We start from the raw sequence: 57,671 nt of genomic DNA, 5'->3' as shown, positions 1-57,671 counted from the left end.
TTCGTGACGTCCTGAAAATTCGGCAGCGTTCCTTCCTTCAGTGATGGCGCGCTGCTCTTGACGTTGTCGAGGTCGAAATAACGCGAGCCCTTGACGCGGAGGCGTCCGACCCGGTTCTCGGTAACCTTGAGCACGACGAAGCCGCGCTGCGCATCCTGCTGCGGCACGGCCACGCTGACGGTCTGAAGGCCCTTGTCGTGATAGGCCTTCTCCACCGCGGCGCGGGCCTTCTCGACATCCTGCGAGCTCTTGTCCGGACCGAGGAAGGGATAGACCGCAGCCTCGATCTCGATCTGCGGCAGATTGTCCGCGCCCTCGACACGATACTCGTCGATATCGAAACGGGTTTCCGGTGCTGCCGGCTTGGCCGCCTCCGCCTCACTCTTGGCCGGCTTGGCGTTTGCGGGCGCAGCAGCAGCAGGCTTCGCCGCAGCCGGCTTGCTCGCGTCGGCCTCGGATTTCGCCGCGGCCGGCTTCGTGCAGATCGCGCAGATGATCAGGCCGCAGATGGCGAGACGCGAGGCACATGCCGCATCAGACCGACCACTCCGCACAGCGCGCAGCGGCGGCGGCGCATGACGGCGCGCGCCATTATGATACAGACGACGCGAATTCACCTCAGCCTCGATATCATGCTCGCATTGCAGACGCCCTTCGGCGACCGCAGCGTCCTTCGGACAGCCCGAAACCGACCGAGACGCCGGTCTGCGAGGGCCTTATCCGATAGACGTTGCGCGCGCAGGCGCAGCGAAAACTTTTTTACGATGCTCGCGACCCCGCTCGATCGTTCGTGTGATGATTTCACGCAACATAACGCCACTATCACTCGATGCCTGTTACTCGATAACAGTTCGTCACATTACCGTTGTGCGGCCTTACTACCGTCCGGCCACAAATTGGGGACTGAGTGAAGTGGGGCGTAGCATGACCATCGACAGCATCAGCAGCTTGCGGACGCTTCTGCTCGCAGAGTATGTCGACTTCGATCGCAGGTTGACGCGCCGACTGGGCTCCTCGGACCTTGCTTCGGAAGCGCTCAACGAAACCTACCTTCGTCTCGAAGGCATGCGCGAGCTTGGGCCGGTGCGCAGCCCGAAGGCTTATTTATTCCGCATCGCGCTCAATATCGCTGCGGACCGCCGCCGCGCCGAGAAGCGCCGCCTCACCGTCGACGAGGTCGATGCCCTGCTCGAAATTCCCGACGACCGGCCCGACGCCGCGCGCGTGATCGAGGATCGCTCCGAGGTCAATCTGCTCAGGCACGCAATCGCCGAGCTTCCCGAGCGCCGCCGACGCGTGCTGATGCTCTCGCGCATCGACGGCATGCCGAACCGAGAGATCGCGGCCCTTCTCGGCGTCACCGTCCGCACTGTCGAGACCGACCTCAAGCAGGCAGTCGAGCATTGCGCTGATCGTCTCAAACGTCCCGTGCGGACCAAATTCGGTTTTCAGCGTCCAGCTTCGTCTTACGTACATAGATATGCCGATCGCGAGCATCCGCTCACGCCCGGCGTGTGCGGGAAAGCGCTGGATCGTGACGAAGCGAAGCCATCAGGTCGATCACTTGGATCCCTTAATCCGTGAAGCCCTTTCATGGATCATGCGCCTCAAGTCGGGCGAGGCGACGCTTGCAGATGCCGAACAGCTTATGGACTGGCGCGGGCGAAGTTCCGCCCATGAAAATGCTTTCCGCGATGCGGTAAAGTGCTGGCGCGCCATCGGCCAGGCGCTTGCAACCGGCCGTCCCGCGCCGGCAAGCCGGCGGCGGCGCGCATCGAAGGGCAAAGCGCGCACCTAATGCCTCAGGCCTGACCTGCGAGCCGCAGGTTCCTGCTCCTGCAGCCTGTCAATGCAAATCAGACGGCGTCTTGCGGTCGGCTACGCTGCGCAGGCGCGTGTTCAGAGCAGCGAAATTGATCGTGCTCCCGCCCGTCAGGACGCGACCACGTGCGGGCGCGCTGCTTGCCGAAGTCCGTCCGAACGTCGGTGGTGGAACGGAGCCGGTGACGGCGACGCCGTTGGCGGCCAGATGCGCGCGGACGCGTGTGCAATACTCGACCGACAGATACGAGAATCGCGTCTCGCCATGGCCAGCGCGATATTTCATCGTAGCGGTGCAGAGATCGCCGTTGGCCCGGCGCCAGGCACCGGCGAGATAGCGGACGCCGTAATGCACGTTGACCTCGGGCGAAGCCAGCTCAGCCGGCGTCCCGGTAAAACCCATCATCCGTGCAGTCGGCAGCATCACCTGCATCAACCCGACTTCGCCGTCCATGCCGACCACGGCGGGATTGTATCGGCTCTCGACCGCCATCACCGCATCGACCAGCGCGGGCGGCAGGCCGAAAGCCAGCGCTTCGCGCTCGACCAGTTGCCGGTACTCGGCACGGCCGGCGCGCCAGTCGCGGCCGAACATGGCGCTCGTGCGGTACGTGAAATTGGCAAGCAGCGGATTTGCGGGAGGAAAATCGGCGGCGGTAAGCGGGCGCGGCGCAAACGGCTCGAGCGCCAAAGGCTCCACTGCGCCATCATCCGCATCGTCCACGGAAGCCGCGACGCGGCCGATTTCGGCCTTGCTGCGCTCGTCGTGCTCCTGGGCGCGCCCCTCGCCGCTCGCGACGATCAGCAGGCACAGCGTCGCGACCCGCCACGACCGGCGTATGCTTCGACTGGCTTGCAGGTGTGAAGTGGATCTAGGCATCAGCGGTGCGGCGGCACGATGGTGGGAGCGGATGGCCGAAAGGGAACGGCCGAACGACCGTAATTTGAGCCATATTGCTGGCGAACGGCCGCCTCGTTCGGGTTGCCGACACGGACATCGGACGAGCGCGCGTCGACCGGTGGCAGGTTGAGCGAAGGATTGACCTTGTTGACCTCGCGCTTGAGCTGCTGATTGATGCAACCGAACGCGCTCTCGTTTCCGATCTGCACATCGACGCAGCGCTCGTATGTGGGCTTCGTCCCCTGCCCGCCGATGATTGTGCCCTGCCGCTCTACCGGTGGATTGCCCTGATTGGCGGATTGCGCCCCCGCACCTCCCGCCGCCGCGAGCGCGACGAGACCGGCCGCGAGAGCGCGGCCCCCCGTACGCGCGGACCAATGCAAAGCTCGGCTCATAGCCCTGTTCCTCCACCAGCCGGCAGGTTCGTTGGCCGGGCCGCGGGCGAGCATTAACATAATTTGATATCGTCGGATCGGATCCTGCACGATGAATAACATTTGCGGACCCGCCGTCAAGATGCCTCCTCCGCCTCCATCATCAGAATGCCCGGCCCGGCTTCACTGCAGGACGGTGGTCGTCGAGGATGTCGGCCCCGGGAAGCGGATGTTGTTGACGAGGCTCACTCCGCTCTCTGCGGTCACGAGCGCCGTGTTGATGAAGGTCAGAACCTTCGTGACATCCACTTGCGCCGCGTTGGCGGCGTAGAGCACGTCGAACGGACGCATCGATAGCTTGGTGGCGATGAAATATCCGGCCGGATCCTGGAAGTTGACGTTGAAGACGATCGGCACGGAATCGCCGTCGAACCTGGAGCAGTCGACGCCGAGGCGCTGCGCCACCTCGCGCGGCTCGCGGCGATACAGGAAGACCGATGCCGGATCGGCCTGGAGGTCGAGCAGGCCGCGCGCCTTCGCGACCGCTTGCGTCAGGTTGATCCGCCAGGCATCGAAATTGAACTCGCCCTGCTGGCCGGTGGCGCCGAACGCGATGAATTTCATCGGCTCACGGTAGAGATAAAGGCGGTCTCCAGGCTGCACGAAGGCGTTGCTAGCCGGGAAATAGACCAGATTGCCGAACGGCACCGTGGCGCGCTTTCCGCCGCGCTCCAGCACGACCCACGTCTCCCAGCCGGCGCCGCTGATGCCGCCCGCCCGCGTGATCGCGTCGGTGATGCGGTCCTGCGCGCCAGCCGACGGCATGGGGAAACGCACCGGCGTCCTGACCTCGCCGAACACGCTGACGAGCGAGGAGCGCTGCTGGCTGGATGTCACCACGACCTGCGGGTCGATCGCGCGTTTCTTGATCTGCGCAAGAATGTCTTCCTGAACCTGCACATTGGTGCGGCCCGCGGCGCGGATCCGGCCGGCATAGGGCACCGTGATGTTCCCGTCGTTGTCGACGGCCTGATCGGGCAGATTCACGAAATTACCCGGGCGCACGCCGGCTTCCAGCGGCACATAGAGCCCGCCCGCCGCGGCCTCGAAGATCGTGACGCTGATGACGTCGCCTATGCCGAACTTGATGCTCGAGGGCGGACGCGTGTCCGCAAGATTTCCGGATAGTCCGTTTGGCTCGTATTTCTCGAGCACCTGCAGGACCTCGGGATTGAGCTTGACCACGGCAAAGGGCAGCACCGTCGTGTTCTCGTTCCTGATGTCGAGGCTTGCCGGTCCTGACATCGGAATGAACCCACAGCCGCCGAGCACGGCCGACGAGATCAGGCAGCATGCGATCAACAAGAACTTCGAAAATCGCATGACCGTTCGTTTCACACCAAGCTGACGCACACCTGGACCGGCTTGCGGGACGCCTCGCGGCGGAGCATGCCTCCCGCGCCGCGGGCGCAGGTGATGTGCGGTTCCTGCTGAGTAGACGCTCGGCGCAACGCATCTGCGAAAACGAGCACGGCATCCGACGAGACTTCAGGGCCACAAATCCCGCGGACGCCGCCGCGCGTTTCGCGCGCGGCCGATGAACCCGACGGAATCGGTCAACCGAACGTTTCAACGCCCCGCAACTGTCGCTCGGGTGCATCGATTGCTCAAATCGGCGAAGACGCGGCGCCCGGCGGCCGAAAAGCCCCGGATCACATCAGTTCGAGGACAACAGCTCGCGCAGGCGCGCGAGCTCGATCTGGGTTTCGGAGACCATACGCATCAACAATGCATTCTCGTGCTCGAGATCTCTGATGCGGCGAAGCCGGCCGTCCTCGTCCTGTTTCAGACCAAGATCGTAGACGTTGGCCTTCAATCTAGGCAGCGCGGACTCGGAGCAGACCGGTTCGGTCGGATTCGTCGCGCGCATTTCAACCCCCAAAAACAAAATTACAGACAGGCCGTCTCCAAAATGGGACGGACAGCAGCCCACTGCCCGTCTCCCAGAAGCCTGTTGCCGACCTTGTAGGTCTGTTTCTTATCGTTGCTGTGACCAATCCTAAACAAGAAGTCAGATTTCTGAACGAAAAGCGTTCATTCGGTGGCGGGTGTGCTCAGCTTGTCCGGCGTCTCGCTCAATCGTGATGGATGACGGCGACACGGAGCTGTCGACCGCGATCCCGCAAGCCGATCAATCTCGAGTTGAACGCGCAGACCATCACTGCTTGTCGTTCCCCGATGGCGTCGTATCGGACTCCTTCTTGTCAGTCGCCTGGTCATCCTGACCGTCGCCGCCGCCATAGCCGATCACCTCGACGATGAAGATCGAACCCTGTCTGCGGGCCCCGGTTGCGGTTGGCGTTTCCGCCGACTTGGCGGCCGCGCCGGCCGTATTCGAGCCTGCCGTGAGCGCGCCGATATTGGGAACGGATACGGTCGGAATTCCGGTCGTGCTCCCCTGCACCTGGAAATTGCTGGCGTTGGCGATGACGGGGGCGACGAAGACTGCGCTGCCCGAGGCGCGCACGCCGGCGGTGCCGAAATCGATCGTGCCGCGCGGTGCGAGAAGATAAAGCTGGGACGCAGCTGCTTGCGACGACGCCTGCAGCGTGCCGATACCCGCGCCGGTCACGAAGCCGCCAAGATCGATCGACTGGTAATCATCCTGATCATACAACACCTGCAGCGCCGGTGCCGACAAGGTCGTCTTGGAGCCGCGGCCGGCATCGAGATTGCCGTTGGAGCTCCACATCAGGATGTCGCCGCCCTGGGTCGTGAGCACGCGGCTCGAATTCACCAGCACACTTTGGTCTGTGAAGGTGTTGATCGCGCCGCCACCAAGGGTGAGGATGCCGATATCCCGCAGCTTCAGCGCCGAGTTGGGTTCGGCCGCAAGCGAGCCGACGATGATATTGCCACCCGGGCCGAACATCGAGATATCGCCGCCGAGCTGGGTCTGAACCGTGGCATGCAGCAGGTTCATGTCGCCAGTCTTGACCAGCTGGCTGGCGCCGTTGCTCCCGCTGCCGAGCACGTTTGCCGTGTAGCCCAGTCTCGCCGGGAACATCGTCTCGATCATGCGGTAGCCGCGCTGGGTGTCCGACGACGTGCCATCCTTCTGGCCGATGCCGACCGCTTTGAGCTCGGCAAAGAATACCTGGTCGATAAAGACGTGCTGGAGGTCGGTGGGCAAGGCCTGGAAGGCCGCGAACACGCTGGCATCGGAGTCACTGTCGCTTGCCGGCTTGCCGATCCGGCTCAAGAAGGAGCGCAGCTCGGACACATAGTTATGTTTGACGCTGCTGGCATTCGCCGGATCGATATAGGAAGCCGCCACGGCGGCGTAATCGACACCGAACTTGGTGCCGAACATCGTGATGATGTCGGCGCCCTGCTTGGTGCCGGCAGCGTCCGTCAGCGTCGCATTGCGCCGCGGATTATTCGCCGGGCCGAGCAGCGACTGGTTGTAGATGCCGACCGAACCGCCTCCCGTTTTTTCCGAAATATAGATGTTTCCGACCGGCGTCGGGCTGGAATTGCCCACCGACACGATGCCCTCCTGAACCGGAGCCTGGGTCGCATTGTCAAACGCGGCCGGGAGGAACGGGCCAATATCGCCGCCGGCCTGAACCACGAGGAAGCCGGGTCCGGCCACCTGCAAGCCACCGCCATTGTTAAAGCCGGTGTAAGTGATGTTCCGGCCGGCTGCGATCGTGCTGACGTCGCTGGTATGGATGTTCTGCACGATGATGTTGAGATCGACGATGTCGCGCCCCGCATAGATGCTGGTCGGGCGATTGATCTCGATGCGCTGATAGACATTTTCAGTCGAACTGGTGGTCCTCTTGCCGTAGCTTCCCGTTGCCTTGATATCGCCGGTCGCGGCGTAAATGCGGGCGGTCGTGTCGAGACCGTCGGCTACATCGTTCTCATGCGCAAGGATCGCACGGCTGGACGACTCGTCATTGCCGCTATTGGGACGGAACGGATCGAACGCAGCGTCGATCAGAGACGGCCCGGCGGAAATGAGCGGGCGTGAGATCGATTGCGACGTCGATGTCTGCGGGTAACCGAACGTGAGGTCGATGCTGCCCTGCGCCAACAAATTGAAAGTGCCGTGCTCGGATGGGCTGAGCACGATGCCCGGCGCTGGAACCGCAGCCGAAGCACCCGAAGCATTCTGATTCAGGATGTTGCTGATCCCGGTCGTTATCAGATTGCCCTGCAACGCGATGGCCTCGAAGCTCGCAGGATAAGTCGCCGGAGCTGCCTGAACATTCAGGCTGTTGGCGGGATTGATGGAGATCGCGGTGGGCGCGATCGCGATCGTCACGTCGCCCGACTGCGCCACCAACCGAACCTTGCTAGCGGAGCCGTAGGCATCGAAATACAGTGGTAGCGTCGGGTCGGGCTTCGGCTCCAGGGGATTCGCCTTGCTCGGTTGCTGGGCGTGCAGCGCAGCCGGGTTGACGACACCCGCCATCGCGATCGAGCCGTTTGCCGTCATCGTGATCTGGCCGGTATCGACAGCGAGCAGCGGAAGGTTCGGAAGCTTGAGCGTGCTGTTCGCGTACCTGTAGACATAATCGTTCTGGCCGATGTCGCCGCCCGCGACGATGCTGGCGTGGCCGGATCCCTCGTAGAACGAGCCGCCCCGGATGTCGCGGCCGGCGCGCACGACCATGTTCCCGCCGCCGTAGAGATGGGTCACTGGCGTGCTGTTCGCCGACAGGCCGCCGGTGACGCGCCCAGTCGTCGGAGCCGACACCGACACATCGAGCATATTGCGCCCGGCGAGAACGCTCACATTTCCGCCTGCGCTCAGGAAGCCTTGTTGGAAGCTGCCATACTGGATCCACCACGCGGTTTGCGAGGCGATCTGCGTTCCAACCGGCGCGAAGACACCGGCTCCGAGGATCGAAGCACCGGCGCTGGGCGTCACACCGGAACTGGATAGCAGCCAAGGCTGATAGTACTGAGGCACTTTCTTGTAGACCGTGTTGCCGTTCGCATCCTTTATTGCGACTACCTTGGTGCCGCCTACGACATCGCGCTGCGCGTCGATGACGACGTCCCCGCCCTTTTCAGGGAAGGCCGCCGCGGTTGGCGGTCCGTAGTAGAGCTCAGGCGCGGCGGTGGCAGCCGCGTTGCCGTACGCCATGAGGCGGGGCTCGAAGAAGCCGTTTGGATCGTTGACGGCGAGGCTCGGGCTGTACGGATTGGCGTAAGTTTCCGTATTGACGCCGGCTGCATAGATCACGCCGGGCGCGTCGGTGTCCTTCATGATCACATCGCGAGCGGCCGCGACAGTAATGCTGCCGGTGCCTGTCCGGATCATGGTCGGAATATTGACAGAAACAGGGGCGGTACTTCCCACCACCTTTTGGTCGTAGCTTGCGTGCTTGTCGACGATCACGTCGCCCTTGTCGTTCGCAAGCGGGACTCTGGCAGTCGGATTGGCGCTCGACACATCGGCGCCCGCGGTCAGCATGTAGGACCAGGACGATGGCGCCGTCACCGCCTTGATGTTCGCCTGGCTGCAATCGATCGTGCAAACCAGCAATTTGTGCGGGAACAGGTCAGCACTCGCAAGATCCTGCGAAGTCGGGCTGATGCCGTTGCCGACGTCCCCGGCCCTGTAGGGCGCGATCAGAAGCGTATTGCTGGTAGGGTCGTTCAAATAGATCGAATTGAAATCGATCGCGCGTAAACCGCTATTTGACGCGAAATAGTCGTTGACCTTGCCCGCGTAGACCGGGTCGAGATAGTTCGCGAACTGGAAGAAGCCGTCCGAAATCGAGGCGTTGACGTTGATGTTTCCGGCAGCGCGCAGCGAAAGCACGCCGGCGTCCAGACCGCCCCAGGGCGTTGCGAGACGGTAGGTGAAATCTATATAGTCCGAAGCGGGATTGAAGATGGTCGGCGATGGTTTGCCGCGATCGACCACGCCCGCCGCCAGATTCCAGTTGCTGCTGACGGTGATGTCGCCCTTGGAGTTCACCAGGTCGACGCCCGGCTGCACGTGCACGACGTCCGCGCCGAGGCTGTTGACCAATGGAGAAAGGCGCGTGAACAGGTTGGTGAAGCCGTAGCTCTGCCCGTTATAGCTCCACGTCCCCTTGGTGATCTGGGAGACCGTGTCGCCGAAGAAGGCATTGCCCGTGCCGGCGCCGCCGGTAAAGGAGGCAACGCCCGGCTTGCCCTGGTTGGCCGGATCGAACGCCGCGTAAACGCCGCTCGACGTCAGTGGAATGTAGTCGTTTGTGGTTGGCACGAACTGCAGGCTGCCATTGACCAAGGTGGTCGAGCCCGACATGTTCGATACTTTTGTGAATGTCGCTGTCGCTTGGCCGTTGTTACCGCTGACGCCGAGGGAAACGGATAGCGAGGTGCCATCGTAGCCGGTGGAGCCAGGCGCGAGCGACAAGGATGCTGAAACGATCTTGACGGTTGACAGCACACGACCGAACAATCCGGTCGCAGCCGGCACGTCCGTGACATTGCCGATTTGAACGCTCGTAACTCGCGTAAGGTAACCGGTACCAGCATCCGTGATGGTGACCGTAGCGTCTCCGCTTGCACTGAACGACACGCGGCCCTGGGCAATCCTGCCTCCAGGCGTAGCTGGCGGCGGGAATGTGATGGGAATATCGCTCTGACCGAAGTATTGCGACAGCGTCGTCGTGTTCGGCAGAAAAGTATCTATCCCGCCGGACACATTGATGGTCGCGATTTGGATTCCTGCGCTGTTTTTGACCGCGACGGACGTCGGCACGCTGGGAAGCCCCGTTCCACCGCTTATCGTCTTATCAAGCTGAAATCCCGTAACGTTGGTCCAGGTTCCGTCCGTGGCAGGGATCAGATTTCCGTTCTGGTCCACTCCCTTGTACCAGCCGGCCGGGTCGATCGTCCCGAACCAGCCGAGGCTCGACCCGTCGATGCCGTAGCGGCCGGCGGTGGTGTCGAACGCGATGAAGCCGTTCACGGCGACCGAGCGCGCGCCGACGATGCTGACCTTTGAGCGGTCGTTGACGTTGTTCGTGGCATCGATCACGGCAAGCGCGTCGAAGGTCTTGTCGCCGTCGGCGTAGAAGTTTGTGCCATGCGCGCCCGATGGGTTGGCGACATTGCTGATCGCGGCAATCTTGACGTCGTTGTTGCCATCCAGTGGGGCGCGGAACGTCACGGTGCCGCCGCTCAGGCCGCCCTTGGTGCCGCCGGAGACGTTGATCTGCGTACCCTGTTGCAGCCAGATTTTTGATTTGGCGTCCCAGCCGATGCCGATGGTGACGTCGCCGCCGCGCTCGTCGGTGTGCGTGGTCGAGGCGTCGATCACGCCGCTGCTTGCGAGGAACACCGAATTGGCGCCGTAGAGCGCGACCTTTCCGCCGGCCTGCCCGGTGCCGTCGAGCGTGCTGCCGCCATAGCCGGTGGCATCGATGCGACCGCGAATCTTGACCTGGCCGAACTGATTGCTTGCATCGCCGCTGTCCCAGGCGATGTCGTCGGCGGTCAGCGTGATGGCGTTGGCCTTCAGCGTGTGCCCTGCAGTCAATTCGAGATTGCCGGTGCGGGTGTGGATGTCGATCCCGCCGGTGAGGCCGCCTGCGAGCAGATTGTCCGCCAATGCGGTCAGGTCGGCCGCACCCTTGGTATCGAGCTTGAACCGGCCGCCGAGACCGGGCCCGCCGGTGCCGAGCAGCCGGCCGGCGAGCGTCGCGCTACCGCGGAGCGCGTCCACCTCGATCGTCCCGCCATAGCCTTGACCACCGCTCGTCGTCGCGACGTCGATGGTGCTGCTGGCGTCGGTGATGACCTGGCCATCGCCCGTGGCGTTCGCCCCGATGTCGGCATAAAGCACGACCTTGCCGCCCGACAGATACGTGTCGACGTCGACCAGCGTCTTCTTGTAGCCGCGCGCCGAGAGATACGCACCCGAATTGAGGGTGACGTTCCCCGCGATCGCACCGAGCGTAATCGTGCCGGCCTGCGCCTGAATGGTGCTGCCGACGGCAATGTTGGACGCCGTGACCGTGAGAATGCCGCCGGTCTCGTCGCTGTCGGCAGGCGCAGCTGCGGCCGAGCCGCGCGTCACCGGATCGACGATGGAGATGTCGCCCGACGCCGTCAGGGCAAAACCTTGGGGGGTCCCCGCGGTTGCGCCGGCGACAAGAATGCGCGGCGTGCTGACGGTGAGGTCGGTCTTGTCGCCGTTCGCACCGAGCGTCATCGTGCCGGGGCCTTTGACGACCACGCTGTCGTCGGCCGACCATTTGACCTTGGAGAAACCGGCAATGGTGAAGTTGCCGTTGACGACATTCCCATTGACCCGGCCGCTGCCCAGGTCGATCTCCTTTGCGGCCAGTTCGAGGCTGTTGCCGTTTGCCGCCGGAGCGCTGACGGGCGGGCTGGCCCCGGTGTTCTTGAGCGTGATGTTGTTGCTCGCCGAGATCAGACCGTCGCGTGTCAGGGTGGCGCCACCCGAACCCGCCACGGTCATCGTGCCGGTGGATGCGACACTGACCTTGCTGTTGGGATCGAGCGCGATCTGGGTGTTGGCGGCGTAGGTCGTGGCGACGCCGGCGGCGGATGTGACGGTGACGCCGACGCTGAACTGGACCGTTGCGGAGGAGGAAAACGCCAGCACCGTTCCCGCGCGCAGATTCAGGCTGGTGCCGGGATTGAGCACCTCGCTGCCGAGCGCGATGCCGGTGGCATCCAGCGACAGGCTGCGCGCGCCGGAATTGAAATCGCCATAGACCGTAACCGGACCAGACAGCGCGCGCAGGGCCAATGTCTGCACGTCGGCGAACTGAGTGCTGTTGGCCGGCAGCACCAGGCTCTTGCCGGCAACCGCCGTGGCGGCTCCGACGCCGATGCTCGGCGCGATCAGGTTGACCAGATTGGCGTGCAGGTCCGTCGTATTGAGGGCGATCGCATTGTTGGATGCGGTGGCTTGCAGTGTCAGCGTATTCGTCGAGATCTTGACGCCGTCAGCGATCGCCACCTTTCCGCTGTTGCTGGTGTCACCGCCCGCCAATGTCAGGCTTCCGGTCACCGGCCCGGCCGGCAGCGTGGCCGATGCGGTCGCGACATCCTTGAATTTGATCGTGAGCGCCGGCGCCGAAACTCCGGTCGCGCTCGGTCCCCTCACTTGCAGCGTCGGGTCGTTGCTCGCCACGAACAAGGCGCCCCGCCCCGGCTGTTGCGCGCCGCCGTTGGCGTAATAACTGAGAGCCAGCCGAGCGAGGCTGTTGGGGTCAAGGAGTTTTGCAAGATTGGCACCCACGATCTCCGTTCCGGAGAGCGTCCCGTCCAAGGCTGCGGCGAGGCTCTGGGCCGTGACGGGCGCCTGCCCGTCCGATACCACGATGTAATTGCGCCCGGGCCCGGCGTGAACGACGCCCGTGGTTTTGATGATGCTGCCGGAATTGATCGTCACCGTGCCGCTACCGGCCTCCGGCACATAGACCGGAAGATCCAGCAGCACGGACTGCGAACCGACCGTCACCGTTTGCTTGACTTCCTGCCATTGGCCGACCTGCTGGGCCACGAGCAGTATCTCGGGCGCGCTGAACGTCTCGCCCCGGGTATCCACGACGACATTGCTGGCGGTCGGCGTGATCAGCGTAGCCGCGGGGCTATCGTTGCGGCTGCCGCCGATGAGAATGCTCTCGAAGCCGTTGAGCTGGGTGAGGTCGACGCCGACATAGCCGGGCGGAATGTCGTTGTTGACGTATCCGGCATGACCGAGCACGGCCAGCTTGGGAGCGCTGATGTCGAGCTCACTGCCGCGGCCAATATTGCCGCTGCTGTCCTGCCCCGGCTGCGTCAGCGCCATGCCGTTCAGCACGATCGACCGCAGCGCGGAGATCGACAGCCGGCCCGCATCCATCGGCAGCCGCGGCGCCGTGACATTGTTCTTGGCCGCCAGTTGGGCATAATAGGCGTTGGCGCCGTTGAAGCTGTACTCGCTGTATTGCTGCCAGACCGAGCTTGTCTGCACCGCGAACACCGTCTGGCCGGACGACTGCTTTCCGGGCGCGGTCGACTGCGTGTAATGACCGGTCACCAGAACGGTGCCATCAGGCAGTTTGGTTCCCGTGGCAATGTTCTTGCCGGTGTTGTCGCTGGAATAGACGACGACACGCATAGCGCCCGGCAGCGTCGCATAGTGCGCTGGATAAAGCGTATAGGTCCCCGCCGGGATGCCGTTGCCGCCGTCGATCGTGATCCGGGTGCCGGCCAGCGGCACGGTGTCGCCGGCGGTGATGGTCTTGCCCGCATCGGCACTGCGCGCGGTCGCAAAATGGATGTCATACGCAGCGATCGGATCGGTCTGCGACGGCAACAGCGCGTAGACGGTCTGGCCGGAAGGCGTCGTGGTCAGGCTATCGCGCGAGCCGCCCTTGCCCGCAATCCATTCCATGGCCTGGATATCGCCGCCGCCGCGCAGGTCGATCGTCGAGCCATCGGCGCGCGTTACGTTCGATCCGGCCAGGATCAAACCCTTCGAAGGCGGTTGCGCCAGCGGATTGAGGTTGGCGTTGTAGTACCAGTTGGTGCCGTCGGACGTCGCACCGTAGGGAACGGTCGTGTCGGCCAACGACACCGAGGTGAGGCTCCCGGGCTCCAGCACCACCGACTGCGTGATGATCTTGGACACTGCGCTGTCGGTATTGCCGAGCGCGATCTTGCCGAGCGGCGCGAACAGATTGCCCGCTTGCTCGATGGTCCCGGCATACACGGTGATGCCGCCGCCGGCCGATAGCGGAATCCCGGTGTAGCTGTTGGCGGGCGCGGCGAACTTTACGTTCCCCGGCGTCTCGATCGTGAAGTTAACGGCGGAGACCGGATAGATTCGCTGGGCGGAGAGCAGGAGATCGCCGGCCGAGACCAGCTTGCCGGTGAAACTCGACTGCTCCGCCGTCGCGCTGGTGTCGTTTCCATTGGTCTTGAGACCGTTCACAACCTTGAGCGTGCCGAGGCGGAGGTCGCCGCTCGCAATCAGGTTGATCTGGCTGAAGCCCGAGAAGTCGAGGCCCGGCTGAGCGTCGCCCGGTTTGAAATTGGACGGTCTTCCACTCTCCAGATCGATCGTCTGTGCATTCACCGTCAATGTGCTGGTGCCGGCCACCGGCTTATTACTGGAGAAGCCGGTGAGCACGACATAGGGCGCCGCAATGCGTGCATCGATCGAGCCGGATCCCGGCGCGTTGATGTCACCTGCCGCAATGTGCAGACGGTTGGTCACGGTCCAGTTCAGCGAACTGGAAATCGTGAGCGCTTTCCATGACGGATCGCTGTCGCCGTGGGTGGTGCCGGGCAGGTCGGTGAAGATGCGCGCGGCACCGCCCACAGCTGCGGCTGCGTAGAGATAGACGTTGTCGAACGGCGCGAGCTGATCGGCCGAAACGGTGAGCGTCGTCGGCGCGCTGATGACGCCGGCGGCGCCCTGCTGCAGGGATATGTTGCCGCCGCCGAGCAGGATGGTCCCGCCATTGGCGCGCGAGTCAGCATGCACGGTGCCATCGGCGGCGACATAACGGCCACCGGCCGCGGCGAAGCTGCCGCCCCAGGAAAATCCGCTGACGTCTGCGCTCACTGTGCCGGCGTCGCTCCAGGACCATTGCGACGTGGTCGCGCCGCGCGCGCCTGCCACCTGGATATTGCCGGCCGCGCCGGAGACGTCAACCAGCGCCCCCGCATCGGCGACAAGGTAGCTTTGCTGCGGAGTGCCAGCGGAGCCAGGAGCGCCATAAGCGAAATAGAACTTGTTCTTGTTGGTATCTGTCGGGTCTGTGTAGGTGTTGACCGTAGTAATCGCTCCACCTTCCACCGCAAACGTGCCGCCGGCGATGTAGCTGCCGCTCGTCCTTGGACCGTTGACCGCTCCGAACAGGGAATTGGCGACGAATGTCCCGGACAGGTCGATCTTCGCGTCGGACGAAAGATGCGTCGCCAGCGAGTTGATGAAGACGGAGCCGCCATGGTCGATGATCGTGCCACGCAGCTCGACGGACGTCGCCGGCACGTTCCAATCCGGAGTGCTCGGTTTCGGAACGATTAACTTTGGATCAGTTGACGTGGCCCCGCGACGGTCGCCGGTGACCGCAGCCATAGTGATTTTCGCCTTGGGATCGGTGACGATCTTCGAGCCCGTATCAAGCTTGATGTTGTCGGCCTTCAGCGTGAGATCGACGGCCTTGCGCTGGTCGTCCGGTAGCAGCGCCAGTTGCGGCGCGGCCTGCTGCCCGAGCTTGGTGCCGGTCGACATTGCCGTGTAGTCGGCAAGGCTCGACAGATTTTTCTGCTGGAAAGTCAGGCTAGTACTGGCCGAGACGATGATGTTGGCGTCCACGATGGACCCATCGCCCTTCACCGACCAATCGTCCTTCACCGACTCGATAATGTAGGAGCCGAAGCCGCCGCCGGTCAGCAGCGACTCCGGCAGCGTGGTCGCGCTCCCGTTGATACGAATCGACGAAGTCTCACCATCCTGAAGCTTACCGCCGATCCGGATGGTGTCCGCACCGGCGAGCCTCAGGCTGCCGTTGTTCTCGAAGCCGTAGCCGCGCAAGGCGCCGTCGAGCTGAAGTACGGCGATTGGATTTCCAGCAACTGGGCTGGGCCTTTCCGGACCGGGGGTACTTGGACCTACCCATGCCGCGCCTTGATAGATGGCGAGTGAAATATTACCACCCTTGCCCGCCATCACGCCGGTGGCGACGATTTTAGCTTTGCCTTGTGACGAGACATAGCCACCACTCGATACATCAAGAACGCTGCCCGCAGCCAGCAATATGCTTCCTGTCGTGTCTCGGATGCCGGCTGTCCCTTCGCCTTCGCTGCTTTTGCCGGTGGCGATTGAGATGCTGCCGCCGTTGATAAAGGCCGGGCCGGTCGCATCAACACCAGCCGTGCGCCCGGTGTCATTAACAAACCGGCCGCTGACGTCGATTGTGCCCTCGACGAAGACATTCGCGGCAATCGACTTGCCCGAAGAGTCCTTGGGCGCCTTGAAAAGCGACGTGGTGAAACTGCTGCTGACAGAATCCCGGTCGGTAACGAGGCTAACGTTGCCTCCAGCCGCCGACACCGATCCGGCAATGTCAATCGCACCACCCGCCGTGACGGACAGGCTGCCGCCGGCTGCGAGATTGAGCGCACTGCCACCCGACAACACAAAATCGTTCGCCGTCACCTTCAGCGAGCTGAGGCCGTAACCCGACAGGATGTCGGCCGACAAATTCGTCGTATAGGTGCTTTGCGTCGTGAAATTGGCTGATGCCGTCGCGCCGATCTGCACGCTCGACGGTGTCGTCAGCTCGAGTGAGCCCTGCAACGGCAACTGCCCACCGCTGATCTGCCGCTCGCCGGCTGTCGAGCCGAAATACATCGTCCCGAGCAGCGCCGGATTGACGGTCACGACGCTTACGCGTCCGGCGTCATGCCCCTCGGTGAAGCCTGCCGAATAGATCTGGGTTGGCGTGGACCAGGTTTCCGTGACGCCCCAGCGCGCATGCTTGACGATGAACTGGCCCGCGATCCCGAGATAGGTCATGTTCGGGTCGGCGTTGGTCACGCTGTAGATGCGGCCGTCGCTGCCGATCAGACGCGTCGTGTTCACCATGCCGGGCAGGAACTTCACGCTGCCGCCCGCGACATTCATGATCGAGCCGTCGGTCTTGACGCTGGCAGCACCGTTGCTGGTGGAGAGGTCCGTCGTCAGCGACACGCTGCCGCCGACGGTCATCAGCTGGTAGATGCTGCGCGGGACCTTGGCGACATAGCCGCTGGCGTCCGCGAGCGGCGTTCCCACCCATGTGGTGCCGTCGCTGCGGGTGCCGGTGTTGCGGATGTCGATATACATCGTCTGGCCGTACAGCGCGCCGTTGCGCTGCAAGGGCATGTCGGCGAACTCGGCGCGCGGCTGGAACGAGATGATGTTGTAGCTCGCCGGCAGCTCGACGTTCTGGAGCCCGGCGACGTCGACCGTTGCACCCGGCGAAAGCAGGACGCTCTGCGCAGCGTTCGAGTTGGAAAGGACGCCGCCTTCGTTGCCTCCGCTCGTGCCGACCCTGCCCTGCTGGAAAAGGTTTGGTACGTCGCCCGTCGGAAAGAGCTTCGCGTTGAGCGACACCTGCGCCGATGGCGCCGAGATCAGCCCGTTCGATCCGACCGTGACGTTGGTTTGCGCCGACATCTCGATATAGGCCGGCCCGAAGCTCTGCGTGCTCGCCAGTCCCGCCGCGCCGTCGTCGACCGGAAGGCTCGAGATCACGCCGTTCATGGTGACGCTGGTCGCCGCGCGGAGAAGCACGAAGCTGTTGCGGTCGATACTTGTATCGACCGAGATTACGCCCTGGATCAGTTTTCCGGCGCTGTCGGCCAGAGCGTGACCGCTCGCATCTGTGGGATTGCCGATCGCAACCGTATCGCCGTTCATCACCACGATGCCGCGAGAGGCGTCGATCACACCGTCATGTTTGACCGCACCAGTGCCAGCCAGATAGGTGCCCGCAGCACCAGTTGGATAGCCAAAGGGTTTAAATGGATCTCCCGCTACGTCGTAGTACGACGACGCAAACTGCGACAGCCTGAATTCGGTGCCGCGGAACTTGATGGTGTTTCCCTTGTCATCCTTGCCCAGCACACTGTCGGGAAGCGCCGAATAGCCGTTCGGAACGACATCGATCGTTCGCGCCGCGACCATCGCGACCTCGCCACCCTGCGCCGTGATGGATCCGGAATTGTAGACGTTGGCGCCGAACAGATAGACCGAGCCGGGCGAGCCAAGCGAAACCTGGTCTGAGAGGATATTGCCGGTGATGGACGCGCCGCGCTCGACCTTGATGTCGCCGGCGATCAGCTTGGTCGCCGCGCCGCCGTCCTTGTCGTAGATCGAGAACGAGTTGAGATCGGCGATGCCGTTGTTGAGAAAAAACTGGTCGCGCGCCGCCAGATCGCTGCCGAGCTTGCCGACATCGAGGCTGGACGCGATCAGCGTGTGAACGTTGACCTGCGAGCCGGCGCCGAAGATGATGCCGTTGCGGTTGATCAGGTAGACGCCGCCGATGGCATTGATCTGGCCAAGAATGCGGCTCGGCGAGGCGCTGGGATCCTGCACCCGGTTCAGCGCGATCCAGTCGGACGCGGACTGCCTGAAATTGACCGTGGTGTTGGTACCGACGTTGAACATGTCCCAGTAAAGAATGCTCTTCTTCTGGGTCTGCTGGATATCGACCGAGACCTTCGAGCCGCTCGTCGTCTGCTTCGGCAAATTCGCGCCGAGCCATTTGGAGGCATCGGCCTTGATGCCCGCCAATGGATCGCCCGCGGTGCCGCCGAACGGCATCAATCCGCCCGGGGTCAATCCATTCGGGACGGACGACGCCGCGGCCTGGGCGGCGGCGGCAGCATCCGACTGGAGCTTGCGCGCGGCGGCAAGCGCTGCTGCCGCGCGGGCAAGCGAGGTCTGGGCCTGGGTCGCTGCGCCGGCAGCCTGCTGCGCGGCCAAAATCGCCGCCTGCTGCGCGGCCGCCGTCGGCACCACCGTGCTGGCGCCGGGCGTGAGGCTGCGCGCATGGCCGAAGCCGCCCGCGACCGACAGCGCCAGCAGGCTGACGCCGCAGAGCAGCGTCCGTTCAAACGCACGCCGCATCCCGGGGGGAGAAACAAGGATATCGCGATGGGGCACGCTGCGGCACTTTCTGATTACAAGTTCCAGTCGAGCACGCCGCTGATGCACGCGCATTCGCGCCTCGCATTTACTTTTCGTTTACTAACATTCATATGTCAGATTTGTAGCATTGAAGCACTATGTGCATCTGCGACATCACGTTCCGCCGGCCGAGGCGCGGCAAAATAGCTTCAATTTCAGCAGAGAAGCGTGCGATTAATTATGTTATTTTTTGTTATCAACGCGATATCGCGTCGATGCGAGCTGCGGCGGCCCGGCCAGAATGGCCCTAAAGCATGACGAGATTGGGCTGCCCTAGCGCTGGCCCTGGTTGGCAAACGGGCTAAGCAGACCCGGCGGCAGCTTGAAATTTGCCGGCTGCGCGCTCTTGTTGATCGTCAGGTTCTTGCTGGCGCCAGGATGGACGTCGGAAGCCGGGGTCGGCCCACTTCGCGGCGGCGGGACCGGCATGGCGACCGGCACGGGCGGCGGCCCCGCAAGCACTGGCCCGCCCGGAACCGCACCGGCCTTCATGTCGGGCGACGGGATGTCCAGCACGGTAATATCGAGTCCTCTTGCGAACTCCACCTGGCGCCGCTCGACCGCCCGAAGGGTCCATCCTTTGTGGTTTTCGCCTGCTTTCAGCCGGACCACGGACTTGCTGGCGGAATCAATGAACAAGCCGATCTTTTCGCTGCCGACGATGGTGCCCAGCAGAGAGAGCTGCGGCCTCTCGGGTTCGGCCGGCGGCGGCGGAGCTACCTGCACGGGCGCCGACACGGCAACCGGTGCAGGCGCCGGCGGCCGTCGCGTCGGCGCAAACAACGGCCGCTCACGGCTGGCCGTCAAACGCCCGAGCGGGATAGCCCACAGCGGGTTGTCGCTGAGCGCGCGTTGTGCCGGTGCAGGCGCCGGCGGCCGTTCGACAGTCGCGGGCGCCGGCACGACGGCGGGAGCTGGAGCCGGGCCGGCCGGCTTCGTGGCAAACAGATCGTCGCGTGACTCGGCGGGGGGAGAATCCATCGAACCGGGCGCGCTGACGGCAAACGCCTGGACGCTTCCCCCGGCAAGGACGCCAGCGAGCAAAGCAATAAATAGGCGCATCGACATGGCGCTGACCGTCCCTGATCGGACCCGAGCGATAACCGTCATGAATATCAATCATGTGACATTTGCGAGCAGGGAACCGATGCGCCAAGCCGGTCCGCGAAATCGCAGGGCATGGGGAGGGGAGATCAATGCGCGCGCCCTATCGTCCGCCGCCATCACATCTACTGGGGGCACGATGTTGGATCAAAGCCGGGCGCGCTTCAAAAAAATGCACCCGGCGCGAGCCGGGTGCAAAGTGTTGTCGATCGTCGATCAGGCTGAGACCTGATAGCGATCAGTAAGCGCCGACCTTGCCGGTGCAGCCGCTGGCGTTCAGACCGTTGGTCGGGTCGTTGAGGAGCGTGTAGATTTCGCCCTGCCACACCGCCGGAACCTGAGCGAAGCCGTTGTCGTTCATGATGGCGTTCGAGCCGCTGCCGTAGACGTAGTCGAGGAAGGTCTTGAACCAGATGAACGCGTTGTTGCTGTTCGCGTGCGTCTGATAGCACTGGTAGATTTCGAACCAGGAGAAGCCGGAGATCGGATACGAACCGGAAACCACCGGATTCGGATTGACACCCTGCAAGCTCCAGGTCAGCGGGTTCGCGCGGCTGACGCTGTCGAACTGCGGGATGGCGGTCGCCATCGCCTTCTGGGCACCCTGGAAGGTCGGCGGCTGGAACTTGCCGGTCGCGCCGGTGATGTCCCACTGCGACTGGAGGTTGGCGGTCTTCAGGCCACCGGCCTTGACAGGCAGCCAGAAGTCCTGGGAGGCGTAGCCGATCGCACCGTTCGTCGAGGTGACGAGGGTGACGAGGGCGCCGCTGCCCGAGGCGTTGGCGAACGTGCCGGGGCTGGTCACGGCGTTGCCGCACTGGTCGGTCGGGAACTGATCCGGCCAGTTCAGCTGGTTCGCACCGCGCGCGAGCAGCGGAGTGGTGCAGGCCTGCGAACGATCGGTCCAGGGGAAAGCGTACGACACGACGGTCGCATCGCTTTCGCTGTTCGGTCCGAACTCATAACGGCACTGCTCAACCAGCGCGTTGGAGAGCAGGAAGGTGGTGCCGCTGCCGTCCTGACGATGCACGAAGGTGATGTTGCCGGTGCCGAGCGTGCCACCGTTGAGCGTGGTCAGGATCGCGTTGTTCCACTTGGTGATGTGGCCCGACGCGATGCCGCAGAACGCGTTACGCGACAGGTTGAGGCCGCTGCTGCCGCCAGCCGGGGTCGCCGGCAGAATGTTCAGGGTAGCGCCGGCACCATCCTTGCCGTTCAATCCAAACGCAACGGCGCCGATGACCGCCGGAATCTGGATGAGATTGCCGAACTTCGACTGCGCGCTGCTGGCGCCGCCCGTGTTCCAGGCGGTCATGTCGGCGGCGTTGACGACGTCGTCGCTGCCGATGAACTGCACGCCATCATAGTCGGAGATGTTGTTGATGCCGAAGTTGCTGCTGGTGTAGGCGGGAGCGGAAGAGGAAGGCGTTCCGATCTGGGTCTTGTCGTTGGTGCGCAGCACGGTCTTGCCGTTGCCCGAACCGGTACCGGCATAGAGAATCGCGCCGCCGATGCCGCTGGTGTTGAAGCTACCGCAGCTCGCAGCCTTGGCCATCGGACCCGGCTTGCCGGGGCTGCCCTGCGCCTGGGTGTAGATGCAGTCCATCAACTGCCGATAGACAACCTGCGGGAACGTCGCGCCCGCGCCAAACGCAACCGACTGCGCCTGAGCAGACTCGGAAGCAACGCCCATCGCAGCGAACGCAACCGATCCCAAGAGTAAAGTCTTCAAGTTTCGCATAACCTCAGTCTCCCTGTTTGGATACCCCAAGCCTGCTACGATCAGCAGCCGGGCCCCGGAGCGAGGCGGACGCTATCGGCGGTATGTGAGACTTTGATTGTTGTTTTGTGAATTATGATACTCATCTCATCTACAATGAGATCGATCTTCGTGCCGACCTGACAACAAGCTCAGGATTTCACGAGCAGAAGCATGGAATTCTCGCCCTCGCCAAATGTTATCCACGCATCAAACGCCAATCGTAAAATATGTGGACGCCGTCGGATCGGATGCCTCTCACACATCCTGAAGCTTGAAGCGCGAACATCCGACGATCATCTCTTGACGACGCGCTGCGAGCAAATGCCGGCGGTGACGCCGCCGGCGCGCTTTCACAGACCTGTCTTGTCGACATCACATCACCGTTAATGTCGCATCGTTAAAAAGCACCCCGGCAATCCGGCCGCGCCGCACATGATGCCTCGTATCATAACCATATCGTTCGCCATCGTGTGAGTGCTGCGCGGATAAGACCAGCAAGCAAGAAGGATCTACGAAATGAACGCTCTGCCCGGTTTCCGCATGCCTTACCGTGCAATGACGGCACGCGCCGGCTTAGCTACCGTCTGGCTGGCCGTCATGCTCGGCGCCGGAGCACCGGCATTTGGTCAATCGCCGTCGGCCGATCCTGTTGTCGCCGTCGTCAACGGAAGCCCGATCCATGAGAGCGATCTGGAGCTGGCGGACGAAGTCATCGGCCGAAATCTGCTTGTTCAGGACCCCATCGAGAGGCGCGAAACCCTCCTGAAGATGGTGACCGACGCCGTGCTGCTCGCAAAGGTGGCGACCGATCGGCACATAGAAGACCCGGCCGATCTTCAGCGCCGCGCCATTTTCGCGCGCAATCAGGGCCTCACCAACCATCTTCTGACTGTCGTTGGTCAGCAGGCGGTGAGCGAGGAGGCCATGCGCAAGGCGTATCAGGAGGTCGTGCTCAATGGGGTGACAACCGAGCCCGAACTGCATCTGCGCCACCTTGTCTTCATGATCGCTCCGCCCGCGGACGATGCCGCGATCAAGGCGGCCGAACAGAAAGCCAAGGCGGCGATGGATCGGATCAACAAGGGCGAGGACTTCACGGCCGTAGTCGCCGACGTGTCCGAGGACCCCGTCACCAAAGCAAGGGGCGGCGACTACGATTGGCGGCAGCGCGGCGAGATGGGCAAGGAATACGCCGACGTGGCGATCAAGCTGAAAAAGGGCGAGGTTTCGCAGCCGTTCAAGACTGCAGTTGGCTGGCATATCCTCAAGCTCGAGGATACGCGTCCACGTAAACCGGCCGACTACGACAAGATCCGTGATCGCCTGGCAGCGATGGTCGCCTCTGCAGCGCAGATCGAGCTCGTGGATAAAGTACGCGCCGAGGCGAAGATCGAGCGCATGGACCAGATTCATAAAGCAGACAAGGAAGGCGCCAAAGTCAGGTAGCGCCCCTGCCCTGCCTGCCAACCCCGCGATATCCCGGCAGTGAGTAAGCGATGGGCCTTGCCGTCATCATCCTGACGCACAACGAAGAGCGCCACATCTTGCGGGCTCTCGCCTCGGTTGCCAAGATTGCAACCGAGGTTTTTGTTGTCGACAGCTTCTCAAGCGATCGAACGGTCGAGTTGGCGCGCGCTCAAGGCGCGACCGTATTGCAGAACCGGTTCGTCAACTACGCGAAGCAGTTTCAGTGGGCGCTCGAGAATGCCCCGATCACCGCCTCGTGGATCATGCGGCTCGATGCCGACGAAATCATCGAAGCCGATCTCGGCGCCAGAATTCGCGATGAACTGCCGCGCCTGAGCAACGAGGTCGTCGGAATCAACCTCAAGCGCAAGCACATCTTCCTTGGTCGCTGGATTCGCCATGGTGGCCGCTACCCGCTCCTCCTCTTGCGGATCTGGCGCCGCGGCCACGGCCGCATCGAAGACCGCTGGATGGATGAGCACATGATTCTGTGGGGCGGCCAGACTGTTACATTCGATGGCGGGTTCGCCGATCACAATCTCAACGACCTGACGTTCTTCACCGACAAGCACAACAAATACGCCACACGCGAGGCAATCGACGTGATCAACGAGCGTCATCGTCTGTTCGGGCGCGATGTTGATCTGATATCGGAGGAAGGCTCGCGCCAGGCAGCCATCAAGCGCTGGATCAAGGAACGGCTGTACAACCGTATCCCTTATCAAATCAGCGCGCCGGCCTATTTCCTGTTTCGCTTGATTTTCCAGCTCGGTTTTCTCGACGGCAAGGAAGGCCTTGTCTATCACGGATTGCAGGGTCTCTGGTATCGCTTCCTTGTCGGCGCAAAGGTGGAAGAGCTGGAAGCCGCCATCTCTCATCTGAAAGATCCGGCGGAAATGCGCGCGGAGCTGCGACGCCTGACCGGCCTCGTCATCGAGCTCTGATCAACATGCGCTCGAACGCCAGAATGATTTTCAATGAGCACGGTACATGACGCGTAGTGCCGCGGCCATCGTTGCCCTGTTTCAGTTGCTTTGGATGGCGGAGGCAACCGCACAGTCCGCGATGTTCTGGTTCAACGATCCCGTCGGTCCGGACGAAACAGTGCTCGTCACCGGCGCCGAGCTCGACAAGATTACATCTGTGACGGTTGCCCGAATTGGCGACGGCCCCTCCCGCGAGAGCGGACAGGAAACCTCCGTTCCGATTCTGCAGGCCAATCCCCTCTCCCTTAAATTCACGATCCCGGAGCAGTTCACGCCCGGGATCTACCGCTTCAGCCTGACCCACCCCCAGGGCACTCTCATTGGCCGCATCAACCTGCCAACAATCTATTGGACGCAGGGAAACCTCGGCGACGAGGTCTCGCCTTCGGGCTGGCTCCAGGTGTTCGGTCGCAACATCGTTCGCCAGTCAAGCCGTGCACAATTGTTGCTGCTGCCCGATGCCGGGAATGCACCTACGAAAGCCGTTTTGACCAAAGGCGACCTGTGGCGCGGTGCGTTTCGCATCCCTGATCAGGTTTCACCCGGCCGCTACAGGCTGCGCCTCTCCAACGGAGACGGCGGCGACGCCGAATGGGTCGATGTGGGCAGCATCGTCGTGCGCTCTCTCGAGGCGAACGCGGTGCAATCCTTCGATGTACGGGCATTTGGCGCGAACGGCGACGGCAAGTTTGATTGTACTCGCGCCGTCAAGGCCGCCATCGAAGCTGCGAGCCAGGCCGGAGGCGGGACCGTGTACTTCCCGCGCGGGCGCTATCTGATCTCGGACATGATCGTCATTCCACCTCGCGTCAAATTGCAGGGTGAACGCATCGATCTGGTCAATTTGGTCTGGCCTAGTCTGGCAACGCTTCCGGCCGCACTGATACAGGGAAGGTCGCAGTTCTCGGTCGAAGACCTCACAATCTACGCATCGAACCACCCGCACATCATCGCGGGGGGCTTTCAGTTCGGCGACGCCCCGATTCCTGACGCGGCCGATATCGCCATCCGACATGTCCGCATTCGCGGTTCGGCCTTCCGGGGTCTCATGGAGGCTGAAGCCACCCTGCAGCAAATGAACGACTTCCGCCGGATTTATCCCGATGGATCTCCCGACACCATTCGATTGAGCGGAAACAGGATCGAAGTATCCGATTGCGACATTCTCGGATCCGGACATTCGCTTCGGCTCTTCAAGGCAACCAACGCGATTGTGGCCCGCAATATCCTGACCAACGGCCGCTATGGCTCCTACTCGATCGTAGGATCGCGTCAGGTCGTCTTTGAAGGCAATACGGTCACTGCCGCCGATCTCCAGGGGACGGGCGGAGGAATATCGACGCTGTCAAAGTGGGTCAGCGCATCCGAGAATATTTTCGTCGGCGGCAATACGTTCAAGGCCATTTATGGCTGGGATCGGGAAGCCATGACGTCGGACGGGCCAGGCGGATTCTATTTCGGACACGCGAACAGCGCAGGTCCGGATCGGTTGTCGCTGCTGGATGCAGCGAATCCGTATCCGGCCGGCACGGACTGGACCGGCGCCGCCGTCATGGTGGTCAACGGACGCGGTGCCGGCCAATACGCCAGGGTCAAAGCATTCGAGAAAAAGCCGTCCGACATGTCGGTGGCGCTCGATCGACCGCTCGAGGTGACGCTGGACTCGAATTCGGAGATCACGATTACGCAGGCGCAGCAGAACTATCTGGTCATCGACAATGACTTCGAGGATACGGGCGTCGCCGCGCAGACGTACGGGACGGCGCTGGGGCATGTCATCTCCGGCAATCGATCCAACAGGACCAGCGGCTTTGCCGTCTTCGGACTGGCCTACGATAGTTTCCAGCCCGGCTGGCGGATTCAGATCCTCGACAATCACATACTCGAGGGAAACGTCTACCGGGCCGGACCCGAACGGAGCATTTTCTCCAATGAGGCTTCAATTCTTGTCCAGGCGAACCAGACCGCAAAGGCTCCAGGTCGGCCGCCAATGGTGCAGGCGGTGATCGTTCGAGGCAATCGCCTCGATCAGGACGCCCACATCGAAATCAAAGGCTTTGCCGCGACCTCGCCCGGCGTTCGTGACGTGGTCGTCGAAGGAAACACCATGGGACCATCACGGGTCGGTCTGATGATTGATCGCGGCGTCGCGTGGTGGCTCAGTCGAAGGAACGTCGAAGAACGGCGTATCCAGAAATAGCACTGCGAGCTAACGCCCCTGCCTCGCGCTCCCTCTCGATCAGTCACGGTAATGATAAGTTCCGTTGTTAGTTAAACCTCTGCTCTGGCTGCGATCTCCCGCTGTGGCCGAACGGAATTCCTCTCCGGCAGCCGCTTCACAACCTGAAAGACTGTACCGATGACCGCAATTCTCGGCCTCAACCTCAACCATCCCGATGCCTCCGCGGCGCTCATCATCGATGGCAAGGTGGTCGCAGCTTCGGCTGAGGAGCGCTTCGGTAAACGCATCAAGCATGATCCATCCTTCCCGCAGCAGGCGATCCAATCGGTTCTCGCCATGGGCGGCATATCGTCGAAGGATCTGGATTTCATCGCGGTCGCGCGCGATCCGTCGCAGAATCGCGCGGCCCAGGTCTCGTATGTATTGCGCAATCCGCTTTCGGGCGGCAAAGCGGCGCTCGAGCATATCCGGCGGGCCAAGGACGAGCTGAGCATCAGCGAGCAGGTCGCCGAGGCGTCCGGGCAGGCCCCGGACATGGTCAAGGCCAAAGTCGTCAACGTGGAGCATCATCTGTCCCACATTGCGAGCTCCTACTACTGCTCGCCGTTCGACGGGCTGACGGCCGGTTTCTCCTATGACGGCAGCGGCGATTTCACCAGCGCGATGGCGGCGCGCTGCGAGGGTACACGGATCGACGTGCTCGACCGCGTCAACCTTCCGAACAGCCTGGGCTTCTTCTACACGGCATGCTGTCAGTTCATCGGCTTCGCCGAATATGGCGAAGAGTACAAGGTCATGGGGCTCGCGCCATACGGCGTCGACAGCTATGCGGACACGATGCGAGAACTCGTCCAAACGCGGCCCGATGGCTGGTTCAAACTCGCCGATGGCTTCTTTGGCATGCACCGCGGCGGCGAAAGCGGAAAGATGGACGAGCGAAATCACGTGGAAATGCTGCGCTTGTTCACCGACAAATGGATCGAGAAATTCGGTTCACCGCGCCAGCGCGGCCAGGAGCTGACGCAACGGGACAAGGACATCGCCCGCTCCTGTCAGGTCCGCTTCGAGGAAGTGGCGGTGCATTGCTTCAACAAGCTGCACGATCTGGTCCCAAGCAAGCAGGTCGTTTATGCCGGAGGTTGCGCACTCAACGGCGTCATGAACGCGCGCCTGTTGCGCGACACGCCCTTCCAGCAGGCATATATGCAGCCGGCTTCATCGGACGACGGTCTGTGTCTCGGTGCGGGCCTGTGGACATGGCACAATGTCGCGGGCGGACGAGAACGATTCCATATGACGCATTCCTACTGGGGGCCGGCTCACTCGGATGAGACGATGCGGCGCGCAGCAGAATCGGCCAAAACTCCCATGCGCGAACTATCGCCCGGCAACGTTCCGAAGGCGGTCGCATCCCTGTTACACGCCGGGCTGGTGGTTGGCTGGTACCAGGGGCGATCCGAATGGGGCCCGCGCGCTCTCGGCAATCGCTCCATTCTCGCCGACCCGACCCGCGCCAACATGAAGGATGTCATCAACGCCAAGATCAAGCGAAGGGAAGGCTTCCGCCCGTTTGCTCCGACCATCTTGCAGCCGGCGGTATCGACCTATTTTGAACAGGATGTATTCAGTCCCTTCATGATGCATGTCGTCAAGCTTCGCCCGGAATGGCGTGAAAGACTTCCCGCCATCACCCATGTCGATGGCACCGGACGGCTGCAAAGCATCGCGCGGGACACCAATCCGCTCTACTACGACTTGATCCACAGCTTCGGCGAACTGTCCGGGATACCGATCGTGCTCAATACCAGCTTCAATGAGAACGAACCGATCGTCGACACACCCGAACAGGCCATGAGCTGCTTCCTTCGCACCGGTCTCGACGCCATCTGCCTTGGCAGGTACCTGGTGGTGAAAGGCGAGCATGCCAAGCTGTTGTCGGACGCGTAGGCCGCTGACGCCGTGAATTGGGGCGGTTGCGACGCCCCCCTTTTCGTTGTTCGGGTCAGGATACTCACGCCCAACCTTCGCGGCCGGGCGTCGGCCGCGGTCAGAACTGGAAGTAGATGAATTCGGCATGTCCAAAAATGCCGAACAGCACGATGTAATAAGCCAGCGCGACACCGGCAGCCGTTGGCAGCCAGCGCACCTCCCACAGATCACGAAGGCGCTGCGGCCGAAACGACAGGTGGAAGTCGATCACGAACAGCAGTGCGAGCGAGACGGCGAGCATCACCAGTTCGCCGCTCGCGAGATCCAGCATCTTCAGGGTGAAATAGGAGATGGGACCGACGTCGCCCAGGCTCCGCAGGGCGACGATCGCATTGGCGACGCTCGTCGACCGGAAGAAGACCCATCCCACGAGCACGACGGCTAGCATCCAGGCCCAACCGAGCAGCAGACGAGCCGACTCGCCGAGCCATGCTTCCGGTTTCGCAAGCCTGATAAAGGCTCGTTCGACAACCAGGCAGACTCCATGCAGCGTGCCCCAAGCGACGAAGTTCCACGCTGCACCGTGCCAGATACCACTGACCGCGAACACGATGATGAGATTGCGCGCGGTGGAGCCTTCGTTGCCGCGGCTTCCTCCGAGCGGAATGAACAGATAATCGCGGAACCAGGTCGACAAGGAGATATGCCAACGGCGCCAGAACTCGTTCAGGCTGGTGGCGAAATAAGGTTGCCCGAAATTGATCATGAGGTCGAAGCCCATGATGCGTGCCACGCCACGCGCAATGTCCGAGTACCCCGAAAAATCGCAATAGATCTGGAGGGCGAAGAGCACCGCCGCGAGCAGTTGATAACTGCCGGAATACTGCGCCGGATTGGCGTAGATCCCGTTCACCACCGACGCGACCACGTCGGCGATGCACATCTTCTTGAACAGGCCATAGCCGACGAGCAACAGGCCGGCGGTGACATTTTTGTAGGAAAGCCGATGCGTGATCCGGAACTGCGGCAGCATGTGCGCCGCGCGCTCGATCGGACCGGCGATCAGCTGCGGAAAGAAGCTCACATATTGGGCGTAGGTGATAAAGTCACGCTCAGCAGCAACCCTGCGATTGTACACGTCGAGCGTATAGCCGACCGACTGAAACGTGTAGAACGAAATGCCCAGCGGGAGCACCAGACCAAGGGCATAGTCCGGCACCACATACCCGAATAGCCCGACCACGCCGAGCACGTTCGAAATCAGGAAGTCCAGATATTTGACCGTTCCGAGTACGCCCAGATTGATCGACAGCGCGATGGTCAGCGCCGCCTTGCGTCCGCCATCGGTCCGAGCCCGCGCCATCATGAGTGCGGTCGTGTAGTCCACGATCGTCGTCAATCCGAGCAGAAGTCCGAAGGAAGGGCGCCAGCTCATGTAGAATATGTAGCTGGCGATCAGCAGCACCAGCGGCTGGGTTCGCCCCGGCAACGAGAAGAACACCACCAGGAACGTTACGAAGAACGCCAGAAATTCGAAAGAGTTGAAGAGCATCAGTCGAATGCTCCGGTGGCCTTCAGCAATTTGGCCAGATCGGCCGTGTAGGCGCGCGCCCCGGCCGGATTCATGTGCTGCGGATCGGCAAAGAGCGCTGGCGGATACATGAAATAGTCCGGCCCGAACACCCGAATGAGGGGCCGATCCGAGATCATCATCGACCTGGCGTCGTCAGCGGCTGGCAGCGGAGCAGCCTCGCCAGTGCGGAAGAAGCCCGGAACAATGATGATCTGGAAGCCATACTGGCTCGCCAGCCGTTCGAGGTGATTACGAGAGTGAGACTTTTCAGGGATCATCCGTAGCTCAATACGTGTGGGATGATCGGTCGGCAGGGCGTAGTCATCCGGAAGGCGATCGCCCGGGTAATGGCTCTGCGACTTGATGAAGTACCAGCCCCGATCGCGGAGCATTGCAGCGCGCTGGATCTCCACATCGCGGCGCGCGTCGGACAGTCGATCCAGATTCTGAAAAGCGAACAGCGCTGCTTCACGGGGCAAATTGCGAAAAGGAAACAGCGTGCTTGCCAACAAATTATCGTTGCGCAGGATATCAGCAAAATTATCGGATGCGCCCTTGTCGTCCCAAGGGATCGTCAACAGCACGTGCGTGGGAACGTTGCCGGCTTCCAACGCGGCTTCCAGAATCGGTAGGAAGTGAACTTCGCCGGGCAGGCCAAGGTTATACGATCGGAAGCCGGACCCGACGGCCGCATCCAGGTCGGATGGACGCAACGCGGAGAGAAGCTTGCTGTTGCCGAAGACCATCACCCGATTGCGGTCCTGCGGATCGAACATCCGGCCCTTCACAAGAGTATCCAATTTTGCGTACGCAATGACGACCGAGCCCGGCCTGATAAAAGGCAGCATGGCGTAGGCGGTGTACAGCGAGAGCCAGACCGCGCCGAACAACAGCCCGAAGACGACGACGGATTTGAACCACGGAGCGGCGATCGCGGCCGGCTCTTCTGCATTCACGGCCGATGCGGCCTCCGGAGATGGCAGAGGCGAGCGGACCGTGGCTGTAGCTCGTTCCGATATCTCTGAGGCCAGTGAAATCCGGTCAGAGAGTTGGCGCCGGCGAGGCTTGTACATATCCGACGGAACTCACGGGACAGAGCATTGGGATGATCGGGTGCCGGCGGTGGTGACGGGCCGTTCGCCGTGCCCGAACTGCAAGCGCGCGTGCGCCGGCGTGGTGCGTTCGGGAACGAAGAACATGCAGCCCTGTTATCATTCTGTTATGTTTCAGCCGAGGTCCTATCAAACGAACATTACAGTTTGACGATATCGCGGTCGCAGCACTCAATACGTGCAGCGCATTGCCGAAGACGGTAACATTGAGTAGATAAACCGGCCGCTGGTCCGGGCTTCCCCGTCACATTGCGCGAGGGCCTGCGCAGGGAGGATGATTCAAGGCGCCGTAACGCACCGTCGCACAATTATCATCGTGCATGACAACATTCCTCGCTGACCGAAAGCTGAACCATGTGTGGAATTGCTGGCGCCTTCGCATACCGTGCCGAGGCGCCCCTCATCGACAAAGCCGAGCTGCTGCGCGTGCGTGACGCGATGCTCGCGCGCGGTCCGGACGGCGCCGGCCTGTGGATGGCCGCCGACGGGCGCGTCGGCTTCGGACATCGCCGCCTGGCCATCATCGACCTGAGCGAGGGCGGCGCGCAGCCCATGCTTGATCCCGAAACCGGCAATTGGATCTGCTTCAACGGCGAAATCTACAATCACCAGCAGTTGCGCGCCCGGTTGAACCACGACGGCGTCGCGACGCGAACTCAATCGGACACCGAAGTGTTGCTCAAGCTCTACGCCCAGCGCGGCGAAGAGATGTTCTCCGACCTTCGCGGCATGTATGCCTTTGCACTCTGGGACGCGAGTCGGCGCGAGTTGCTGCTGGCCCGGGACCCGTTCGGCATCAAGCCTCTGTACGTGGCCGACGACGGCGCCACCATTCGCTTCGCGTCCCAGGTCAAGCCGTTGCTGCAGGCCCCGGTGGACCGGAGGCCCGAACCGGCGGGCCACGCCGGCTTCCTGCTGTGGGGCTCAGTACCCGAGCCATACACCCTGTACCGCGGCATCCGCGCGCTGCCGCCTGGGCACTGGCAGCGCTTCAGCGCCGCGGGCGCCGGACGGCCGGTCCGGTTTGCAAGCATCGTGGATGCGTTGGGTCGCCTGCCCACGGCCTCCGGCGCCCGCACCGACGACGCGCTCGATCAGATCGCCGCAGCGGTCAGGGACAGCGTCGCCGCGCACATGGTGGCGGACGTGCCTGTTGGCGTGTTCCTTTCGGCGGGGTTGGATTCAACCATGCTCGCGGCCTGTGCGGCGAGCGCCGGCGAGTTGCGCACGCTGACCTTGGGCTTCAACGAGTATGCCGACGGCCCCAACGACGAGGCTGGACTGGCCGACGAAGTCGCCGGCCTGCTCCACGCAAAGCATGCGCTGCATCGGATTTCAGCCCGCGACTTCGAGTGCGACCGGCAGCATTTGATCGACGCGATGGATCAACCCTCGATCGACGGCATCAACGTCTGGTTCGTCTCCAAGGCTGCGGCCGCGCAGGGCCTGAAAGTTGCGATCTCGGGGCTCGGCGGCGACGAGCTGTTCGGATCTTACCCGAGCTTCCGGCAGGTACCGCGCCTGGTGAGCCTGATGCGGCGCGCACCGGTCGGCGAACGAACCGGGCTACTGCTGCGGCATCTGGCCCAACCTTTCGCCTCGGCACTGCCGTCGCCCAAATATGCGGGACTCGCCGAATACGGCCACAGCCTGTCGGGGGCGTATCTGTTACGGCGAGCACTCCACATGCCGTGGGAGCTCGCGCAGCTGATGGACCCGGCCATGGCCAGAGATGGCCTGGAGGAGCTCGCGACCATGAACCGCCTCGATGCCAGCACCGAGGGTCTGGAGAGCGACCGGCTGGCGGTCTCCGCTCTCGAGATGCAGTGGTACATGCGCAACCAGTTGCTGCGCGACGCCGACTGGGCGGGTATGGCGCATTCGCTCGAGATCCGCGTGCCCCTGGTCGATCTGCAACTGCTGCAACACTTCGTGGAGCTTCCGGATTTCGACGCGAACAGCGAAAAGCGCACCATCGTCAGGCGCGTCGCGCCCGAATTGCCGGAAGGCGTGTTGAACCGGCCCAAGACCGGCTTTGCGGTGCCGATCCATCAGTGGCTCAATCCCGGCGCGAGCAGCGGCGTCACGCGGCATCGCGACTGGGCGATGACGCTGTATCGACATTTTGCCGCAGCCTGAGGAGACACCAGTGAGGCTGCTTCACGTCATTTCCTCCGCCGATCCCAGCAATGGCGGGCCCATCGAGGGCGTACGCCAGCGCGGCTTGCGACTGCTGGAGATGGGTCACCAGGTTGAAGTAGCGTGTCTGGATGATCCCAGGGCGCCTCATCTGGAATCCTTTCCGTTACCCGTGCATGCACTCGGGCCGCCGCGTGGCGGCTATCATTTCTCGACGTCGCTCCAGCCATGGCTGCGCGCCCACGCCGGCGGTTATGACGCAGTCATTGTGAACGGTATCTGGCAGTACCACAGCTTTGCCGTTTGGCAGGTCATGCGCGAGCTGAGGCAGCCCTACGTCGTGTTCACGCACGGCATGCTTGATCCGTGGTTCAAGCAGAACTATCCGCTCAAACATCTGAAGAAGTGCCTCTACTGGCCTTGGGCCGAATACCGGGTTCTGCGCGACGCTGCGGCTGTGCTGTTCACGAGCGAGGATGAGCGGTTGCTTGCGCGCCGCTCGTTTTGGCCCTACCGGGCGCAGGAGGTCGTGGTGTCCTACGGCACGCGATTGCCGCCGCAGGACGCGCGCCCGCTACGAGAGGCTTTCCTTGCCGCCCATCCCGAGTTGCGCGGCAAGCGGGTGCTGCTCTTTCTCGGGCGGCTGCACGCCAAGAAGGGCTGCGATCTGCTTGTCGAGGCGTTCGCCCACGTTGCGGCCGAGGAGCCTCGCCTGCATCTGCTGATGGCCGGGCCGGACCAGACCGGCTGGGTCAGTCAGCTCAAGGCCCGGACCCGCGCCTTGGGCGTGGCCGATCGCATCTCATGGCCCGGGATGTTGCAGGGCGACGCCAAATGGGGCGCGTTCCACAGCAGCGAGGCCTTCGTGCTGCCCTCCCATCAAGAGAACTTCGGCATCTCGGTCGCCGAGGCCCTCGGTTGCGGCCTGTCCGTGCTGATTTCCGACAAGGTCAATATATGGCGCGAGGTTCAAGCGGCCGGCGCTGGTCTTGTCGCCGAAGATTCGCTGGCGGGCACACTTCAAAACCTGCGCGCATGGCTAGCCATGTCTCCGGAAGACCGGGCAACCATGGGCCGACGGACCCACGACCTGTTCGCGGATCGGTTCAGTGTTGACCGGATGGCGACGGCATTGATCGATGTCGTGCGTGCGGTGCAAGCCTCCCCGCGCTCGTGACCCGAGAACCCGGTATTTGGTACGGTTCAGGCGACCGGATCGACGTCTGAAGTTGCCGATGGCCTGGCCCTGGCATGTCGCGATCTTTCGTCATCTGGAACGCGTGATCCAGATTGCCGAGACGCCGTAGCCGGCAGTGATGGTGCTGCCTCGCAGCACCTGCGACGCCCGGCTTCGCCGCCGCGATCCGCGCCCCGGCCCGATCTCGATTTGCCGCCCGCACGGAGCCAGGCTTCCGATCGCCGTGTGTTGCACCGATCGATCCAATTCTCGGGATCGCCGCGCCGCGCCGCTACTTGTTACTTGTCGTATCGTTATTACGATAACGTCACACAAGAAATGATATCAGGCATAACAATACGCAGGAGGATGCTCGCCGAGATCGATCCTATCCAGGATCATCTCGGACTCGGCTTCACCCCCAAGACACGCTCCGGCCTGCAGGCGCCACGACCGAACCCATAACCGGCTCGGCGGGCTGGGATTTGTCGCGGCCGGTCGAAGCCTTTCGCTTGGACCGAAAATGAGGACGGTCATGCGGGTGTTGGTGATAGGGATAAATTATGCTCCCGATCTGATCGGCGTGGCGAAATACAACACCGAATTCTGCGAGAGTCTCGCCAGTTGGGGACACGAGGTTCGCGTCGTCACGGCCCCGCCCTATTACCCCGACTGGAGCATCCCACCGGGATATCGTTCGAGATGGTATCGCCATCAACGTCTGAACGATGTGGACGTCATTCGGGCGCCGATCTACGTGCCAAGCCGGCCCTCGGGTCTCAAGCGACTGCTTCACCACGCCTCCTTCATGCTTTCGGCGGCCGTCCCCGTTCTGTCGAGCGCGTTCTGGTGGCGCCCCGATATCGTCTTCGTGGTGGCGCCATCCCTGCTTTCCGCGCCCATGGCGGCATTGGCCGCCAGGATGACCGGCGCATCCTCCTGGGTCCATGTTCAGGACCTCGAAGTCGACGCAGCCTTCGAGGTCGGGCTGCTCCGCAGCGGCGTCACGCGCAAGCTGATGCGTACGGTCGAACGGTGGATACTGCGTTCATTCGACCGCGTTTCGACCATCTCGATACAGATGGTACGCCGCCTCGAGCACAAGGGTATCGTGCCTACCAGATTGCGTGAGTTCCGGAACTGGATCGATACGAGCATCGTCGTGCCGGGAAGCAATCAAACGCAGCTCCGCTCGGAACTGCAGCTGGCGCCGACCGATATCGTGGCGCTCTACTCGGGAGCCATGTCGAACAAGCAGGGGCTGGAGCTGATCATCGAAGCTGCCGCAGCATTGAAGGACAGCCAGCCCTCGGTGAAATTCGTTCTCTGCGGAAATGGCCCGGTCAAACCGGCATTGGTTCAAATGGCTGCCGGTCTGCACAACGTCCGCTTCCTTGATCTCCAGCCGCTCGATCGGGTCTCGGAGCTGCTCAGCACCGCCGACATTCAGCTCTTGCCGCAAAAGGCCGAGATATCCGACCTGGTTCTGCCGTCCAAGCTGGCCGGCATGCTCGCATCCGGCCGACCGCTCATCGCGATGACCGAGCCTGGTACGGGGATCGCGTCCGAGGTGGAAGGTGCTGGCCTCGTCATCGCTCCAGGCGACGCCGGCGCGCTTGCTGCGGCTGTCACGATTCTGGCCGAAGACGAAGCACTGCGAGATCGCCTCGGCGCCGTCGCGCGCGCACGCGCCGAACAGAAATGGGATCGCATCTCGATCATCCGTTCGCTCGAACACGAATTCATGTCCCTTCCGCAACGGACCGCCACACCTGCTCCGCGCACCGCGCCATTGGCGACGCCGGTTCGCTCGATCGAACATGTCGCGACGGGCAGCCGCCGCCGGCCAGAGACGTCAGGGTGGCCGCCCTCAAGAGAGCCCTTGCGTCCGCGAGCCAGGGGCGTCGGCTCTGAACACTAGCAAGACTGGACGGGGATCAGTACCGATGACTTCCGCGCTGCCCAAGGGAGAAAGCATCTCCGCTCGGATGGAGTCCGTTGAGGGTCATTCAACAGGCTTCGACTACCTCAGGATACTTCTCTCTACGGCCGTCCTCTTCATCCATAGCAAGACGTTTACGCTGGGCGCAGATGTCCAGACCTTCAAGTCGCTGGTTGACTCGACGGTCCGCGTCGGCATGTTTTCCGTGGCGCAGCCCCCGATCTACCAGCCAATTCTCTGGGCAGTGGTGCCGGCTTTCTTCGCCCTTAGCGGATTCCTTGTTTCAGGAAGTCTGCATCGTTCAAAGACGACAATCGGCTTTCTGTTGCTGAGAGTGCTGCGTATTATCCCGGCGCTTTGTGTCGAGTCGCTTCTCGCAATGCTGGTGCTCGGTCCGCTCGTGACCAGCTTCACCTTGGCCGCGTATTTCAGTGATCCTCTGTTTCGGGCATATCCTCTCAATATCATCGGCGATATCCAATATTATCTGCCTGGTGTCTTTCTTAACAACCCTGTGCCGCGTGTCGTGAATCTGCAGCTCTGGACCATTCCGGCGGAGATGTACTGCTACGCAATCCTCGCTACCGTGCTCGTCCTGCAGCTCGCACACCTGCGCCGGACCGTTCCGCTCGTCACCGTGGCGACGTTCATCTGCCTGCTGGGAATGCAGGCCTTGGGAATTCATGCGCCGGCGGACTGGTCTGCGGGTGACGGGAGAGTGCAAATCGAGACTCTCGTCCTCGCGTTCTTGATCGGCGTGTCCTTGTTCGAGCTCAAGGACAAGGTTCCGCTGCGAGCTGACCTTTTCGCTCTGTCGGTCGTGCTTTCCTACGCCCTGCTCTGGGGAGGAGCGCTGCAATATCTGGCGATGATCCCGATCGCCTACGCCACCGTCTTCGTCGGGCTTTCCAACTTCCGCGAGACGTTCGTCAATCGGACGGGCGACTATTCCTACGGAGTGTACCTGTATGGACTGCCGGTACAGCAGCTCCTCGTCCACCTCTTTCCGGAGAACAGGAACTGGCTGCTCAGCTTTGCCATGGCTTATGTCCTCAGCTTGGTGTTCGCGGCGTTGTCCTGGCATCTGGTCGAATCGAAGGTCCTGGCGAAGAAGAGGATCATCGTCGAGGCTGCCGAAAATTTCCTGAGGCCTTTGTCATTCCGGTTGCCATGGGGGCCTGCAGCCAAGCCAGTCGCTCCCCCCATCGCGACGGTGCCGAAACCGGCCGACTTGAGCTGATATCACAGGACGACAAGATCGGGGCTCGGCCGTCCCGGCTCGTCCCTCAGCGGCGCAGATAACGATATCCGACATAGAGTCCAACCAGATTCAATACGACCTCTCCCGCCACGAAAGCATAGACGCCAAGCATGGAAACCAGCATGTAACTGACCAGCATTCCCGCCACCGAGCCGATCGCCAGAGCCCCGGCGGCGAGGCCATACGCGCCCGTCGCCGCCAGGGCCTGCATCATCATCAGCAACAGCGACATCGTGAATATCGTCGGCGCGAAGCCGGCGATGACAATCGCAGCCCGGTGCAAGCCAAAATCCGGCACCTGCGCAGCGATGCCGGCGACGACGGTAACCCCGACTGCAAACGTCGCCGCGCAATAGAGCGCCATTCTCTGCGCCCCGAGCATATTGCCGAGGCTCTGCTTTCCGGCTGCTGACAGTTTCTCGACGAGGCTTGGGAATTCCACCCTCAGCACGAACCCTACGATCTGGGTCGATGCCGTCACGATCTGCTTGGCGTACACGAAAAGGGCGGTCGTCTCGGCGCCGAGATAGACCGTGCTCAATACCAACTGAACGCGCATGTTGACCTGCCCCGGCAAGATCTGGAACGACAGGGCACAGCCGTCCGTCAGTGCCCTTGTCAGGCCCGCACGTGTCACCCTGTGAAATCGCGGGTACCAGCCCTTGCGCGCCAGCGTCGTCCATTGCGCGATCAACGTCACGAGATAGCCTATGGAAAAGGCGCCGCCCAGGATCGCGCCTGCTGCGGCAGCCGACTTGTGGGCCGCCAAGGCGAGGCCGGCGGCGGTGACCAGGTAAGCCACCGATCCCGTGATTCCGCTGATGCCACTCAGTCTCAGGCCGTCGAGCAGACCAACCCCGTTGACGGCCCACAGCAGCAATCCGGGGAGCGCAAGGGCGACGTACCATCGCGAAAACTCGTCAGTCGAGAATCGCCAGACATACAGGGCTGCAGCGGCACCGACGATCAAGGCCACCGTGATCCTTATCGCGCTCGTCTCGCAGAATGTCCGCCACACCTCGCCGCGTGCCTCTCGGCCGCTCGGCAAGCGGGCGACTGCCCGGGCGAGTGTCGTACTCGCACCGGCGTCAACGAGGACGATGCCCAGAATGGCAAAGGAATAATGCGTGCCGAATGCTGCGAGAAGCTCGTACTCACCTGCGGCCACGAGCACGGTCTGGACAATGAATATCGCCCCTTGACCGAGGCCGAACCCGACGACCAGCAGCCCGATATTGGCAATCTGCCTCCATTGGCCGTGGACGGCTCTCACCCAACCGGCGGCGCGCATTTGTGCAAGCCGGTATCGAGACGCCGCAGGGCTCCGCGTTCCATCCGAGGCGTTGGGGCTCGCGACACTTGTATCAAGCATGATGTTTTCCGGGGCGGGCGTCGTGACCTGAACCTACGGCTGGCAGCGCCGATGTAGACCAATGTTACACTAATTGATACCTCGCATAACCGGTCCGACGACAGCTCGCGGATCATCGCATAGCTCGCCGCTACAGCCGCCGATGTCACAGTCTTGTGCAATTCGGAACGTAAGGAGTGGGGTCGGGTCAAGCAGAGCGGGAGTTCGTCCCGGCCATCGGGCCTTTGAGGCAATGTGCGGTTCGAGCGATGCGTGACGAGCGACGGATATTGGATCGGGCGCTGTCCTTGCATGACAAGGGGGACATCGCCGCCGCCGCCAAACTGTATCGACGCATCATCGATGCCAATCCCAGTAATCTTCACGCCGTGCATTTCCTGGGCGTGGCCGAGGCAGCGGCGGGAAATATTGATCGCGCAAAACTGCTGATGACACGATCGTTGCAGTCGAAGCCGGTCAATTTGGAGTTCATTGAGAACTACGCGGCCGTGCTCCACCGGGCCGGCGAGCATGACGAGTTGGTTCGGCTGTGCCAGCACGGACTACAATTCGCGCCGACCAGCCTGGGACTTCTACATGGAAGCTCGGCCGGGCTGTTGGCTCTGAGCCGCCATCCCGAAGCCATCGAGCAACTGACACGCCTGTTGGCGCATCACCCCCGGCATTTTCCAGCCCACTTCATGCTGGGTTCGGCGCTGGCGAAGTCGCGCCAATATGAACCGGCCCTCGCCTCGTATGACCAGGCATTGCAGTTGAACCCACGGCTCGCGGAGGCTCATCTCGACAAGGGAACGATCCATTTCGCCACCTGCCGTTACGACGACGCGCTCGCGGCCTATGACAACGCCCTCACGCTGCGGCCCGATCTTGCGGCAGCGGCACTCGGCCGCTGCTACGCCCTGATCCAGTTGGGCCGGCGCGATGAAGCTTTGGCGGCCGCAGACCACACATTGAAGCTGCAACCCGACCTCCCCGAAGCATGGGTTGGCCGGGGCAACGCTCTCCTCGATCTCGGTCGCCTCGAGGACGCCGCGGTAGCCTACGACCGTGCACTCGCCATCGGGCCGCAACTCGCATCGGCCTGGTCCGGGCACGGCAATATTCTCCTTCGATCGGGCCGTCAGCGCGATGCGGAGGTCGCGTTCGATCGCGCCATCGCTGCGGATGCCGCTTTCGCCGAGGCCTGGCTCGGGCGCGGGACTGTGTTGCTGTCCCTTGGCCGTCACCACGATGCGGCGGCGGCTCTCGACCGCGCCACAGTCCTGAATCCCGGCCTGGTGAGCGCCTGGCTGGCGAAGGGTCAGGTCGCCTACCTCGAGAAACGTTACGACGACGCCTTAGTCGCCTGGAACAGGGCTCTCGACCTCAATCCGGATCAGTCCGCCGTGGCCGCCGCCTGTTTGCGCGTCAAGTTGCATCAATGCGATTGGACGGATTTCGAGAGTGGTTGTGCCTCGGTAAGGTCATCGGTCCGAAGCGGGAAGCTCGTCTCACCGTTCATGTTCGTCGCGATTCCGTCCACATCGGCCGAGCAGCTCCAATGCGCGCGCACATGGGCCGAGAACAACTTTCGTCTCCAGAGGTCGCCGGTCTGGCGCGGCGAGCGCTACAATCACGACCGTGTCCGCATCGGCTATCTCTCGGCCGATTTTCATCAGCACGCGACCTCGCAGCTGATGGCGGGCGTCTTCGAACATCACGACAGGACGCGCTTTGAAGTCACCGCGATCTCGGTCGGCCCAAACGACGGCTCGGACATGCGCCGGCGGATCGAAGCCGCGTTCGAGCGCTTTGTCGACGCCAAACCGCAAAGTGACGCTCAAATCGCCGAGCTTGTCAGGGCTCTGGAAGTGGACATCCTCGTCGATTTGAAAGGATATACCCAGGATGCACGCACCGGCATCTTCGCCATGCGTCCCGCGCCGATCCAGGTCAATTATCTCGGCTTTCCCGGCACCATCGGTGCAGGCTTCATCGACTACATCGTCGCAGACCGAAACGTGATTCCCGAGCACGATTACGATTGCTACGTGGAGAAAATCGCCTGGCTTCCCGAAAGCTATCAGGCAAACGATCGCGACCGTGCAATTGCGGATCTGATGCCTGTCCGCGCCGAGCACGGCCTTCCGGATGACGCTTTCGTCTTCTGCTGCTTCAACGACAACTACAAGATCACGCCCGACGTTTTCTCATCCTGGATGCGGATTCTCGCCGCGGTGGAGAACAGCGTGTTGTGGCTGTTCGAGGACAATCCAACGGCTGCGGACAATTTGCGTCGAGAGGCGCAGGCAAGGGGCGTGGCGCCGCGCCGTCTGGTTTTCGCCCAACGGCTCCCCACCTCCGCGCACCTAGCGCGGCATCGTTGCGCGGACCTTTTCCTCGATACAGTTCCGTACGGCGCTCATACGACCGCCAGCGATGCGCTCTGGACCGGACTTCTGGTCGTGACCTGCCTCGGCGAAACATTCGCGGCGCGTGTCGGGGCGAGCTTGCTCAATGCGATCCGCCTGCCCGCACTGATCACGACGACGCCGGCGGCCTACGAACAATTGGCGATCGAACTGGCGAACGATCCCGCCAGGCTCGCGGCGCTGAGAGCGAAGCTGGCCCGCGATCGACTGACGACACCTTTGTACGACACGGAGCAATACACGCGTGATCTGGAGACGGCATACGCGGCCATGATGGAGCGGCACATGGCGGGATTGCCGCCGGACCACGTCCGGGTGCCGGGAACCACCGTCTGACAAGCGCACCCGCAAGAGGGACGATTTCCTTGAACCTGCCAGCATCTTTCGTCGATCGATCGACGACCAACCCGGGCAAGCACCGATTGACCGCTGGTGCTGCCGCAATTTTCCGCGCTCGCAGCCCTTCAACGATTGCAGTTATCGGGTCTTTCTGGGCGTGGTGCGGCCTCCTTTCCTTCCCCATGATTGACCTGAACCCGGACTTCGCGGACGTTCCAACTTCGTTTGCCCTGGGCGGCACGGTTCTGATCGGACAGATTACCGGAATCGCGCTGTTCATCACGACGGTGTCCTTGATGCACGCTTCGCGGGCGTTCGCCAGCCTGGGGCGATTGAGCCTCGCCCAGGTCGCGATCATTGGCATCATCTACCTGTCTGTTGTCCTACAATTGCACGATGACGAGGCGGCGACGTTCGTTGGCGTTTTTTACACCATTCTGCTCATGCTGACTGCTTTGATGCTGTCTGTCGTATGGACGCTGCCACCGGACGACATCGAAACCTGCATGAAGGTGGCATCCATCATATTTTGTCTGTTCGGCATCTCCGCGCTGGCCGTCCTGGGATTACCGCAAGGCCGCAATGTCGGGGGTATTCAACCAAATCTCTTTTCCGCACCGTTACTCGCAGGCTTCATTCTGTCGCAGTTTCACGCTGGGAAAACGGGTATCGTCGTCAGAATCCTGTGCTTCTCGATGGCCGCTCTCGTCAGCTCGCGGTACGCCTTGATCGGCTGCATTTCCGCGCTTGTCGTGCATGACTTAACCTTCAATTCCCTGCGCCCGTGGAAGGTTGCCGCGGCGATCGTTGCGTTGCTGTTGTGCATATTCCTTTGGCCGCAGATTGCCACCTTTCTCGCGCTTGACGATTCAAGTCGAGATCTGTCTTCAGGATTCACAGGAAGGGATGAATACTGGTACGCGGCCCTGGCGACGATCATGGATCATCCGCTCGGCATCGGATTCAAGCGCGCATCAGCCTTTGAGGCCGGGCACAATGGCTACCTGAAGACGCTGGTGGAATTCGGAATCGTCGGGGGCGGATTGATAATCCTCTTTATCGGTTGCGTCATTGCCGCTGCACACGCCGAGGCGGTGCGATCAACGGGGAAGGATCGGCAGCAACGCCGCTTTGCCTGTGCCCGCTTGGGCGGATTGGTCGCCCTGGCGTTTGGGGCCTTCTTCCAACCCCAGTTGTTCAGTCTCGGCGACGCGTTCGGGGTCTCGCTCCTGTTGCTGCTGTTCAAACCTGAAATGAAGCCGGTATCCGGTCGCGCAGCAATTGCGTGAGCGCCCACCGCGCAACGATCGCGAGCTGATTTCGCCTCCACCCGAGGTCGCTTCGTTCACTTCGCGTTCTGTCGCTGCGCCGAGATGCCGAGGACCAGGCGCAACTTACTGTTGTCGGCGCTGCCCGAGGCGGCCTGGACGACCAGACCATCGATGAACAGAAAGGGCATGCCGGCCTCCAGGTCATAGAGGAGCGGCTGAAGAGATGCGGAAGCGAGCTCGATGTTGAAAGTCGCCGAGACGAAGCCGGATTTGGCGAGCGGTCCCTGGACATCGACCTGTGACGACAGTGTGTTGCCGTTCACCCGCTTGGTCGCCGCGAGCACCCGCTGGAGCAGCACGGCGCTTGCGACCGAGGCCGTCTGTCCTTCGAGGAACGCCGAGCCCGTGGGAACGCTGATATCGGCCCGGACGGCGGGCGGCGGCGTAGCACGCCGGGCCTCGAGCGTCTGAAGGATCTCTGCCGCTGACGCCGCAGCATCGCGGCTACCCAGGATCTCGATCACGGTCTGCACTGTCGTGAACGCGAACAGCACCACCAGCGCCACATAGGCCGCGACCGCTGCGACCGGTAAGCGCGTGAGATATCCTTCGAACTTCTGCATGCTGATCATGTGCCCGGCCCGAATTGCGGCTTGATCCTGGTCTCGATGTGGAAGCGCTCGCCCGCCTCGTTGGCGGCGCGCGTCGTCGGTGCGAAGAAGCCTGCGCTGGCGAAATGCGGTGACTGCTCCAGGATCTGGATCAGCGACGGGGCGTCGCTGGTCAGACCCGTGATCTGGAGCTTGTCGCCCTCGATCCTCAGCTCGGTCGCGTAGGTGTGGTCGGGCAAGAGGCCGGACAGCTCTTCCAGCACCATCACGGCCGACGGCATCGTCTGCTTGCGGCGCGCCAGGATTTCGAGGGGCGAGCTGCCCTGGCCGCCCTGCCCGCCGCGCGCGAGCGCGCGGCGCTCGGCGATCCGGCGCTGGGTCTGCTGCAGCTGGGCATCGTAGGAATCGGTGGCGATCCCGCCGAGCCCGACCGACAGCATCGCCAGCACGCCGGTCGTCGCGAGGACTGCGATCAACGCAAAGCGGAGCCGGCTCGAGCCGGTTTGCCCGCCGACGCGCTGATGATAGACGGCGACCCGCTCCATCCCGGGCGCAGAGGTCGAGATCTCGACGGCGGCCGCGCCTGCATCGAGGAGAGCTTGCGACAACGATGTCACCGCCGCGCGCGCCGTCGCGACCACCGTCAACTCGACCTGGTCGTCGGCGATCGCCCGCGGCGGCGTCCAGTGAAACACCGCTTCCGCCGGGCTCCAGGGTGTCAGCCGATCGATCTGGGCACGAATGATGCCGTCGAGAAACTCGACTGCACGTCCCGGCAACTCCAGCGGACGAAATACGAAGCGCGATGGCTGAAGCGCGAGGTCGACCATCGCACCCTTCATCGCCGCGGACCATTCGTCCGACAACGGTTCGCTGATCATGCCGTCGACGACGTTGATGCGACTGTGCGGCAGATCGGCATCCTTGCTCGTCGTCGAGGCAAGGCGCAGCGTCAGAGCGCCCTCCTCGTCCTCGCTGATCGCGATCTGCCGCGCACCGCGCGCTCGTTCGAGCCGCGCGCTCGCCGTGCGCGCAACGCTGTCGATCCACAGCGACAGCGCGGCGGCGATTTGACTGGGAATACTCATCGGCTCTCCCGCGGCCTCGGCCGCCCTCCTCGATCCGGATCAACCTCGTCGGTCCACGCCAGTACGCGGAAGGCCTCCTTCTCGCCCGGTCCCGGAATCCGGATCACCGCCTCGGGCGTTCGTTGCCGGCCGTCCCGCAGCGTGATCCGTATGCGCACCCGATAGGCGTCGCTCGCCGATATCGTGGCGCCCGGCTGCCGCCCGCCGAGCGCGCCGATGACGAACTCTGGATTGTCGGGCGGCAGGTCCGCGCGCTGATTGAGGAAGGCGTCGAGCCTGGCCGTCGTCATGTCCGGCAATGCCGCGATCACCTCCGGCGCGCCATCGAGCACGTTGACCTCCGCCATACCGCTGTAGACGGTCACGAAAGGCAACGCACGCTCGATCAGCTCGACCGGCAGGCCGAGCACCAGCCACAGCTCATCGGCGCTGGCGAATGGCGCTTGCCGCGGCACGTAAGCGAGGTCCGCCGCAGCATAGGCCGCCGGCTCCGTATCCCGCCCGTCCGGTCTCGGCGTGCGCCGCCAGGCGACGACGCGCGCGGCATATTCGTCGGCTGCTTCCGCCGGCGCGCCGAGCGCCCTGAACAGTCCCGCGATCATCGCACGCGGCGCCATATTGAGATTGATCCGTGCCGATTCCGACATGTACTCGACCCGCACGGAGGCATCCGCCAGGCGGAAGCCGAAGCCGCCATGGGTCGGACGCCGCATCGTCGCAGGCGCCGACAATTGGTAGGCGGCGAGCTCGACACCCGCCGAACCCAGCATCTCCCATTGCGTCGCCGCGTCCAGCGCCGAGAGCGCATTGGCCGATTGCGCGATGTAGACCGAAGCGACGGTCGCAAGCGCGGCCAATCCCGCGAGCAGCCACAGGGTGGCGACGACGATGAACCCGTCCTGCGCCGCAAGCTTGCGTCTCAGTCGAGCGGCCGGATTGGTCATTGCGTCGGCCCGTTACCGGGTTGCGTCTGCGTCGCCTCCTGCTCGGTCGACGGATCCGGCCGCGGCGCGCTTGTCTCGACATGGATCCGCGCGGCGCTCGAAATCACGGTTCCGCGCTCGACATCCCTGATGTCGAAGCGGACCGACATCGGCAGTTCGCCGGAGTTGAGCCAGCGGCTGCCCCATTTGCCGTCAAGGCCGGCATAGGCGAAGCTGATGCGATATGGCAGCCGCAGCAGCACGACGGGATCGACGAACGGAATCTGGTCTGCCCTGGGATCTCCCGCCTTCAGCAGCACGAACGGCGCGCGCATGCGCACCAGTGCCGGACCGTTTCTGTCGTTGATCTCGGAGATCCGCACGATCTCCAGCCCCGGCCGACCATTCGGGCCGAGCACGGAGCGGACGAACATCACGGCCTGCTCCCCGCCGCGAAACAACGGCAGATTGTCCGACCGCGTCACGTAGTCGGCCGCCGCCAGATCGGCCGTGAGCCGGTCGAGAGCGACCGCGACCTGCTCATTGCGCTGGGCACGGATGATGCCGCGATTCCAGCTCGGCAGCCATTGCCCGGTGACCGAGGCCAGCGCGCCCATGATCAGGCCCATCAGTGCCAGCGCAACCAGGGCTTCGAACAGCGTGAAGCCGTCTTCGGCGCGCCATTGCCGGGCGTCGGTCATCAGCTCCCGCCCCTGCTCTGCAAGCGGATCGTTTCGAACGACACCATCGCCCCGCCCGGCGCCTGCACGCGCAATTCGACGCGCTGCGGAACGAACCGCGACTCCGGCACGACAGGCACATCATCGAGGAATGGCGTCATACGCATCTGCCAGCGGTGGCCGGCGACCCGTCCGCGCAGATCATCAAGCATCGGCGCTCCGGCGCGCGGCAAGGTGGACACCACCACGCGCGCCGCATTGACGAGGGCGGCATGCTGCTCGAGCTTCCAGGCGCCGCGCGAATTGGTCGCGACCAACGTTCCGATCGCGGCGAGCACGATCGTCACCAGCGCGAGCGCCACGACGGCCTCGATCATGGTGAAGCCGGCTTCGCGCCGGCGGCTAGAGGACTTCCTGCGCGACAATGTCCACGCCTCCCGTCAGCCAGTTCACGCGCACCTCGACGGCGTTGCCGAGACGTGTCAGGCGGATCGTGCCGCCGCATGACATGCCGCTGGCAAAAAAACTGATGGTAGAGAACGCCGGCCGGCCGTTGCATCGTTGCGGCAGCAGCGCGTCGAACACCACGTCCTGCGGCACCTGGATGATCCAGGGGCCCGACCCCGACCTCACGGTACGCGCCCGCGCGTCCACAACGGCGCTGACCGCGCCGTAGCGCGACAGCGCGGCGTTGCGGTCGGCCTTGAGCAGGGCCGCAACCTCGATCGCATAAGCCTCGAGCCGCGGCCGCGAGGTCTGCGACGGAAAGCGCGGCAGCAGCACGGCCGCGAGCATCGCGACGATGGCCAGCACGCAGACCATTTCGAGCAGCGTGAAGCCGGCCTCGCCCGTATCAGTTCGCTCCGGAGACGAGATCAGTCGACGTTCCCGTCCCGCCTTCCTGTCCGTCGGAGCCGAGCGAGCGAATTTCGTAGGGCGCGCGTTCCGCCGGCTGCTTGTAGACATAAGGATTGCCCCATGGGTCGTTGGGAACGTTGCCGCCCTTCAAATACGGGCCATTCCAGGACGCCACGCCGCTCACGGCATGCGCGAGGGCGCCCAGTCCTTCCGAGCTGGTCGGGAAGCGTCCGGCGTCGAGGTAGAACAGGTCGAGCGCGCTGCTGAAACTCTGGATCTGTATCTTGGCCGCCTTGACGCGGGATTCGCTGAGATAGTTCAGCACTCGCGGGCCGACCAGCGCCATGATCATGCCGATGATGGTGATGACGACCAGCATCTCCACCAGCGTAAAGCCTTCCTCGCCGCGACGCCGGCGCCGCCGCCTCGGCGCAGGGAACAGCCCCTTCTTGGAAACGCGGATCATGCGAACCCTCCCCTTCTCAACCGACAACTTGCGTCACTGACAACAGCGCCGTCATGACCGACACGATCAGGCCCCCGACCACGACGCTGATGAGGATGATCGCGGCAGGCCCGATGATGGCGACGACGCGATCGAGCTGCCGCTGCAGCTTCTCCTCGTAGAACTCCGCGACCCGGCCCGACAGCGTCGGCAACTGCCCGGTCTCCTCGCCAAGCCGCAGCATCCGCACCGCGACGGGCGGCAGCACGGCCGAAGCGGCCAGCGCCTCGGCGAGCCTGCCGCCATGGCGCACGCGGTCGGCCATCGCCGCCCAGGCCTGCACGTTGCCGGTCGCATTCATGATGTCGATCAGGATGCGAAGCGTCGCCGTCAGCGTCACGCCGCTGCCGAGCAAGATGCCGAGATTGCGCGAGAACAGCGCGGCGCGATGGAATTCGACCACGGTCGAGATCACAGGCAGCCGCGCGATCTGCGTCACGATGCTGGCGCGGACCGATGGCCTGCGCCACGCCAGCCAGCCGCCGATGACGGCGATCGCAACCACAGCGCCGACCTCGAAGCCGTGACCGCGCAGGATGTCCGACAGCGTCAGGAACACCTCGATGACGGGATCGGTCTTGGCGTTGAAGTCGCGCAACACCGCCGAAAACTGCGGAAGCACGAACGTGACGAAGAATATCAATACGCCGCCGGCCGCGAGCAGGACGAAGGCGGGATATTGCAGGGCGCCGGTCACCTTGCGGCGCAGAGCCTCCGCGCGCGTGCGCTCAGTCCCGATCGTCTCCAGAATGTGGTCCAGCGTGCCCGACATCTCGCCGACTCTGACCAGGGCGACATACATGGGCGGAAACAGCGTCGGCTCGCGCGCAAGCGCTTCGGCAAAGCTCTCGCCGGACATGATCGCGGTCTTGATGGTATTGACGACCGGACGCAGCCGGCTGACGTCCATGTCGCCTGCGAGCAGTTCGAGCGCATCATTCAGCCGGGCACCGGCCTTCAGGAGCAGAGCAAGGTCGCGCGTGAAGATCGTGACATCCGCGGGCCCCGGCTTCGACAACGTCAACGACGCCAGCGAGAGCGACCAGCCCTTGGCTTCCTCCTCGGGCCCGGCATCGATCGCGACTAGGCCGAGATATTCGATGCGTTGGGACACTTCGGCGAGGTTGGCCGCCGTGATCGAGCCGGAGACCACCTCTCCCTTCTGCGTCAGCGCACGATAGCGAAAGTTCGGCATCTCGTCACCGCACGGTGGTTACGCGCAGGATCTCCGCCGCCGAGGTCATGCCCGACAGGCATTTGGCGAGGCCATCCTCGATCATGGTCGTCATGCCGTTGCGGATGGCCACCTTGTCGATGGATTCCCAGTCGGACTGTTCCTCGACCAGCGCGCGGACTTCCTCGTTCATCTCGAGCACCTCGAACACGCCGATACGGCCGCGATAACCGACATTGCCGCAGCGCTCGCAGCCGACGGGTTCGAAGATGACATTGCCGACGGACAGACCGACCGCCGTGTAACGCGGATCGGCCTCGACGTCGGCATGGGTCAGCGGCCGACTGCTCTTGCAGCGGTCACAGAGCTGGCGGACCAGGCGCTGCGCGATCACCGCGCGCAAGGTCGAGCGCAGCAGGAACGCCTCGACGCCGAGATCAAGCAGGCGCGGCACGGCGGCCGCCGCCGTCTCGGTGTGCAGCGTGGTCAGCACGAGATGGCCGGTGAGCGCTGCGTGGATCGCGACATGAGCGGTCTCGGAGTCGCGGACTTCGCCGACCATGATGACGTCGGGGTCCTGGCGCACAAAGGAGCGCAGCGCGGTGGCGAAGGTCAGGCCGATCGAGGGCTTGGCCTGCGACTGGGAGATGCCGGGGATCTCGTATTCGACGGGATCCTCGATGGTCAGGATCTTTCGGGTCGGCTCGTTGAGCAGCGACAGCACGGTCGCGAGCGTCGTGGTCTTGCCGCTGCCGGTCGGGCCGGTGACGATGATCATGCCGTGCGGCAGTGCCAGCATGCGCCGCAATTTGCCCTGGTCGCCGGCCAGGAAGCCGAGCTTGTCGATCGACAGCAGAGCGCGGTCCCGCGGCAGCAGGCGGATGACGGCGGACTCGCCATGCTGCGTCGGCATGATCGCGACGCGCACGTCGATCTCCGAGCGCGCCGCCCGCACCCGCGCGCCGCCGTCCTGCGGCAACCGGCGCTCGGCGATGTTCAGTCCCGCCAGGATCTTGATGCGCGAGATCACCGCCGCCGGGGGCACGCCGTTCGGTGTCGCGACATTGCGCAGCAGCCCGTCGACGCGCATCCGTATCACCAGCGAGGTGCGGCCGGGCTCGATATGGATATCGCTGGCGCGCAGCTCGACGGCGGTCTCGAACATGTCGTTGACGGCGCGAACGACCGGCGCGCCGCTGGCGAGGTCGCGCAGATTGTCGATGTCGTCATCCTGCGCTGTGGCATTGACGGCGGTTTCGGCGCTCGCGCTCTCCTCCTCGCCGAGACGCTGGTCGAGCACGGTGGCGATATCCTCGAACGAGGCAACCTTGATGGTCGGCGCCGTGCCAAGCACGATTGCAGCCGCCTGTATCGAGGCCCGGTCCGTGGGGTCGGCCAGCACAAGCACTGGCGATCCGCCAGCGGGCTGACACGGGAACACCGCCATTTCGCGCAGGAACCGGCGCGAAAACTGCTGCGCGCGGGATTCCGTCGCCATCATCTCCTGAAGCGTGACGCGCGGAAGCTCGAAGAACAGCGACACCTCGTCGGCGAATTCGCTCGCCGACAATTCACTCATTTCCCACAGCTTACGCAGACCACCTTCGGCGGGGCGGGACCCATTCGGCCTGCCGAGCTTGTCCGCGTCCGGCTTCAGGCCAACCTTCTGGCTGAAACGAGCGACGAACTCGTGCGCATTCGGGGAGGCCATGAACGTCTACCGTAGTCACTCTGACGGCCGCAGAGCGGCGAGCGGGCCGTTTACCTTAGTTTTCCGATTGGAAATGTGACGGCATGATCGATCGCAATATCGTCCCCGGCCAGTCACAACATGATCGAACAGAACGTCCTTGATGTCCCTGCGCAATTTTCCGTCGCATCACATTCTCACAACAAGCTCGCGCGACGGGCGCAAGGCTAACAGAATTCGTAACACACGACTGTCATACGAGAGGGTTAAGCAAGCCGCATTCGGCCCGCCCCGCCTCGACGGGAACAACAGCGGGCGGCGCGTGAGTGAGGCAGTCCAGTGAGCCGAGCAACATTCCGGATCGGCTTGGTTGTCCAATGCGCTGCCATCTGCGTATTGCTCGGATCGTGCAACACGGTGAGCGGCATCGCCGATGCCGACACCAAGGATCCGGATGTCTTCGACAAGGTCCGCTCGGTTGACCTGTTGCCGCGCTATCCGAACCAGTTGCCGCAGCGCGAGCTCTCGACCGGCCCCCGCGCCAAGACCGCGATCTACGCTGCGGTTGCCAGCGACGATGCGCCAACCGCCACCTCCTCGCAGCAAGCGGCGGTCAGCACCGACCGGTTCGAGCTCAACTTCGACAATTCGCCGGTCGCGTCCGTCGCCAAGATCGTGCTCGGCGACATCCTCGGCGTCGGCTACGTCATCGATCCGCGCGTCCAGGGTAATATCAGCCTCTCCTCGGGCCGCCCGATCCCCAAATCAGACGTCGTCTTCGCGCTCGAAAACGCGCTGCGGATCGGCGGCGTCGCGCTGGTGCGGGACGATACCGGCTACCGGTTGATGCCGCAGGGCGACGCGGTCGGCGTCGGCGGTGCGGACGCCTCCGATCGCATGACACCGGGTTACGGTATAACGATCGTGCCGCTGCAATATGTCTCGGCGCAGACCGTCATCAAGCTGGTCGACAGTTTTGCCACCAAGCAGGGCATGATCCGCGCCGACACCAGCCGCAACCTGATCCTGATCCAGGGCTCCGGCAGCGAGCGCCGCAACGCGGTCGATCTCGTGCTGAGCTTCGATGCGGACTTCTTGAAGGGACAATCGGTCGGCATCTTCCCGGTGCAGAACAGCAATCCGGGACCGATCATCGCCGAGCTCGAAAAAATTGTCGATTCCGGCGAAGGCGGCATGACGCAGAACGTGATTAAATTCCAGTCGATCGCCCGGATGAACGCGGTGCTCGCGGTGACACGGAAGCCGGAGCTGTTGAACCGTGTCGAGACCTGGATCCGCCGCCTCGACACCACCAATACAGGCCGCTCCGCGGTCCACGTCTACCGCGTGAAGTTCGGCGACGCCCGGCAGATCGCGCGGGTGCTCAACGACGTCTTCGGTTCGAGCAGCTCTTCCGGCTCGTCCGCCTCTCAGCTCGACAGCCCCGGCGGACAGGTCGCACCAGGATCCGGCCTCGCCTCGAGCTCGAGCGGCGGCTCTGCGCTCAGCCGCCTGTCGGCCTCGCCCAATCAGTCGAGCAGCGGCTTTGGCTCGAATTCAGGCGGACGCGCCGCAAGCGCGGGTGCTTCCGACGCGTCCACCGGCAATCAGGCCGCCTACGGTTCATCATCCGCTTCGCAAGGCGGCGGCAGCCTGTTCGACAACTCCTCCACAGGACAGAATTCAGGCCGCGGCGGCACAGGTCCCGGCAACGTTCTCGACGGTGTCCGCATCACTGCCGACAGTGTCAACAACACGCTATTGATCTATGCGAGCCAGGAACAGTACCGGATCATCGAGCAGACCATCAAGGAGATCGACCAGCCGCAGCTCCAGGTCGCCATCGACGCCACCATCGCCGAGGTGACGCTGACCGACGATCTCCAGTACGGTATCCAGTCCTACATCATGAGCCGCGATGTCGGCCTGAAGCCCAACACCGGCTCGGTGGGCTTTAACGGCGCAACGTCGGTCGCCGCGGCGGCAGCCGATGTCGTGCTCCAGCGCGCCATCCCCGGCTTCAACTTCCTGGTCGGCTCGGCGCAGACGCCGCGCGCCGTGCTCAACGCGCTGCATGCGATCACCGACGTCAAGGTGCTGTCGAACCCGTCCGTGGTCGTGATCGATAACCAGGTCGCGACCCTCCAGGTCGGCGACGAGATCCCGATCCAGACCGGAAGCGCAACCGTGCTGACCGGCAACAACACCATCGCCAACACGACCGACTACCGCAGCACCGGCATCATTCTGCGCGTGGTGCCGCGGATCAATGCCAACGGCAATGTCAGGCTCGATGTCGAGCAGGAGATCTCCAATCCGGTCAGCAACTCGTCGTCAGGGTCGTCCTCGACGTCGACCAACTCGCTGACGCCGACGGTGTCGACCCGCAAGGTGCGCAGCTCGGTCGCGGTCGCCAGCGGACAGACGGTCCTGCTGGCGGGCCTGATCAGCGACACCCAGACCAAGAGCCGCGCGGGCATTCCGGGCCTCGACCAGATTCCCGGCCTCGGCGAAGCCGTGTTCGGACAGACGGACAAGCAGGTCAAGCGCACCGAGCTTATCATCTTCATCCGGCCGCAGATCATCCGCGACGGCGCCGATGCTCATTTCGTTGCCGAGGAGCTGCGCACCAAGCTGCGCGGTACGATCAACGCGATCGGGCCGAGGCCCGCGCCGACGACCTACCGCTGAGCCAGTACAAATTGCCCGAGGAGCGGTTCACATGATCAGGTCCAGCAGACTCTTGATTGCCGCCATCGTGCTGGGACTTGCCTCGACAAGCATCGCCCACGCAGATTCCCTCGGCGCTGGAACCGGCGCCTTCAACCGCGGCGACTACAATACCGCTGCCCGTCTGCTGTTGCCGCAGGCCGAGCGCGGCAATGCCCGCGCGCAAGGGATGGTCGGCTTCATGTACGCGACGGGACAAGGCCTGCCGCAGGCCTATGACGCCGCCGGCTACTGGTACAGGCTGGCCGCCGAGCAAGGCGACACCACGTCGCAATATCTGCTCGGCCTCGCCTACGACAAGGGCCAGGGCGTGCCGCAGGACGACGTCGCCGCCTACAAATGGCTGAACCTCGCGGCTGCGCATGCACCGAGGAAAACGCGCGAGAATTTTGCAAAGCTGCGCAATGCGGTCGCCTCGAAGATGAGCCGCGGCCAGATCGCGGCCGGCCAATGGCACGCGCTGCGCTGGCCCGGGGAGTCGCCGTTCTGATCGACGGCGGGGGCCGCAAGCCGCGGCGGAATGCCGTCATATCGATGATGTGACGGCGTAACGCCTGCCTTAACGAAAATCATACCATCACCGCCGCCGGCCCGGCCGACATCGCGCGGATCGGTACAATTTGAAGCAATAGCTTAGTCGGATCGCGAGCTGTCTCTGCCAACGTCCCCTGCACAGGGAGCGTCGGGGCACGACATGGCGGGAAATCGCAACGCAAAGCAGAGACTGACGACGCTGGCGGCCGCCGGCCTTGCCGCGGCCTGCCTGTCGATGGCGCTGCCGGCCCATGCTTTCCTGGCCCGCCCCACCCTGTTTGCTGCGATCGGCGCTGCGACCAAGGCACCGTCCGGCTGGCAACAGTTCTGCGCCGAGAATGCCGAGGACTGCCGGCCCGGCGCTGATCAGGCCCGGGACGTCGTGCTCACGCCCGAACTGCTTCAGCAGCTCTACGAGACGAACAAATACGTCAATGATCGCGTCGCCTGGACCAGCGATGACGCGCTTTACGGCAAGGCCGAACGCTGGACGCTTCCGCTCGATCGCGGCGATTGCGAGGACATCGTCCTGCTCAAGCGCAAGATGCTCGCTAAGTTGGGCTGGCCGCAGGGATCGCTCCTGATCACAACGGTCGAGGAGCCGGGTCCGGCCAAAGGTCGTCACGCCGTACTCACCGTCCGCTCCGACCGCGGCGAGATGATCCTCGACAACCAGACCCCGGAAATCCTGTTCTGGTACGAGACCAAATACCGCTACCTGTCGCGGCAAAGCGCCACCGACCCGAACGTCTGGGTGGCCTTTGGCTCCGAGCAACCGAAGCCGCCGGCTTTTCCCGTCGAGCGTTAATTCCCCGTAGAGCGACCCTGAAGACCAGCCTCTCGGCCACGGCGCGCCGCGCGGTCGCCGGTCATGCGCAACAGTCCGCATGACCTCGCAAGACGTCCGACGTTTCGCCGCACCTTCTTGTTCTGAACATCACTATAACATTATTCGCGCGTTATGATACAAAATATATCATTAGCTACGGAATGATTCCCATTCCGAGTTGTATCATCATCGCGACCATCCCCATTAGCGCTCATTTGAGGCATCAATGACCACTCAAGTTGTATTTGGCGGCACGACAACGATCTCCGCCCCCACCACCACGACCTACATCGTCGTCTCGGGCACGCTCGACGTCGCCAGCGGCGGCGTCGTGTCCGGCGCGACCGCGGTCGGCCCCGGCACTGTCATCATGATCGAGGCCGGCGGCACCGCCAACAACTCGACCATCGCCGGCGGTGTGCAGTACAATTACGGCACGGCCAACGGCGTCGTCATCTCCAACGGCGGCACCCAGCACGTCTATGGCGGCACCGCCAGTAACGTCGTGATCAGCGCCGGCGGTTACCAGGACGTCATGAACGCCACCGTCACCGGAACGACGCTCGCCGGCTTCCAGCAGGTGCATGTCGGCGGCGTGACCTATGCGACGGTCATCGTCAACGGCGGTAACGAGTTCGTGGCGGCCGGCGGCACCACCAATGGCACCATCGTCTCGTCGGGCGGCCTGCAATATGTCGGCACCGACGGCACCGCCAATGGCACCGCGATCAACAATGGCGGCAATCAATACGTGCTCGGCACCGGCAACGACACCGTCGTGTTCGGCGGCGGCGTCCAGGAAGTCGCCGGAACGACCAACAACACCACCGTCAACAGCGGGGGCATTCAGCACATCGTGCTGGACGGCACCGCGATCACGACGACCGTGCAGGCCGGCGGCTTCCAGCAGGTCAACAGCGGCACCGTGCAGAGCAGCCAGGTCAGCGGCGGCCTTCAGGTTCTCGGCACCGGCAGTTCGACCGACACGGTGGTCCTGTCCGGTGGCAGCGAATATATCGGCTCCGGCGCTTCGGCGACGGGAACGACGGTCAACGCCGGCGGCCTACAGTATGTGGACGTTGGCGGTTCGGCGGCCTCCACGACGGTCAACGGCGGCTTCGTCTTCGTGGCGGGCACCGCCTCGAACGCGACTGTCAACAGTGGTGAGTTCGATGTCGCGGGCACGGCGAGCAACACGCATCTCGCCGGCGGCGCCGAATACGTCTATGCCGGCGGCGTCCAGAACGGCGTCGATTTCGCAGGCACGGCTTCGACGCTCTATCTCGAGGACGCGTCCGGCCTGACCGGCACGATCTCGAATTTCGAGGTCGGCGACGTCATCGACTTCCGCAACCTCGCTGTGAGCTCGTACGAATTCGATGGCGCGACGCTCACGCTGATCACCGGCAATGGCTCCCTCGCCTATCAGTTCGCAGGCGTCGAGGCCGGCACCGCGTTGAACGTCGCCTCCGACGGCCATGGCGGCACGTCCGTGTCGCTGTCGCTGCTCTCGCAGTTCTCGGCGAGCCTGGTCCCGGATGCTGGCGAAGGCGCGATCACGCAGCAAAGCTCTGATCCCGAGAGCGCCTCGCTCGTTCACGCCCAGAGCTGACCTGAGACGACGTTGCTGTACCGGGACAAGTCCCGGTACAGCTTCCTCGGCTGTCGAGCCCTGCTCCGGCCAAGGCCATCGGCGCAAGCCTCGCCACTCTTCGCTCATCAAATCTCAGACGCAACAGGTCGCGCGCCATCGAGGGGCAGCGCGCGAGCACGTTCATCCGCAACGCGGGCCGTGCGACACGGCTCCAGTCACGCCTGCCTATGCGGGAGGCATGCCCAGCGCCAGATTGCATACCATTTGGAGCACCCGCCTCGGCTGCACCCGCGGAACCTCCTCATATCATTGATATAACGTTATTCCGGACAAAATGCCGCATACCGCGCAAAAATGTATCATAAAATATCATAAATAGATCGTTTAGAGCCCGTGCAGGTTCGGCGCATGCCTCCGCAACAGGCGGTCGCAGCGCGGAATTCAGCCCTTCAGCGCTTCTTTAGCATCACTTGAGGTATGTTATGACCACCGTCGTAAAAATAGGTACCGAATTTCAGGTCAATAGCCAGACGGCTGGCAGCCAGTGGTATCCCTCCATTACCGGCCTCACCAATGGCGGCTTCGTCGTCACCTGGCAGGACGGCCTCGCCGGCTCCACCAGCGGCAGCAGCACGCTCGGCGACGCCAGCGGCTCCGCCGTCCATGCCCAGCTCTATGCGGCCGACGGCAGCAAGGTCGGCGGCGAATTCCTCGTCAACACCCAGACCAACGGCTCGCAGGCCTCCCCGGTCGTGACCGGCCTCAGCAACGGCGGCTTCGTCGTCTCCTGGCAGGACCAGAACTCCACGAGCGGCGACATCAAGGCCCAGATCTACGGCGCGAACGGCGCCCCGGTCGGCGGCGAATTCCTCATCAACTCCGTCACCGCCAACAACCAGAATACGCCCGCCATCACCGGCCTGCCCAATGGCGGCTTCGTCGTCGCCTGGACCAACCAGGGCAGCGTCGCGCCCGACATCAAGGCCCAGGTCTATGACGCGAACGGCGCCAAGGTCGGCTCCGAATTCCTCGTCAACTCCACCAGCGCCAACTTCGATCAGGAGCGCGCCTCGATAGCAACGCTCAGCAACGGCGACTTCGTCGTCACCTGGAACGATTTCCGCACCGGCAATTGGGAAGTCCGCGGCCAGGTGTTCCACCCGGGTGCGAGCGGCGCGACCAAGGTCGGCTCCGAATTCACCGTCGATACCGCTTATTACAACAGCCGCATGGTTGCCGGCGTGACCGGTCTTGCCAACGGCAATTTCGTCATCAGCTTCGAGGACACCAGCGGCGAAATCCGCGCGCAGGTCTTCACGGCTGGCGGCAGCAAGGTCGGCTCGGAATTCCAGGTCAACACCCAGACCGGCGGCAACCAGGGCTTTTCGAGCATCACCGCACTGACCGGCGGCGGCTTCGTCGTGACCTGGTCGGACGAAGGAACTGCCGACGGCAGCGGCTCCGGCATCAAGGCGCAGGTCTATGATACGGCCGGCAACAAGATCGGCGGCGAGTACATCGTCAACTCGCAGACCAACAGCTATCAGTACTATCCGACCGTCTCGGCGCTCGCCAATGGCGGCTTCGTCATCAGCTGGCAGGACTTCA

At 63.2% G+C, this 57,671-nt stretch carries 38 protein-coding genes (2 of these 38 cut by a window edge); 18 read left to right on the top strand and 20 right to left on the bottom strand.

The genetic code is table 11. From position 1 onward, the window contains the following. A protein-coding gene (locus AB7535_RS06570) for a ShlB/FhaC/HecB family hemolysin secretion/activation protein (RefSeq protein WP_245344179.1) crosses the window boundary here: on the bottom strand, nucleotides 1–617 show its 5' end (the start). Its footprint begins 1,177 nt before the window's first position; the window shows 617 of its 1,794 coding nt (coding positions 1–617); the start codon lies at nucleotides 615–617; its stop codon lies beyond the left edge, outside the window. Nucleotides 618–795: 178 nt separating this feature from the next. On the opposite strand from AB7535_RS06570, the gene AB7535_RS06565 reads away from it, so the two are divergent. Together AB7535_RS06565 and AB7535_RS06560 are read left to right on the top strand one after the other, a co-directional pair. Then, a complete protein-coding gene (locus AB7535_RS06565) occupies nucleotides 796–1,584 on the top strand; it encodes an RNA polymerase sigma factor (RefSeq protein ID WP_354112450.1) in 789 nt (262 codons plus the stop codon). Beyond that, entirely contained in the window at nucleotides 1,565–1,798 is a 234-nt protein-coding gene (locus AB7535_RS06560) for a FecR/PupR family sigma factor regulator (protein WP_354114731.1), read from the top strand. The genes AB7535_RS06565 and AB7535_RS06560 overlap by 20 nt, the downstream gene beginning before the upstream one ends. Before the next feature lie 48 nt (nucleotides 1,799–1,846). Here the strand turns inward: AB7535_RS06560 and AB7535_RS06555 are convergent, their stop codons facing one another. The 6 genes from AB7535_RS06555 to AB7535_RS06530 form a co-directional block, all read right to left on the bottom strand. Then, on the bottom strand, nucleotides 1,847–2,701 hold the full coding sequence (locus AB7535_RS06555; RefSeq protein ID WP_085402774.1) for a lytic transglycosylase domain-containing protein: 855 nt from the start codon (nucleotides 2,699–2,701) through the stop codon (nucleotides 1,847–1,849). Beyond that, nucleotides 2,701–3,237, bottom strand: coding sequence for a hypothetical protein (locus AB7535_RS06550; RefSeq protein WP_245344177.1), 537 nt, complete (start codon nucleotides 3,235–3,237; stop codon nucleotides 2,701–2,703). The genes AB7535_RS06555 and AB7535_RS06550 overlap by 1 nt, the downstream gene beginning before the upstream one ends. Before the next feature lie 42 nt (nucleotides 3,238–3,279). After that, a complete protein-coding gene (locus AB7535_RS06545) occupies nucleotides 3,280–4,479 on the bottom strand; it encodes a polysaccharide biosynthesis/export family protein (RefSeq protein WP_223153637.1) in 1,200 nt (399 codons plus the stop codon). A 334-nt stretch (nucleotides 4,480–4,813) separates the two neighbouring features. After that, nucleotides 4,814–5,026 (bottom strand): hypothetical protein, encoded by a 213-nt coding sequence (locus tag AB7535_RS06540; RefSeq protein ID WP_071915580.1) that lies wholly within the window; start codon nucleotides 5,024–5,026, stop codon nucleotides 4,814–4,816. Between the two features lie 288 nt (nucleotides 5,027–5,314). Further along, entirely contained in the window at nucleotides 5,315–18,760 is a 13,446-nt protein-coding gene (locus AB7535_RS06535; RefSeq protein WP_441279788.1) for a filamentous haemagglutinin family protein, read from the bottom strand. 333 nt (nucleotides 18,761–19,093) lie between these two features. Continuing rightward, a complete protein-coding gene (locus AB7535_RS06530) occupies nucleotides 19,094–19,801 on the bottom strand; it encodes a hypothetical protein (protein ID WP_144030802.1) in 708 nt (235 codons plus the stop codon). 85 nt (nucleotides 19,802–19,886) lie between these two features. Here AB7535_RS06530 and AB7535_RS06525 point away from each other — a divergent pair, with 85 nt between their 5' ends. Further along, entirely contained in the window at nucleotides 19,887–20,156 is a 270-nt protein-coding gene (locus AB7535_RS06525) for a hypothetical protein (protein WP_085402771.1), read from the top strand. 6 nt (nucleotides 20,157–20,162) lie between these two features. Here AB7535_RS06525 and AB7535_RS06520 read toward each other — a convergent pair whose 3' ends face one another. After that, nucleotides 20,163–21,665 carry a substrate-binding domain-containing protein gene (locus tag AB7535_RS06520; RefSeq protein WP_071915583.1) on the bottom strand — a complete coding sequence of 501 codons (1,503 nt, stop codon included), beginning with the start codon at nucleotides 21,663–21,665 and terminating at the stop codon, nucleotides 20,163–20,165. Nucleotides 21,666–22,202: 537 nt separating this feature from the next. Here AB7535_RS06520 and AB7535_RS06515 point away from each other — a divergent pair. From AB7535_RS06515 to AB7535_RS06500, 4 genes are all read left to right on the top strand, one after another. Then, on the top strand, nucleotides 22,203–23,132 hold the full coding sequence (locus tag AB7535_RS06515) for a peptidylprolyl isomerase (RefSeq protein WP_085402770.1): 930 nt from the start codon (nucleotides 22,203–22,205) through the stop codon (nucleotides 23,130–23,132). Nucleotides 23,133–23,182: 50 nt separating this feature from the next. Further along, the gene (locus AB7535_RS06510) at nucleotides 23,183–24,097 is read left to right on the top strand and encodes a glycosyltransferase family 2 protein (protein WP_085402769.1); all 915 of its coding nucleotides are present in this window, start codon (nucleotides 23,183–23,185) and stop codon (nucleotides 24,095–24,097) included. A 46-nt stretch (nucleotides 24,098–24,143) separates the two neighbouring features. Then, nucleotides 24,144–26,339: a glycosyl hydrolase family 28-related protein gene (locus AB7535_RS06505; protein WP_144030801.1), complete on the top strand. Its 2,196-nt coding sequence runs from the start codon at nucleotides 24,144–24,146 to the stop codon at nucleotides 26,337–26,339. Between the two features lie 159 nt (nucleotides 26,340–26,498). Next, nucleotides 26,499–28,268, top strand: coding sequence for a carbamoyltransferase family protein (locus AB7535_RS06500; RefSeq protein ID WP_085402768.1), 1,770 nt, complete (start codon nucleotides 26,499–26,501; stop codon nucleotides 28,266–28,268). Nucleotides 28,269–28,368: 100 nt separating this feature from the next. Here the strand turns inward: AB7535_RS06500 and AB7535_RS06495 are convergent, their stop codons facing one another. Both AB7535_RS06495 and AB7535_RS06490 read right to left on the bottom strand, forming a co-directional pair. Further along, a complete protein-coding gene (locus tag AB7535_RS06495; RefSeq protein WP_439037245.1) occupies nucleotides 28,369–29,754 on the bottom strand; it encodes an MBOAT family O-acyltransferase in 1,386 nt (461 codons plus the stop codon). Between the two features lie 47 nt (nucleotides 29,755–29,801). Next, complete coding sequence (locus AB7535_RS06490) at nucleotides 29,802–30,779, bottom strand: hypothetical protein (RefSeq protein WP_085402766.1); 978 nt, start codon at nucleotides 30,777–30,779, stop codon at nucleotides 29,802–29,804. Between the two features lie 510 nt (nucleotides 30,780–31,289). On the opposite strand from AB7535_RS06490, the gene asnB reads away from it, so the two are divergent. From asnB to AB7535_RS06470, 4 genes are all read left to right on the top strand, one after another. Then, the gene (gene asnB / locus AB7535_RS06485) at nucleotides 31,290–33,074 is read left to right on the top strand and encodes an asparagine synthase (glutamine-hydrolyzing) (RefSeq protein ID WP_085402765.1); all 1,785 of its coding nucleotides are present in this window, start codon (nucleotides 31,290–31,292) and stop codon (nucleotides 33,072–33,074) included. A 10-nt stretch (nucleotides 33,075–33,084) separates the two neighbouring features. Beyond that, a complete protein-coding gene (locus tag AB7535_RS06480) occupies nucleotides 33,085–34,251 on the top strand; it encodes a glycosyltransferase (RefSeq protein ID WP_085402764.1) in 1,167 nt (388 codons plus the stop codon). A 535-nt stretch (nucleotides 34,252–34,786) separates the two neighbouring features. After that, entirely contained in the window at nucleotides 34,787–36,172 is a 1,386-nt protein-coding gene (locus AB7535_RS06475; RefSeq protein ID WP_085402790.1) for a glycosyltransferase WbuB, read from the top strand. Between the two features lie 25 nt (nucleotides 36,173–36,197). Beyond that, entirely contained in the window at nucleotides 36,198–37,433 is a 1,236-nt protein-coding gene (locus AB7535_RS06470) for an acyltransferase family protein (protein WP_439037244.1), read from the top strand. Nucleotides 37,434–37,479: 46 nt separating this feature from the next. On the opposite strand, the gene AB7535_RS06465 is transcribed toward AB7535_RS06470, so the two are convergent. Next, nucleotides 37,480–38,745 (bottom strand): oligosaccharide flippase family protein, encoded by a 1,266-nt coding sequence (locus tag AB7535_RS06465; protein WP_085402762.1) that lies wholly within the window; start codon nucleotides 38,743–38,745, stop codon nucleotides 37,480–37,482. 329 nt (nucleotides 38,746–39,074) lie between these two features. On the opposite strand from AB7535_RS06465, the gene AB7535_RS06460 reads away from it, so the two are divergent. After that, nucleotides 39,075–41,573, top strand: coding sequence for a tetratricopeptide repeat protein (locus AB7535_RS06460; protein WP_085402761.1), 2,499 nt, complete (start codon nucleotides 39,075–39,077; stop codon nucleotides 41,571–41,573). Between the two features lie 29 nt (nucleotides 41,574–41,602). After that, nucleotides 41,603–42,865 (top strand): O-antigen ligase family protein, encoded by a 1,263-nt coding sequence (locus tag AB7535_RS06455; protein ID WP_144030800.1) that lies wholly within the window; start codon nucleotides 41,603–41,605, stop codon nucleotides 42,863–42,865. Between the two features lie 56 nt (nucleotides 42,866–42,921). Here AB7535_RS06455 and gspM read toward each other — a convergent pair whose 3' ends face one another. From gspM to AB7535_RS06410, 9 genes are read right to left on the bottom strand one after another with little or no spacing between them, the layout of a single operon-like run. Beyond that, complete coding sequence (gene gspM / locus AB7535_RS06450; protein WP_245344176.1) at nucleotides 42,922–43,479, bottom strand: type II secretion system protein GspM; 558 nt, start codon at nucleotides 43,477–43,479, stop codon at nucleotides 42,922–42,924. After that, the gene (locus AB7535_RS06445) at nucleotides 43,476–44,546 is read right to left on the bottom strand and encodes a PilN domain-containing protein (protein ID WP_085402759.1); all 1,071 of its coding nucleotides are present in this window, start codon (nucleotides 44,544–44,546) and stop codon (nucleotides 43,476–43,478) included. The genes gspM and AB7535_RS06445 overlap by 4 nt, the downstream gene beginning before the upstream one ends. Continuing rightward, entirely contained in the window at nucleotides 44,543–45,490 is a 948-nt protein-coding gene (locus AB7535_RS06440; RefSeq protein WP_085402758.1) for a general secretion pathway protein GspK, read from the bottom strand. Before AB7535_RS06440 ends, AB7535_RS06445 begins: the two co-directional genes overlap by 4 nt. Further along, complete coding sequence (locus AB7535_RS06435) at nucleotides 45,487–46,170, bottom strand: PulJ/GspJ family protein (protein ID WP_085402757.1); 684 nt, start codon at nucleotides 46,168–46,170, stop codon at nucleotides 45,487–45,489. Before AB7535_RS06435 ends, AB7535_RS06440 begins: the two co-directional genes overlap by 4 nt. Next, complete coding sequence (locus AB7535_RS06430) at nucleotides 46,170–46,574, bottom strand: prepilin-type N-terminal cleavage/methylation domain-containing protein (protein WP_085402756.1); 405 nt, start codon at nucleotides 46,572–46,574, stop codon at nucleotides 46,170–46,172. Before AB7535_RS06430 ends, AB7535_RS06435 begins: the two co-directional genes overlap by 1 nt. Then, nucleotides 46,552–47,025, bottom strand: a complete 474-nt coding sequence (locus AB7535_RS06425) for a prepilin-type N-terminal cleavage/methylation domain-containing protein (RefSeq protein WP_256461638.1) — start codon at nucleotides 47,023–47,025, stop codon at nucleotides 46,552–46,554. The genes AB7535_RS06430 and AB7535_RS06425 overlap by 23 nt, the downstream gene beginning before the upstream one ends. Next, a complete protein-coding gene (gene gspG, locus AB7535_RS06420; RefSeq protein WP_085402755.1) occupies nucleotides 47,003–47,473 on the bottom strand; it encodes a type II secretion system major pseudopilin GspG in 471 nt (156 codons plus the stop codon). The genes AB7535_RS06425 and gspG overlap by 23 nt, the downstream gene beginning before the upstream one ends. Before the next feature lie 16 nt (nucleotides 47,474–47,489). Further along, nucleotides 47,490–48,707, bottom strand: coding sequence for a type II secretion system F family protein (locus AB7535_RS06415; protein ID WP_085402754.1), 1,218 nt, complete (start codon nucleotides 48,705–48,707; stop codon nucleotides 47,490–47,492). A gap of 4 nt (nucleotides 48,708–48,711) precedes the next feature. After that, complete coding sequence (locus AB7535_RS06410; RefSeq protein ID WP_085402753.1) at nucleotides 48,712–50,397, bottom strand: GspE/PulE family protein; 1,686 nt, start codon at nucleotides 50,395–50,397, stop codon at nucleotides 48,712–48,714. Nucleotides 50,398–50,793: 396 nt separating this feature from the next. On the opposite strand from AB7535_RS06410, the gene gspD reads away from it, so the two are divergent. The 5 genes from gspD to AB7535_RS06385 form a co-directional block, all read left to right on the top strand. Then, the gene (gene gspD, locus AB7535_RS06405; RefSeq protein WP_245344174.1) at nucleotides 50,794–53,067 is read left to right on the top strand and encodes a type II secretion system secretin GspD; all 2,274 of its coding nucleotides are present in this window, start codon (nucleotides 50,794–50,796) and stop codon (nucleotides 53,065–53,067) included. A 31-nt stretch (nucleotides 53,068–53,098) separates the two neighbouring features. After that, nucleotides 53,099–53,596, top strand: coding sequence for a tetratricopeptide repeat protein (locus tag AB7535_RS06400; RefSeq protein WP_085402751.1), 498 nt, complete (start codon nucleotides 53,099–53,101; stop codon nucleotides 53,594–53,596). 204 nt (nucleotides 53,597–53,800) lie between these two features. After that, nucleotides 53,801–54,448 carry a transglutaminase-like cysteine peptidase gene (locus AB7535_RS06395; protein WP_071915607.1) on the top strand — a complete coding sequence of 216 codons (648 nt, stop codon included), beginning with the start codon at nucleotides 53,801–53,803 and terminating at the stop codon, nucleotides 54,446–54,448. A gap of 247 nt (nucleotides 54,449–54,695) precedes the next feature. Continuing rightward, on the top strand, nucleotides 54,696–56,081 hold the full coding sequence (locus AB7535_RS06390) for an AIDA repeat-containing protein (protein WP_085402750.1): 1,386 nt from the start codon (nucleotides 54,696–54,698) through the stop codon (nucleotides 56,079–56,081). Between the two features lie 464 nt (nucleotides 56,082–56,545). Further along, on the top strand, nucleotides 56,546–57,671 hold the start of the coding sequence (locus AB7535_RS06385; RefSeq protein WP_354112444.1) for an AIDA repeat-containing protein. It continues 2,036 nt past the right edge of the window; 1,126 of the gene's 3,162 nt are visible here — the first part of the coding sequence; it begins with the start codon at nucleotides 56,546–56,548; its stop codon lies beyond the right edge, outside the window.

Source organism: Bradyrhizobium sp. 956_D2_N1_4 (assembly GCF_052076025.1).
Lineage (GTDB): Bacteria > Pseudomonadota > Alphaproteobacteria > Rhizobiales > Xanthobacteraceae > Bradyrhizobium > Bradyrhizobium barranii.
Note: the sequence above shows the minus strand (reverse complement) of the source record. Positions and strands in the feature narration are given on the sequence as shown.

Excerpts from the sequence above, each read along its gene's own strand:
- AB7535_RS06400 (WP_085402751.1), top strand. The coding sequence starts at position 53,099 with ATGATCAGGTCCAGCAGACTCTTGATTGCCGCCATCGTGCTGGGACTT.
- AB7535_RS06445 (WP_085402759.1), bottom strand. The coding sequence starts at position 44,546 with ATGAGTATTCCCAGTCAAATCGCCGCCGCGCTGTCGCTGTGGATCGAC.
- AB7535_RS06530 (WP_144030802.1), bottom strand. The coding sequence starts at position 19,801 with ATGGATTCTCCCCCCGCCGAGTCACGCGACGATCTGTTTGCCACGAAG.
- AB7535_RS06440 (WP_085402758.1), bottom strand. The coding sequence starts at position 45,490 with ATGACCAATCCGGCCGCTCGACTGAGACGCAAGCTTGCGGCGCAGGAC.
- AB7535_RS06410 (WP_085402753.1), bottom strand. The coding sequence starts at position 50,397 with ATGGCCTCCCCGAATGCGCACGAGTTCGTCGCTCGTTTCAGCCAGAAG.
- AB7535_RS06390 (WP_085402750.1), top strand. The coding sequence starts at position 54,696 with ATGACCACTCAAGTTGTATTTGGCGGCACGACAACGATCTCCGCCCCC.
- AB7535_RS06505 (WP_144030801.1), top strand. The coding sequence starts at position 24,144 with ATGACGCGTAGTGCCGCGGCCATCGTTGCCCTGTTTCAGTTGCTTTGG.
- AB7535_RS06500 (WP_085402768.1), top strand. The coding sequence starts at position 26,499 with ATGACCGCAATTCTCGGCCTCAACCTCAACCATCCCGATGCCTCCGCG.
- asnB (WP_085402765.1), top strand. The coding sequence starts at position 31,290 with ATGTGTGGAATTGCTGGCGCCTTCGCATACCGTGCCGAGGCGCCCCTC.
- gspM (WP_245344176.1), bottom strand. The coding sequence starts at position 43,479 with ATGATCAGCATGCAGAAGTTCGAAGGATATCTCACGCGCTTACCGGTC.
- AB7535_RS06395 (WP_071915607.1), top strand. The coding sequence starts at position 53,801 with ATGGCGGGAAATCGCAACGCAAAGCAGAGACTGACGACGCTGGCGGCC.
- AB7535_RS06470 (WP_439037244.1), top strand. The coding sequence starts at position 36,198 with ATGACTTCCGCGCTGCCCAAGGGAGAAAGCATCTCCGCTCGGATGGAG.
- AB7535_RS06475 (WP_085402790.1), top strand. The coding sequence starts at position 34,787 with ATGCGGGTGTTGGTGATAGGGATAAATTATGCTCCCGATCTGATCGGC.
- AB7535_RS06515 (WP_085402770.1), top strand. The coding sequence starts at position 22,203 with ATGAACGCTCTGCCCGGTTTCCGCATGCCTTACCGTGCAATGACGGCA.
- AB7535_RS06465 (WP_085402762.1), bottom strand. The coding sequence starts at position 38,745 with ATGCGCGCCGCCGGTTGGGTGAGAGCCGTCCACGGCCAATGGAGGCAG.
- AB7535_RS06545 (WP_223153637.1), bottom strand. The coding sequence starts at position 4,479 with ATGCGATTTTCGAAGTTCTTGTTGATCGCATGCTGCCTGATCTCGTCG.
- AB7535_RS06565 (WP_354112450.1), top strand. The coding sequence starts at position 796 with ATGATTTCACGCAACATAACGCCACTATCACTCGATGCCTGTTACTCG.
- AB7535_RS06555 (WP_085402774.1), bottom strand. The coding sequence starts at position 2,701 with ATGCCTAGATCCACTTCACACCTGCAAGCCAGTCGAAGCATACGCCGG.
- AB7535_RS06510 (WP_085402769.1), top strand. The coding sequence starts at position 23,183 with ATGGGCCTTGCCGTCATCATCCTGACGCACAACGAAGAGCGCCACATC.
- AB7535_RS06520 (WP_071915583.1), bottom strand. The coding sequence starts at position 21,665 with ATGCGAAACTTGAAGACTTTACTCTTGGGATCGGTTGCGTTCGCTGCG.
- AB7535_RS06435 (WP_085402757.1), bottom strand. The coding sequence starts at position 46,170 with ATGACCGACGCCCGGCAATGGCGCGCCGAAGACGGCTTCACGCTGTTC.
- AB7535_RS06415 (WP_085402754.1), bottom strand. The coding sequence starts at position 48,707 with ATGCCGAACTTTCGCTATCGTGCGCTGACGCAGAAGGGAGAGGTGGTC.
- AB7535_RS06460 (WP_085402761.1), top strand. The coding sequence starts at position 39,075 with ATGCGTGACGAGCGACGGATATTGGATCGGGCGCTGTCCTTGCATGAC.
- AB7535_RS06525 (WP_085402771.1), top strand. The coding sequence starts at position 19,887 with ATGGCGCTGACCGTCCCTGATCGGACCCGAGCGATAACCGTCATGAAT.
- gspG (WP_085402755.1), bottom strand. The coding sequence starts at position 47,473 with ATGATCCGCGTTTCCAAGAAGGGGCTGTTCCCTGCGCCGAGGCGGCGG.
- AB7535_RS06535 (WP_441279788.1), bottom strand. The coding sequence starts at position 18,760 with ATGCGGCGTGCGTTTGAACGGACGCTGCTCTGCGGCGTCAGCCTGCTG.
- AB7535_RS06540 (WP_071915580.1), bottom strand. The coding sequence starts at position 5,026 with ATGCGCGCGACGAATCCGACCGAACCGGTCTGCTCCGAGTCCGCGCTG.